Consider the following 44,305-nt stretch of genomic DNA (forward strand, 5'->3'; position numbering starts at 1 on the left):
GCCCAATTTGAAAAGATGCTGCTCGCCGTCGTCGTAGCTGTCGCTCAGCGCGGCGGTCACTTTTTCACGGTGGCCCTCGCTGCGGTTTGCCTGCACCAGACGCGAAGTCAGGTCGGTATACAGGCCGCTGTCCAGGAAGTTGGTCAGCGAGATATGCTGCGCGTGCGGCGCCTGGCGTATCGCGCGCTCGGTCAGATCGCGGTGGGTAATCACCAGATCCACATCGCCCGGCAGGTTGTTGATAGCGGTATTGGTCACGGAAATATTGCTCAGTCCGGCATCGTTAACCTTTTTACGCAGCACGCCTGCGCCCATGGCGCTGGAGCCCATACCGGCATCGCAGGCAACAATGATTTTACGCACGTGGCTCAGGTCGCCGTTCATGGCATCGGTGGCCGTGGCGGTGGACACGGTCTGGCCTTTGGACTGCGCCTTCATTTCAGTGACGCGACGCGCTGCCGCTTCAATATCATCCTCTTCCTTCACCTTGCTGGTTTTCAGCAGGATAGCGGAAACCACGAAAGAGACGGCAAAAGCCGCTACGATCGCAGCAATGTTCGCAAAGTACGCGCCTTTTGGCGTCATCGCCAGCACCGCCAGGATAGAACCCGGAGAGGCCGGAGAAACCAGGCCGCCGTTCAGCAGCGTCAGCGTAAAGACGCCGGTCATGCCGCCCAGGATTACGGCGATAATCAGGCGCGGGTTCATCAGCACATAAGGGAAGTAGATTTCGTGGATACCGCCCAGGAAGTGGATGATAGCCGCGCCGCCAGCGGACTGTTTAGCATTGCCGCGACCGAAGAACATATAGGCCATCAGCACGCCCATGCCGGGGCCTGGGTTAGCTTCAATCAGGAAGAAGATAGATTTGCCGGCTTCGCTGGCCTGCTGAATGCCCAGCGGCGAGAAGATGCCGTGGTTGATAGCATTGTTCAGGAACAGGATTTTCGCTGGTTCAACAAAGATGGAAGTCAGCGGCAGCAGGTTATTCTGCACCATCAGATTCACGCCAGCGGCGAGAATATGCGACAGGCCTTGCACCAGCGGGCCGATAGCCAGGAAGGCCAGGATCGCCAGCAGCATCCCGATAATACCGGCAGAGAAGTTGTTGACCAGCATCTCGAAGCCGCTTTTGATTTTGCCGTCAACGATGCGGTCGAACTTCTTGATCGCCCAGCCGCCCAGCGGCCCGGCAATCATGGAGCCGAGGAACATTGGCATATCCGCGCCGACGATCACGCCCATGGTGGTGATGGCACCTACTACGCCGCCGCGATCGCCGCCGACCAGGCGTCCGCCCGTGTAGCCAATCAGCAGCGGCAGCAGATAAGTGATCATTGGGCCAACCAGCTTGGCCATAGTTTCGTTTGGCAGCCAGCCGGTTGGAATAAACAGCGCCGTGATAATACCCCAGGCGATAAAGGCGCCGATGTTTGGCATTACCATATTGCTCAGAAAGCGACCAAAGTTCTGCACTTTAATCTTGATATCTGATGAGGACATACAAGCACACCCCTTATTGGTACGCGCCGACAAGAGAGCGCGCTGATTTTTGTTTAAAACGTTGCCCTGTGCAGGCGGACTCTAGCACGCGTCCGCAGCGCTGCGTAGCCACCGGGTAAAGTGTGATCTCTATCACCACATAGCGCGGTGAACAGGGGGTTTTTACGTGAAGCCGATCACATAAAGGACAAAAAACAGGCTGATGCTGTTTATTAAATGGGCTTGCCTGGGAGTGTTATGTGATTGATATCACACTTTGTTTTCGGGACTTTATGCCTGATACGTGATGTGGTTCACAATTTATTTACAGCGGCTGGGCAACCGCTAATATTGTCTGTGGCTGAGAAGGTTTGATGAGCCGAAATGGTCTGTGGCTGAGAAGGGCTGTTGAGCGGAAGAAGAGGCGGGCCGTTTAAAGCGAGCGGCCCGCAGCAAAATGTTACTGGCCCTGCAGCGCGATTTGCGCCTGACCAAGCGCATGCGCATTGGCAGAAATATTGCTCATCAGCGTGTTGTACTGGGTCGCCTGTTGCTGGGTCGGGAACTGTATGGTCTGACCGTTAAAGGTCATCTGCGAACCCTGCTGCTGCAGGAAATCGCCCGTCTGCACCGCGTCCTGGCTTAGCTTCTGTAATGCAGGCAGCAGCGGCAGCAGCGTATCGGCTGGCTGCGTGACGACCTTGTTATAAAGGTTGTCATACACCGTTTTCAGCTCCGCTGGCTGTTTCAGCCCGGCTTTGCTGCTGTCGGCCTGCGTTTTCGCCGTCTGGATCTGTTGTGCCAGCACCTCCAGCGAACCGCTGGCCTGACGCAGAGAATCGCGACGGGTCAGGTAGTCCTGCGGCGCACGGATAGCAGACAATTCATCCACTACCGGCTTCAGACCGTTATCCACCGCGCGGTTAACCTGCTGGGAGAAGCCATAAACAATAGCGTAGTCGCTGGCGTAATTACCGACACGCTGTTTCTGATCTTCACTAAGGGCGGGCAGATGTTCGCCGCTGCGCATCGCCGTATTTTGCAGAAAATCGATAAAGGCTTTGCGCTGATCCGCTTCTTTATCGCCACAACCCGTTAGCTGAAACACCAGCATCAGCGCCATAAAAGGCGCCAGCAGACGCGTCCAGCCGCGAATGGTTCCTGTCGTCATCGGAAGTAACTCCTGTAATAGAAATGCTACAAGCAAAAGGCGACCTGTGTCGCCTCTGAAGAATAGTTCAACTCGACTGACGAGGATACGGAAATCGGTTGCTTATACGTGAAGAAAATTTAATTTTCGGTTGGAAAGCACTCAGATTTCTGCCTGTGCGGTCGCTTTTCCACAGGTTGTGTAGCCTTGTCGCTTATGTCTTCTTACATGCGGGAAGGCCAGCCTGATTTTGCCTGACTTCATGAAGAGGACGGGCTGCCTTTTTCACAAATTTTGCGGGGTTCGCGCCAGCAATGTTGGGCCTGGATTACGGCATCCGAATAAATCCATAGCCTGTGTATCTCTCTTTTCTCTGCTCGAGCGGCCGGGCGTTTCTGGGCCCCGAAAAAATAATTCTGTGCCACATCCTGTATAGCCTTTCATATGCCAAATATAACGCTCCCAGGCAGCGTTATTCTTCCTATACCGGTTTGTTGATCTTTCCTGTAATCGCTAATTTGTAAACGGCATAGGCACAGAAATCCTACCTGCCAGCGGGAATAGACCCGTTTTATGCAGAAGCAAATTTTCAGCTTCTGGTTAAGCGCCGTAGCTTTGTGCCTGGCATTACCGCTGTGGTATACATTGCTGGCACTGATAACAAGGAATCGTTATGGATAACTATCTGGATAAGAATCGCTTTAAAAAAGTTTACCGCATACAGGCAATGGGTAAGGCGGATGCGCTCAAAGACATGGCCAGACAGGCTGGAATACGGCATATCAAAAGCCTGATATTACGCGAAAATTTTAATCGTGAAATGGGCAGTTTTATAGAAGAACAGCTGAAATCGATTAACAGAGCCAGTAGTGAACGAGAATGCAAGTTCTTCCTGGATAATCTACATCAGGAAAAAGCGTTTATTAGTGAACAGAGCCTTTCTCTTAATATTAAAAATGCCAGGGTTGTGGTGTCAGCAGAGCTGACCAATAGTCTCGGAACATGGGGGTATTTTATTAACGGTGTGGGTGTGATTATAGGGACCGGACAAATAGTGGCCGGAGCAGGTATAGTGGTGACTTCTATACTCACCGGTAATGTAATAGGTGTTATTGCAGGAGCAACTATAGTTTTGCATGGAGCAAATAATGTATACGAAAGTTTTCAAAATATAAAAATTAATCAGAATGATACACAAGGATTCTTGCGTAGTGGTTATGTGAAAACTGCCAAATTCCTCGGTTTCAGCGCGACTACAGGCCGTGCCACATATAGTGTGGCTGACATATCTCTTTCAGGATATGGTTTAGCAAGAATGATTCTTAAACCAGATTCCTGGCGACTTTACCGTTATCTGCCATCAGATTTTATCAGAAATGTAAAAGTTGTTGGAGCGCCTTCATTAGCTTTGGAGGCGCTGGGAGATAGCATTACTCTTAAAAGCATTTACGACCAACGCTAAGAATTATATTAACTTATAATAAATTATCTTGGCTCCCAATTTTACGGGGGCCATAAAATAAAAAACCACAAGGACAATAAAGTAAACAAAAAGGTAAGAGTAAAAGCTACCATTATCAGACCTGATAAACTCAACAACACCAATAGCTGTAATAATAAAGACCATGAGTAAGACAACTTTAAAAACTCTGAGCAGGCGCCTTAAGGTTTCATGTATTGTCCAGCCCTCACCTTCTGACATACGTTCAACGTAAATCCTTTCCTTTTCGCTAAGTTTGCTTAAATCCACATTATCCATCGCACCTTTCCTTTATTTGCAAATCCATTATGAGCAATTTTAACCCGAATCTATTATGCAATATAGTATTTTGTGGGTTGGAAAACCTTCGGGAGGCATATTATAGCCGCCCGAAAGATTTTAAGAGAAAAGCAGAATTATGAACGGGCCACTTTCTGAAAAGGTGATCTACATGGCCTTTGCTGTTTCGCATTTAGCTACCAGCTTTTCGAAAAAGGGCGGTCAGTTCCGGCACCAGGATGACTGGATCATTTCTGGCACTGATATAGCCCGCCGATCCGCCGCTTGCCCATCTGCCGGCCATGCCCGTTGCAGTACGGGCAATCCGAAACTGTGGCTGCTCAAAGGCGGAGCATAAGCCTCAAAATACCAGTGCCTGGCCGTCCTTGCGGCTTTCGGTGGCGGCTATCCAGAATCCCTGCGGATCGCGAACTATCGCCTGCGCGCCGCCGAAGCTGTAGGTCTGCAGCGGATCTTCCACCACGATGTGATGGCCCATCGCTCGTAAGGCGGCAATGACGTTGCGATCTAACGCCGGTTCGACAATCACTTCCCGGCCCGCCACCACGCGCCAGCGCGGCGCGTCAATGGCCGCCTGAGGATTCTGCTTATGCAGCATAATGCGCAGCGCCATTTGTAAATGCCCCTGCGCCTGCATCGGGCCGCCCATTACGCCAAACGACATCAGCGGCTGGCCGTCGCCGTCGAGCGCGAAGGCAGGGATGATGGTATGGAAAGCGCGCTTGCCGGCCGCCACCACGTTGGGATGCGTTTCCTCCAGCACAAAGCCTGCGCCGCGATTTTGCAGGCTGATGCCGGTATCGGGCACCACGACGCCAGAGCCGAAGCCCATATAATTTGACTGAATAAACGACACCATCATGCCGTTAGCATCGGCGGTAGAAAGGTAAACCGTTCCGCTCTGCTTCGGCGCGCCAAAAGTAAAATCGCCGGCCTGATGAGGATCGATCAGCGCGGCGCGTTCACGCAGATAGTCGTCGCTCAGCAGCAGTTCAGCAGGAAACTCCATGTGCTCTTCGTCGGCGATATAACGTTCCAGATCCACCAGCGCCAGCTTCATCGCTTCAATAGAGAGATGCAGCCACTGCGCCGAATCCGGCTCGTAACGCTCAATATCCCACTGTTCCAGAATGCCCAACGCCATCAGCGTGGCGATGCCCTGACCGTTCGGCGGCAGCTCCTGCACCGAACCGCCGGCAAAAGGGCGGGAAAGCATCGTCACCCAGTCGGCGCGGTGGTTGTGCAAATCTTCCAGCGTCAGCGCCGCGCCGTGCTCTTTGGCGAAAGCGGCGATTTTTTCTGCCAGCTCGCCGCGGTAGAAAGCTTCGCCGTTGGTGGCGGCGATTTTCTCCAGGGTTTCCGCCTGGCGAGGATTGCGGAACAGCTCGCCGACGCGCGGCGGACGGCCTTCGGGTGCAAAGCAGGCGCTAAAGCCTGGCTGATCGCGCAGCTTCTGGTAGCCGCGTTCCCACAGGTGCCCTATCAGCGGCGACACCGGAAAGCCGTTACGCGCATAGTCGATGGCCGGCTGGGCCAGCGTGGTTAACGGCAGCGTACCGAAACGCTCCGCCAGCTCAACCCAGGCGGACACCGCGCCCGGCACGGTTACCGAATCCCAGCCAATCTCCGGCATCGCCTGCAAATGGGCGAAGGTTTCGCGTGACCAGGCGGCGGGTGCGCGGCCTGAAGCATTCAGCGCATGAAGTTCGTTGCCGTCCCAGACGATAGCGAAGGCATCGCTGCCAATGCCGTTGCCGGTCGGCTCCACCACGGTCAGGGCGATAGCTGTCGCAATCGCCGCGTCCACCGCATTACCGCCCAGCTGGAGCATTTTGATCCCGGCCTGTGCCGCCAGCGGCTGCGAGGCGGCGACGGCGTTGCGGCCCATCATCGGCACGCGATAAGACGGATAGCCCACGTTAAAATCACTGATTCCACTCATAGCGGTTCCTTAAAGTTAATCGTTGCGCGGATCGAGCGCGTCGCGCAGCCCGTCGCCCAGCAGATTAAAGCCCTGCACAATCAAAAAAATGGCAAGGCCGGGAAAAATGGACATCCACGGTGCCTGTTCAAGAAAGCCTTTGGCGGTGTTGAGCATCGCGCCCCAGGAAGGATTGGGCGGCTGCTGGCCCAGGCCCAGAAACGACAGGCTCGCCTCGGTAATAATGGCGGAAGCGACGGCCAGCGTGGCCTGCACCAGGATCGGCGACAGCACGTTGGGCAGCACATAGCGCAGCACGATCCAGCGATCGGGCAGGCCGATAGCGCGCGCGCCGTCGATATACTCTTCGTTACGGATAGCAATCACCTGGCCACGCGTCAGGCGGGCGAAGATGGGCATGGCCGACAGGCCGATAGCGATCATCGCATTACCCAGGCTGGGGCCAAGAAAAGCGCCCAGCGCAATCGCCAGGATCAAAAAAGGACAGGCCAGTAGCGCTTCGATAAAGCGTGAAATCACGCCGTCCCACAGGCCCTGTCGGTAACCGGCAATCAGCCCCAGCGGGACGCCAATCAGAATGGCGATCGCCACGGAAATACAGCCTGCCAGCAGCGAAGTGCGCGCTCCCCAAATCATCCGCGACAGAATATCGCGCCCCAGTTCATCGGTGCCGAGCCAGTGCATAGCGGAAGGCGCTTTGCGCACGGCCAGGAAATCGGCTTTGATCGGATCGAAAGGGGCCAGCCAGGGCGCGAGAAGCGCCATCGCCACAAACAGCGCCACAATCACCGCGCCGATCATCGCGCTTTTATTGCCGAGAAATTTTTTCAGCACCCGATTAGTGGGCTTGCGCAGGGTCGCCGCGCCGCCAGCCGTCAGAACTTCACTCATGGTCAGCCTCGCATTTTCGGGTTAATCAGCACGTAAAGCACATCGGCCAGCAGGTTCAGCAGCAGAAAGCCGATAGCCACCACCAGCACCACGCCCTGCACCACGGCGTAATCGCGGTTAAACACCGCATCGACGATCATCTTGCCAAAGCCGGGCAGGGTAAAAACCTGTTCGGTCAGCACCGCGCCGCCCAGCAGTTCGCCAAACAATAGCGTTGTCAGCGTGATCACCGGCACTAGCGCGTTGCGGAAAGCGTGCTTCAGGATCACCTTTTTCGGCAGCAGCCCTTTGGCTCTGGCGGTGCGGATATAATCCGCCTTCAGCACGGCAATCATCGAGGCGCGCGTATGGCGCATCAGTGTCGCGGCCAGGCCCGTTCCCAGCACCAGCGCGGGCAGCAGCAGCGTTTTCACATTTTGCGACACGCTCTCGCTCAGGCTGACGTAGCCGGAAGCGGGCAGCCACTGAAGATGCACGGAAAAGAGCAGGATCAGCAGAATGCCCAGCCAGAAATGCGGCACGGAGATACCGGAAAGCGCCACGAAATTGGTGGCGTGATCGACCCAGCTGTTTTTCCGCACCGCCGCGACGATGCCCATGCTGATGCCAACCAGCAGCGCCACTAGCATCGCCAGCAGCGACAGTTCCAGCGTCACCGGCAGCTTGCTGCTAATCAGCGCGGTCACCGGTTCCTGAGTACGAATAGAAGTGCCGAGATCGCCCTTCAGCGCGTTGCCCAGCCAGTAAAAGTACTGCGAAGGCAGTGGATCGTTCAGGTGATAATGCTCTCTTAGCTGCGCAATTACCGCCGGGTCACGCTCTTCGCCCGCCATCGCGAGGATCGGATCGCCCGGCAGCAGCTTTTGCAGCGAGAAGACCATTATGCTCACCAGAAACAGCGTCGGGATCGCCAGCAGCACGCGTTTACAGATCAGTTCCAGCATGGTCGCTCCTGCGCCTTACGGCGTCATCGTTACGCCAGCCAGGCGCACCAGCCCGTCCGGCCAGGCCTTAAAGCCCTGGAGTTTTTTGGTCATGCCAAAAATACGCGGTTCAAAATAGAGGTAAGCGATCGGCATATCGCTTTGTAGCTGCTGCACCACCTTGTTATACAACGCCTGACGGGCGGCTATATCGTTGGTCTGGCGGGCTTCGGTCAGCCAGCTATCCACCTGTGGATTGCCGTAGCGGCCATCGTTCAGGGTGCCTTTGCTGTTGATAAACGCGAAGATGCTGCCGTCAGGATCGGGACGGCCTGACCAGCCGGAAAGGTTGAGCTGAAAGTCGCCGCGCTGCTGGCGATCCAGCAAGGTAGCAAACTCGCTCATTTGCAGGTTCACGTTAAAGCCCGCCTCGCTGACCATCGCCTGGATCACCTGGCCTACCTGCTGCGAGGTGGGATTGTTGGTGACCAGCAGCGTTACGTTGAGCGGCGTTTTCACGCCGGTGGCGGCAAGCAGCGCTTTGGCTTTTTCCACGTCGCGCGCGGGAACGGGCAGCTTAACGTGGTAAGGGCTGACGGGGGAGAAAGCCTGGTTGGCTGGCGTGTACTGGCCTTCAAACGCCACCTGATTCAGCGCGTCGCGATCGATAGCCAGCGAAAAAGCCTCACGCACGCGGGCATCTTTTGCAAACGGGCTGTCCGGCGCGGTTTTGCCGTTAGCGATATTAAACGTGATGCCCTGATAGCCCAGTCCGGTGACTTTGACCAGGCTCAGGCGGCTGTCGGCGGTAACGGTTTTGACATCGCTGGCGGCAATGCCTTCGGTCAGATCGAGATCGCCGGAACGCAGATTAGCCAGGCGCACCGAGGCATCGGGAATGGGCAAAAAAACCACCTTATCAAAATGATAGGCCGACTTATTCCAGTAGTGGTCAAAGCGTTTCAGGACGATGCGATCCTGCTGCACCCGGCTGGCAAACTGATAAGGGCCGGAACAGACCGGATGCATGGCAAAATCAGGCTTTACGGCGGCTTTCGGCGCCAGCATTGTGCCAGCGCGATCGGTCAGCTGGCTGAGCAGCGCCGCGTCGGCATTTTTCAGATGCAGAATAACCTGAGAAGGCGAAGCCACCTCCACCGACTCAACGGAAGAAAGCTCGCTTTTACGCAGCGAGCCGGGCAGCGTCATGGCACGATCGAGATTGAATTTTACCGCAGCAGCATCAAACTTTTCGCCGTCCTGAAAAGTCACGCCCTGGCGCAGGTTCATGGTTAACGTTTTGCCGTCCTCGCTCCATTTCCAGTCGGTCGCAAGGCCCGGTACCACCTGTAGCTTTTCATCAATATCCACCAGACGATCGCAGAGCGCGGCAAAGACAAAGCGGCCATAGTAGGTGCGGGCAAGGTGCGGGTCGAGCATATCCGGATCGGCGCCCAGGCCGATCCGCAGCGTGCTTTCCGCCTGCGCCGGTAAACTGCCCAGCAGCAGCAGGCCACTAAGGGCGGCGAGTGAAGTATGGCGTAGATTCATGGCGTTATCTCTCCCAAAGAGGTTAAAGCGCGGTGTTTTACCGCCCGATCGAATAGCGCGCGACGGCGCAGAAAAGCGTCTGAAGGCGGCGTAACGGTAATCACGCTGCGGTCACGATTGATCTCCTGCCAGCGGTGGCAGGCCACCTGGCGGCCACCGGCAATGACCTGCTGAATGGGTTCCAGCACGCGGCATTCGTCGCTGACGTAAGGGCAGCGCGTATGAAAACGACAGCCCTTTGGCGGCGCGGCGGGATTGGGCAAGTCGCCCTGCAAAACGGGAATTTGGCGAGCGGCACCCGGCTGCAATCGGGGAGCCGAAGCGATCAGCGCCTGGGTATAGGGATGCAGCGGCGCATCGAAAATTTCCTCTACCGTCGCCAGCTCTACAATCTGCCCCAGATACATCACCGCGACGCGATCGCTCATATGGCGGATCACGCCCAGACCGTGCGCCACCACGATCATGGTCAGGCCGAACTGCTGCTTCAGGCTTTCCAGCAGATTCACTACCTGCGCCTGTACCGACACGTCCAGCGCCGAAACCGGCTCATCGCCCAGCAGCAGCTTCGGGCCGGAAGCCAGCGCGCGGGCAATACCGATACGCTGGCGCTGGCCGCCGGAAAACTCATGCGGATAGCGCCGTGCCCAGACGGCGGGAAGGCCAACCGTTTGCAGCAGTTCGGCGACTTTTTCCTGCCGTTGGCTGCCAGATAGCGACTCGTGCAGCCATAAGGGTTCGCCGACGATATGCTCCACGGTCATGCGCGGGTTAAGCGAGGCGAAGGGATCCTGAAAAATAATCTGTAGTTCACGACGCAGCTGATTCAGACGTGTGCCGCTGGCTTTGGTGATCTCTTCGCCCTGATAAAAAACCTGCCCCTGAGAAGGGGCGAGCAGCCGCAGCAGCAGCCGACCCAGCGTCGATTTGCCACTGCCTGATTCCCCGACAATAGCCAGCGTTTCGCCCGGCATCACCTGCAACGAAATGCGATCGACAGCCGTGACGTGAGGGTTGCGCTTAAATAGCCGCGTCGGGCCAGGAAAGGTTTTTGTTAAATCGCTACATTCAAGGATGGGTAAGGTCATGCGCATTCTCCAGACGTCACGTGCTCTTCCAGCGGGGCGCGAAAACAGGCGACCTGATGGCGGACGCCGATAGCTTGCAGGGCGGGTTTATGCTGGTGGCAGCGTTTTTCGGCAAACGGACAGCGGGTGGCGAAGCGGCAGCCCTGGGGCATCTGTTCCGGCAGCGGCACGGCGCCAGGAATGGTGGCCAGCGTAGTGGTGCGGGTAGCGGCGCCGGGAATGGAACCCATCAGGCCAATCGTGTAGGGATGCTGCGGATCGCGGAAAATTTCCGCGACGTCGCCGGTTTCGACCACCTGTCCGGCATACATCACCGCCACGCGCTGCGCCACTTCGGCAACCACGCCCAGGTCATGCGTAATCATCAGCACCGCCGTGCCGGTTTCCTTCTGCAAGCTGTTAAGCAGCGCCAGGATCTGCGCCTGGATGGTAACGTCCAGCGCGGTGGTAGGCTCGTCGGCAATCAACAGCTTTGGCCGGTTGATGAGCGCCATCGCGATCATCACGCGCTGGCGCATCCCGCCGGAAAGCTGGTGTGGATAGGCTTTCAGCCGCATTTCCGCCGCCGGGATCTGCACCTTTTCTAATATTGCCAGCGCTACGGCCATCGCTTCACGGCGGTTTACCGCATGATGACGCATCACGGCTTCGCTCAGCTGATCGCCCAGCGTGAAAGCGGGATTGAGCGAGGTCATCGGCTCCTGAAAAATCATCGCCAGCTCGTTGCCGCGCAGATCGGCATAGTCGCGTGCGTTCAGGGTTTGTAGCGGCCGATTGAGAAAAGTGATTTCGCCCTGAACGATCTCCGCGCTGTCGGGCAGCAGGCCCATCAGCGCCAGCGAGGTGATGCTTTTACCGCAGCCGGATTCGCCGACCAGCGCCAGCGTTTCGCCAGCTTCGACCTGAAGCGAAATATCGTCCAGCACGCTGACGGGACTGCCTTTAAAACGAACGTTGAGCTGGCGCAGAGCCAGCACCGGCGTTGTGGCCTTCATGGCAGCTCCTCTTTATCACCGCTGAGCGCTTCGATGAGCGCCTGTTGCAGCGCCAGTAAATGTTCACGCATGGCCGCGGCGGCCTCCTGCGGCTGCCGCTCCGCGATATGTTGCACCAGCCGCTGGTGATGGTCGTCGTAGCTGTGCAGCCGATCCGTCGTTCGCGCCAGCACGCGCAGGTGCTGCCAGCCCGGATCCCGGCGAACCGCGTCGACCGCGTCGAACAACCCCAGCATCAGACGGTTGCCTGCAGCTTCGGCGATAGCCCGGTGAAACGCGCTGTCCCACAGTTCGTGCCGATCGCTGTCGTCCGGGGCGATGCTCTGCATCCTCTCCATCAGCCGCTGCATCAGCGCAACCTGCTCGCCGCTGGCCCGCAGGGCGGCCAGACGAGCCAGCCCCGGCTCCAGCTGAATACGGGCCTCCATCACTTCCAGCAGATTTGAGCGCTGCGGCAAATCGTGCAGCGCCAGCGGCTGAACCGGCGCGGCCGGGCCGACAAACGTGCCTTTACCCTGCTTGCGCCAGATGCGGCCTTCTTCTTCCAGCACGTCCAGCGCCCGGCGGATCTCACGACGGCCCACGCAAAACCGTTCGGCCAGCTCCCGTTCAGTAGGCAGCGGGTTAGCCGGTTGGGCTTCCTGCTGCTGGATCAGCTGGCGCAGCTTTTCCAGCGCGGAATGGGAACTGGTGGAATTTGTTGTATCAGTCATGATTGGTTCGCTTCTTCAGCCCCTGAAATAGTGCGACGGCAGCGGTAATCGAACGGCCAGCCACGGAGATAACAGAGGCAAAAAGCGAACCAATATTGAATTGGTACGGCAGAGCGGCGCGGTTATTTACGTAAGCGTTTGAATTTAAATATTATAAATTTTACTTGTTCAGCCGGGTGGGAAACGGCAGGCAGTAAGATGCCGCTTTTTGGTGCAGATGTGGGCAGACATAAAGCGCCACCGGCGTGCAGATTAATGGCGGGGCATAGCAAATTGACCAGATAGCTTTTTCCGTAGCGGTAAAGGAGAGGCGCCAAATAATCAATCTGCCGGATTGTTAGTAATGGCATTTTTAATAATTAATCGGCCAGATTGTTATTAACAGGATTTTTAGCGCCGCCGAATAATCCATCTGTCGGATTGTTATTAATAGAATTTTTAGCGGCGCGGAATACTCACTCTGCCAGATTGTGAATAATCAAACGCTTAACCGGGCCGAATGTGGCGCAGAAACGCTCTGTTCTACGCCAGCGGCAAAGAGCAAAACCGCCACGCTGACGGCTACGCTTAATCTGCCCTAATGCGCCGCTTTATTTTTTCTGTCAGCAGCAAAGTTATCCATGTGTTAGGAATTTTCTGATAACTACCGTTCTGCTTACTCTCTGTCCAGTTTCCTGTAATCGTTACCACCTCAGGCCCCGTATGGCGTAGCCTGAAGCCGTCTGTCGGGATGTAAAGATTTTTGGCGTTCAGGTTTAAAAAATAGTCAAAAATTTGAGCGCAAAAGTTTGAGTTTGCGCCCATACTAAAAATCCTGGCGTTAACCTGCGCTGTCTCAATGAGCTCCTCAGGCTGTTGTTCGCCAGCATTCGGGATCTGGGCCTCAGATCCTCCCTCTGGTTGTTCACATTCGTGATTTTTATGAGGAGTGCTCTATGGAAGTTAAAGACCCAATGGGTGAGTTGTTGTCCAGCCTTGAGCACATTGTGCTTACGCGTGAAGTTATCCAGGCCGCTCCCGCATTAAAGGGTGAAGTGTTAATGCCCGAACCAAAACGCATACGGGAAATTACCGGCATGGAAGTTGATGAGTTTGCCCTGGCAATGGGCGTTAGTGTTTCCTCGGTTAAGAGCTGGGAAGCGAAGCGCAGTAAACCTTCGCGCAGTGCTCAAAAATTAATGCTGTTGATCCAATCAAATCCTTGTCTCAGCCGTGAGCTGCTGGGATAGTAAAAAACGGTCTTTTGCTGTGCCAGTAATTGAAAAACCCGCCCGCTGGCGGGTTTTGTGTTTTAAGCGAGGCGTCCGGCGCTCATATTCTCATTTACAATTCCGGCTTGCCCCGGCCCGCGCATTTCTCTACTCTACGCGGCTTTGCCCAACAGGGGACAGCCACATGCAGGTTAAAGGCCTGGCAGCAAAATCTGCCACTACTTCTCTTGAACCATTCGAATTTCAGCGCCGCGAACTGCAAGCCGGCGATGTGCATATTGATATCCACTACTGCGGCGTTTGCCACTCCGATCTGCATATGGCGCGCAACGAATGGGGCGTCAGCACGTTTCCGCTGGTGCCCGGCCATGAAATTGTAGGCCGCGTGATTGCTACCGGCAGCGACGTTAGCGCCTTTAAAGCAGGCGACCTGGTCGGCGTCGGCGTGATGGTCGACTCCTGCGGCCACTGCTCGCAGTGCAGTCAGGGCGAAGAGCAGTATTGCGAAGAAGGTTTTACCGCGACCTATAACGGCGAAGAAAAAGTTATCGGCGGCAAAACCTTCGGCGGCTATTCCGACAGCATCGTCGTAGACAGCAAGTTCGTGGTTAACGTGCCGGAAAACCTGACGCTGAGCGCGGTCGCGCCGCTGCTGTGCGCGGGCGTAACCACCTGGTCGCCGCTTAAACACTGGAATATTCAGCCCGGCCAGCGCGTGGGCGTTATTGGCCTGGGCGGTTTAGGGCATATGGCCGTCAAGCTGGCCAGCGCGCTGGGCGCGGAAGTGGTGCTGTTTACCACTTCGCCGGCCAAAGGCGAAGATGCGCTGCGCCTGGGCGCCAGCAGCGTGGTGGTGTCTAAAGATGCAGAGCAGATGGCGGCGCAGGCCAACAGCCTCGACTTTATTCTGGACTGCGTGGCCGCGCCGCACGATCTCGATCCTTATCTCAACGCGCTGAAAACCAACGGTCATCTGGTGCTGGTCGGCATCCCGGATGCGCCGCACAAGTCGCCAAACGTGACGCCGGTCGTCTTTAAGCGTCTGAGCATTTCCGGCACCTCTATCGGCAGCATTGCGGAAACGCAGCAGATGCTGGATTTCTGCGGCGAGCACAACATTGTGTCAGACGTGGAAGTTATCCGGCTGGAAGATGTAGAAATGGCGTTTGAGCGGATGCTGAAAGGCGACGTGAAGTACCGCTTTGTGATTGATATGAAAGCGAAAGGCTAAAAAAAACCCGCCGTTATGGCGGGTTTGTTACCGTCAGCTTTAAACCCCTTCCCTCAGGTGGGAGGAGGATTTACTGCAGCAGAGAAATATCCGCAACTTCCAGGAACAGCTGGCGGAGTTTGGTCAGCAGGGTTAAACGGTTGATGCGCACTTCACGATCTTCCGCGTTCACCATGACTTTCTCAAAGAAGTTATCCACGGCGGCGCGCAGCTGCGCCAGCTCGATCAGCGCATCCTGATAGCGGCCTTCCGCGAAGTAAGGCGCCAGCTTGCTGCTTAAGGCAGACACGTAGGTCGCCAGCTGGATCTCTTCGTTCTCTTTCAGCAGCGAGGCCTGCACGCTGTCGTTCAGCGTTTCGCTGGATTTCGCCAGAATGTTGGAGACACGCTTGTTAGCCGCCGCCAGCGCAGCCGCCTCTTCCAGGGTGCGGAAGTGGGACACGGCTTTCATACGCGCGTTGAAATCCGCCGGACGAGTAGGGCGACGAGCCAGCACGGCCTGGATGGTGTCGATGCTGTGGCCTTCTTCCTGATACCAGGTGCGGAAGCGACCCAGCATAAAGTCGATCACGTCATCGACCACTTTCGCGTTGCTCAGCTTGCTGCCATACAGGCGCACCGCTTCTTCGGTCAGCGTTTGCAGATCCAGCGGCAGATTCTTCTCGACGATAATACGCAGCACGCCCAGCGCGGCACGACGCAGCGCGAACGGATCTTTATCGCCTTTTGGATGCTGGCCGATGCCGAAAATACCCGCCAGCGTGTCCATCTTGTCGGCAATCGCCAGCGCGCAGGCGACCGGGTTGGACGGCAGTTCATCACCGGCAAAGCGCGGCTGATACTGCTCGTTCAGCGCCACGGCAACGTCTTCCGCTTCGCCATCATGACGGGCGTAGTGCATGCCCATCACGCCCTGCGTGTCGGTGAACTCGAACACCATATTGGTCATCAGGTCGCATTTGGACAGCAGACCGGCGCGGGTCGCATGATTGACGTCAGCGCCAGTCTGTGCGGCAATCCAGCCAGCCAGCGCCTGAATGCGGTCGGTTTTATCGCGCAGCGTGCCCAGCTCTTTCTGGAACAGAACGGTTTCCAGACGCGGCAGATTGTCTTCCAGACGCTGTTTGCGATCGGTATTAAAGAAGAATTCCGCATCGGCCAGACGAGGACGCACCACTTTTTCATTACCGGCGATAATCTGCGACGGATCTTTCGACTCGATGTTGGTCACAAAGATAAAGTGCGGCAGCAGCTTGCCCGCATCGTCGTAAACCGGGAAATACTTCTGGTCGCCTTTCATGGTGTAAACCAGCGCTTCGGCCGGCACCGCGAGGAACTTCTCTTCGAATTTTGCCGTCAGCACTACCGGCCACTCTACCAGCGAGGCTACCTCTTCCAGCAGGCTGTCGCTCAGATCGGCATGGCCGCCAATCTCTTTCGCTGCGGCTTCGGCATCGGCTTTGATCTGCGCTTTACGCGCCTCGAAGTCGGCCTGCACCTTGCCGCGCTCCAGCAGGATCTGCGGGTATTGATCGGCATTATCGAGAGTGAATTCCGGCTCGCCCATAAAGCGGTGGCCGCGAATAGTGCGGGCGGAGTCGATACCCAGAATGGTGGCCGGAATGCTCTCTTCGCCCAGCAGCAGCGTCACGGTGTGTACCGGACGCACAAACTGCACGTCGGAATCGCCCCAGCGCATCAGTTTAGGAATAGGCAGCTTCGCCAGCGAGGTGGCAACCATCGCAGGCAGCAGCGACTGCGCGCTTTCGCCTTTCATATGGGCGCGATACAGCAGCCATTCGCCTTTGTCGGTGCTCAGACGCTCGGCCTGATCGACGGTGATACCGCAGCCGCGCGCCCAGCCTTCCGCCGCTTTGGTGGCGACGCCGTTGGCATCAAAAGCCGCGGCGATGGCCGGGCCGCGCTTTTCCACTTCGCGATCGGGCTGCGCAGCGCTTAAGTCTGCGACCTTCAGCGCCAGACGACGAGGCGCGGCATACCAGTTTACTTCGCCGTGCGTCAGGCCGGCGGCATCCAGTTCGGCGGTAAAATTCGCGGCAAAGGCTTCGGCAAGATTGCGCAGCGCCTTCGGTGGCAGCTCTTCGGTGCCGATCTCCACCAGAAATGTTTTTTCAGTCATGGCTGCCTCTTATTTTTTATTGCACATCGGGAAGCCCAGCGCCTCGCGAGACGCATAGTAAGCTTCAGCCACGGCTTTGGTCAGGGTGCGGATGCGCAGAATATAGCGCTGGCGCTCGGTCACGGAGATAGCTTTACGCGCGTCCAGCAGGTTAAAGGTATGACCTGCCTTCAGGATGCGTTCGTAGGCCGGCAGCGGCAGCGGTTTTTCCAGCTCCAGCAGGCTTTTTGCTTCTTTTTCGTACTGCTCGAAGCAGGTAAAGAGGAAGTCGACGTCGGCATACTCAAAGTTATAGGTAGACTGCTCCACCTCGTTCTGATGGAACACGTCGCCGTAGGTGGTTTTCCCCAGCGGGCCGTCGCTCCAGACCAGATCGTAAACGCTGTCCACGCCCTGGATATACATCGCCAGACGCTCCAGGCCATAGGTGATTTCGCCGGTCACCGGCTTGCACTCCAGGCCGCCGACCTGCTGGAAGTAGGTGAACTGCGTCACTTCCATGCCGTTCAGCCAGACTTCCCAGCCCAGGCCCCACGCGCCCAGCGTTGGGTTTTCCCAGTTATCTTCCACGAAGCGGATATCGTGGACAGTCGGATCCATACCCAGCTCTTTCAGCGAGCCGAGGTAGAGTTCCTGAATATTGTCCGGTGACGGCTTGATGATCACCTGGAACTGATAATAGTGCTGTAAGCGGTTCGGGTTTTCGCCGTAGCGGCCGTCGGTAGGACGGCGGGAAGGCTGCACGTAGGCCGCGGCAATCGGCTCCGGCCCCAGCGCGCGCAGACAGGTCATCGGGTGAGAGGTGCCCGCGCCGACTTCCATATCCAGCGGCTGCACGATGGTGCAGCCCTGGCGTGCCCAGTAATCCTGTAAGGTCAGGATCAGACCCTGAAATGTCTTGGTATCAAACTTTTGCATGTTGTTTTCGCACGCGAGACGGTTTTAAAAGTGGGCGTCAGTATACCCTTTGACCGTCGGTTAGTCAGCCCGATGTTGGCCGAAGAGGCGCGGATGCCGCCGCAAAGCCTCTTTGGCTGTTCTCTGTTCCGTCTGCGTGCCTGCCTGAAAACACTTATAGCGGGTAAGCAACTCGCTTACCCGACGGGAGTTTGACATCAATAGAAAGTTCTCCGCCCAGCGCGGCCACGTAGCGTTTAAGCGTGGACAGGCGCGGATCGTTATCTACACGCTCCATACGGGCGACGGCGGGTTGTTTAACGCCAAGCGTTGCGGCGAGTTCAGTTTGTGAAATTTGCAGCTCTTCACGCATCTGCGCCAGCGTGATTTCGCGCACCATTTCTTCGGCCCGCTCCTCGATTTTAGCGCGGCGTGCGGGGCTTACTTCGTTCATCAGTTCGTCTAACGTTGCCATTACCGGGCCTCCAGTTTCGCCAGATGAGCTTTGTACTCAGCCTCAGCGAGAGTGATATATTTTTTATAGAACCTACGGTCGCCTGTTTTGTCGCCAGCACAAAGGAAAATAGCCTGACGAACAGGATCAAAAGCAAATAACGCCCTTATCGGCCTGGCTTTGAATGACAGACGTAGCTCCTTCATATTCGGATAGATTGAGTCATTCAGGGTATCGACCAATGGCCGTCCAGTATGGGGGCCTTCTTTTCTCAACACGAGAAACGCCGCTAAGATTTCGTCCTGCAAATCTTCGGGTTGCGCAAAAAACCAGGCATCAAACCGTTTTGTTGTTATGATTTTCCACATGATCGTCCCTGATCTGTAATTATAACGTTTAAGTTATAATCAAATTTATAATGAATTCATTATAATTTCAAGAGAGGTAAAGGTTGCAGGACGACGGGCTGGTGTTAAAAAAGCTAACCAATTAAAAAAACATCATGGCGTGGAAAGATGCAGGCCTGCTCCTGTCTGATATTCCCCTGGCGCAGGTTGTTGAAAACTTGCCGCCTGGCTACCCTCTGATACGCATTGGTGCCAGCAGAGGAAAACATGAAGGACAAGATAGCCTGGATAGATAACCTGCGGGCGGTGGCCTGCCTGATGGTGATTATGATCCACACCACCACCTGGTACGTGACCAACGCGCCAAAAGTAGGCGAACATACGTGGGATCTCTCCAATCTGCTGAACTCCGCTTCCAGAGTCTGCGTGCCGCTCTTTTTTATGATTTCCGGCTTTCTGTTCTTTGGCGAGCGCAGCGCGCAGGGCCGTCATTTTCTGCGCATCGTGCTCTGCCTGGCGTTTTACAGCGCGGTGGCGCTGGCCTATATCACGTGGCTGACGCCTATCAGCCAGGGGATTTCCATCCGGCTGCTTTTGCAGAAGCCGGTGTTCTATCACCTGTGGTTTTTCTTCGCGATTATCGCTATCTACCTGCTTTCGCCCCTTATTCAGGTCAAAAACGTGCGGGCGGGCTATCTGGCGGCGGTGACGCTGGTGCTGGCGGTGCTGGCGAATCCCAACACGGTGGATCAGTCGGTCGGGCATTTTCACTGGCTGCCGCTTAATCTTTATATCAACGGCGACAGCTTCTACTACGTGCTCTACGCGCTGTTTGGCCGCGCTATCGGCACGATGAATACCGGCGGACGCGCCGTCAGCTGGCTGGCCGGCACGGTTTTTATCGCCTGCGTGGCGGTTATCGCGCTGGGCACTAAAAAGCAGATGGCGATTAACGGCGCCTTTGCCGATACCTGGTATCTCTACTGCGGCCCGGCGGTCTTTATCGCGGCGGTCAGCCTGCTGGTGCTGTTTAAAAACGTGCTGAACGCGCGAATTTTACCGATCTTAGGCGTTATTTCCCGTAATTCCCTACCAATTTATGGTTTCCACGCGCTGTTTATCCACTTTATGCGGACGCATCATCTTGATCATACCGATCGGCCGCTGCTGGATATCCCGCTGGTGTTTACGCTGACGCTGCTGGGCAGTTTGCTGCTGGCGCTGGCGCTGAGAAAACTGGATAAGCGGCATTTTGTCAGTTAAGGCTGACAGGTCACCGCCGTATCCGGGGTGCCGTAGCCCATCACTTCCAGCAGCTGTCGGGCGTGCTGTACCGCATCCTGACGGTGCGCAATGCCCATCTTCTGATAAAGATTGCGGATATGAGTTTTGATAGTCGTCGCCGCGACGTCCAGCTCTCCCGCGATCTGCTCGTTGCTGTAGCCCGAATAGATCAGCCCCAGCACCTGCCATTCCCGCTGGGTTAACGGGCTGGTGCGGATCAGCTCCGGCACCTGCGGATGGCTCAGCAGTTTACTGACAAAGCTTTCGTCAAAATGGGCAAACTTATGCCGATGGTGCTGATTAAGTTCACGCAGGATCTGCTGCGCCCTGCGTTGTTCCAGCTCCGGCAGCAGGTTCAGCTGCAGCAGCTGCCGGAGCTGCTGCGCCATCATTTCGCCTTCAATCACGAAATGGCTGATAAAACCGGTGCGGTTTGCCAGGCTCAGCGCTTCGATCAGCACGCGCTGCGCGTCGCTTTTCCTGCCCGTTCGCCAGTATAAGAGGTTGCTTAACAGTAGGTTACGGTTTAAATCGCTGGTGAGGCGCAGCTGGCGCGCGTTGCTGTTCAGCTCGTCCAGCACCACCTCCGCCTCGCTGAACTGCTCCAGCAGGATCTGTACGCGCGCAATCGAGCGCCACTGGCCCTGCTGAAAATGATTATCCGCGCCGCCCGGTTTACCGGCCTGCTGGAGCCAGCGCTGCGCGGCGGTTTTATTGCCGGTCAGCTGCCAGTAAATCACCCGGCTTTTATCGGTATTGGTCACCCAGTCGCTATGATACTGGCCGGTTTTGATCAGGTTCTCGCAGCGCTGCAAATAGTGCTGCGCGTTATCAAGCTGACCACGGGCCAGCGCGCATTTCGCCAGCATTGCCAGACACTGAAGCTGCTGCTGCGGCTGGAAATTGCTTAATACTTCCAGCCCCTGGCGAGCAGCCTGTTCGGCGTCGTCCAGCCTTGACCATGACCACAGCACCTGAGAGCGCAGGCGCAGCAGGAATTCGTGCATCGGCAGCTGTTCAAGGTGCTGTTCATGCACCAGCTCAAAGGCGCGATCCTGCATCTCGAAGGCGGCCTGTAAAAATCCCTGCGCAATTAAAATTTCACTTTGCTGGAGCAAGGCCCAAAGCGCGTAGTGGTACACCTGAAAGCGTCTGGCTATCTGTTCGGTCTGCTGCATCAGCGGCAGCGCGCGCGCCAGATCGCCTTTGCAGTGCTGGATTTCGCCGGTGACCGAGGTCGCCACTATGCGGCTGTAATAGCTGTTATGCGGCAAAAAGCGCAGCGCTTCCGTCGCCAGCCGGGCGGCTTCTTCCTCACGACCATCGTTGATCGCCACCTGAGCGCGCAGGGCGTTAAATTCAGCGGCAAGCTCCTGCGTCATGGAGATATTCCTGCGCTGCATCTCGCTTTCCGCGCGGGAAAGCAGCGCGTCGACTTCAACATAGCGGTGCTGGCTTTGGATCAGCCAGGCCTGGAGCAGCACCAGCTTAGGATTGACGATCAGCTGGTCATAGCGCAGGGCGTTCAGGCACTCTTCCAGCAGGGCCAGCTCGCTTTGGTTAAACAGCGCCCACGCGTGCTGTAGCAGGATATCGCGCAGCAGCCCGGTATCTTCCGCGCTCAGCGCGTGATGGATAGCTTCGGCCGGAAAACCCTGCGCCAGCCAGCCTTGTGCAGCGGCGCGATGGATTTCCGGCAGCTCTGCGGCCAGCTCCCACTGGCAGCGCTGCCGCAAAAAAGAGGCGAACAGCGGATGGAAGTTAAACCACTCGCCGGTGCCGTCCATGCGGTGAAGAAACAGACCCTGGCTTTCCAGATTTTCCAGCCGCTGCTGCCCGTTATCGCTGCCGGTCAGACGGACGATCAGCGCGTCGTTCATCGAGCGCAACAAAGAGCAGCGCAGCAGAAAATCGCGGGTGGGCGTATCGACCCGATCCAGCACTTCCTCGACCAGATATTGCGATAAATGGCTGGCGTTCAGGCCGGTCAGCTTGCGCGCGGAATGCTGGGTAGACTGTAAAGCCGGCGTAGAGGACTGGCTGGCCGACAGCGCAATCAGCTGTAGCGCCGTGGCCCAACCGGCAACGTTGTCGCAAAAGCGATTGCTGTCCGCCTGTTCAATGGGCTCTTTCAGGCGGCAGTCAAAAAACTGCTGGGTTTCGCTGTGGGTAAAGGCCAGTTCGGAGACGATAAGCTCCAGCAGCTGGCCGCGCACGCGTAAATTGGCGATGCCCAGCGGCGGCAAGGTGCGCGACAGGATCACCAGTGAGAAATTATCGGGCTGATGGCGCAGAAAAAAGCGCATCCCTTCATGAATATCCGCATTGGTAATCAGATGATAGTCATCGATTACCAGCATCACCGGCTGCTGCCAGTCGGCAAGCTCGACGAACAGCTGGGCGAACAGCGCGTTCAGGCTGGCGTACTGGTGCTTTTGACTTAAGGCTTCGCTCTTCACGCAGTGGCCGCCGGTGGCCTGCTGCACCGCCGCAATCAAATAACTGGCAAAACGTTCCGGCTTATTGTCGCTTTCATCCAGCGAATACCAGCCCAGCGCGTTTTTTCCTGCCGCCCAGTGCGCCATCAGCGTTGTTTTGCCGTAGCCGGCCGGGCTGGTAACCAGCGTCAGACGATAGTCCGGGACGACCGCCAGCCGGGCCAGTAAACGTTCGCGTACCACCGTATCTTGCAGCCGCATCGGGCGGCTCAGTTTTGAAGGGATAAGCATAATTTTGGATTCTTATAGGAAGCGTCAGCGGGGCGGCTAATTATTTCAAAGCCCGTAATTAATCATTTTTTCTAAAGTCCGCCTCCAATCCGTTGATTGCAAGCAGGATAAGCTTTTATGTTGCATTTAGTCGTACTTCGTCACATTTTTTTAATCACGCTTTTCGCTGTGCTATTCGCCTTAGTCGCGCCTTCCCCTACGCCCTGCTGCTCCTCCCTTTCTAATCGCCGTTGGGAGGATGATCCGCACGCTGCAAATCGGCAGCATGAGGGAAATTCAGGGATTATGAGGACAGGTCATGCAGGCAATATTCAGTAAAACCACGTTTATGGCGGCGCTGACGCGCCAGTGCGCGCCGTATCAGCCGCAGGCGATGACGCAGCACCAGTGGTGGCAGGCGGTCAGCGCCGCACTGGCCGAACAGCTGCTCGCCAGCCCGCCAACGCCGCCGTCAGGGCAGCAGCGGCACGTTAACTATATTTCGATGGAATTTTTGATCGGCCGCCTGACCGCCAATAATCTGATCAATCTTGGCTGGCTGGATGATGTCAGCGAAGTGCTGAAAAAACAGGGCGTTAACCTGACCGACGTGCTGGAGCAGGAAGTCGATCCGGCGCTGGGCAACGGCGGACTGGGGCGCCTGGCGGCCTGCTTTCTGGACTCGATGGCAACCGTGGGCCAGCCTGCGGTGGGTTATGGTCTTAATTATCAGTACGGGCTGTTTCGGCAGTCCTTTTACGACGGCGCACAGCAGGAAGCGCCGGACAGCTGGCATCGCGAAACCTACCCCTGGTTTCGGCGCAACGGCTCGCTTGCCGTGAGCGTCGGCTTCGGCGGCAAGCTCAGCAAAGACGCACAGGGCCGGGAGCAGTGGCAGCCCGCTTTTTCGTTGATGGGCGAGGCGAGCGATCTGCCGGTGGTCGGCTATCAAAACGGCATCACCCAGCCGCTGCGCCTGTGGCAGGCCGTCGCGATGCAGCCTTTCGATCTGGGCCTGTTTAACGACGGCAAATATCTGGAGGCGGAGCGGCAGGGCGTAGAGGCGGAAAAGCTGACGAAAGTCCTCTACCCGAACGATAATCACCAGGCGGGCAAGCGGCTGCGCCTGATGCAGCAATATTTTCAGTGCGCCTGTTCGGTAGCGGATATCCTGCGTCGTCATCACGCGGCGGGTCGAAAAATCGCAGATCTGCCGCAGTACGAGGTGATCCAGCTGAACGATACCCATCCGACCATCGCCATCCCGGAGCTGCTGCGCATTTTGCTGGATGAGCACCAGCTCGACTGGGATGCGGCCTGGTCCATCGTCAGCCGTACCTTTGCCTATACCAACCACACGCTGATGCCGGAAGCGCTGGAATGCTGGGATGAAAGGCTGGTGCGCAGCCTGCTGCCGCGTCATTTTTCGCTGATTAAGCAGATCAATGCGCGCTTTAAAGTGCTGGTGCAGCAGCGCTGGCCGGACGATGCCGACGTTTGGGAGCGGGTGGCTATCCACCATAACCGCCAGGTGCGGATGGCGAATCTTTGCGTGGTCAGCGGCTTTGCGGTCAACGGCGTCGCCGCGCTGCATTCCGAGCTGGTGGTCAAAGATCTGTTTCCGCATTATCACCAGCTGTGGCCGGAGAAATTTCATAACGTCACCAACGGCATCACGCCGCGTCGCTGGCTCAGGCAGTGTAATCCTGCGCTCTCCGCGCTGATCGACAGCAAGCTGAACGCCGAATGGGTGACGGATCTGGATGCGTTAAAAGGGCTGGAGGCTTTTGCCGACGACCAAAACTTCCACCAGCGCTATCGGCAAATCAAGCAGGAAAACAAACACAGGCTGGCGGCCTGGGTGCAGCATACGATGGGGATTACGCTCAACCCGGCGGCGATCTTCGATGTGCAGATCAAGCGCCTGCACGAGTACAAGCGCCAGCACCTGAATTTGCTGCATATCCTCTCGCTTTACCGCCAGCTGCGTGATAATCCGCAGCTGGACATGGTGCCGCGCGTGTTCCTGTTCGGTGCCAAGGCCGCGCCGGGCTACTATCTGGCCAAAAATATTATCTACGCCATCAACAAGGTAGCGGAAAAAATCAACAACGATCCGCTGGTCGGCGATCGCCTGAAAGTCGTGTTTATTCCTGACTATAAAGTGTCGGTGGCGGAGCTGATGATCCCGGCGGCCGATGTGTCAGAGCAAATCTCCACCGCCGGCAAAGAGGCCTCCGGCACCGGCAATATGAAGCTGGCGCTGAACGGCGCTATCACCGTCGGCACGCTTGATGGTGCCAATGTGGAAATTGCTGAACAGGTCGGCAGCGAGCATATCTTTATTTTCGGTCATACCGTCGATGAGGTAAAAGCGCTGCTGCGCAAAGGCTATAACCCGCTGAGCGTGCGTAAAAAGGATAAGCATCTTAATAAGCTGCTGACCGAACTGGAAAACGGCTTCTTCAGCGACGGTGACAAAGAGGCGTTCAGGCCAATGCTGGATAGCCTGCTTGCAGGCGGCGATCCTTATTTAGTGCTGGCGGATTTCGCGGAATACTGCGCCGCACAGCGGCAGGTTGAAGCGCTGTACCGCGATACGCAGCAGTGGACGCGCAGCACCATCCTGAACACCGCCAGAGTCGGCATGTTCAGTTCGGATCGCGCCATCCGTGACTATCAGCAGCGCATTTGGCAGGCGAAACGCTAAGGAGCGCAGATGGAAAAGAAGATGCTGGAGCAGGCGGCGACGGAGGCGGGTATCGCTTCCGGTTTTATTAACGCCCACGGGAAAACCCAGACCATCTCGGCAGCAACCCGGCGCGAGCTGCTGCAGGCGATGGGCTGGCGCGCGGGACGGCAGCTGCCGCTAAGACCGGTGCCAACGGTAAAGGTTTTTACCAGCGGCGAACGCTTTGCGCTTTCCGTAGAGGGCGAAGGCGAATACCACTGGCACTTTTGCCCGGAAGAGGGCGCGAGCCTGACGGGCAGAGTCCACGGCAGCATGACGCTAGCCCTGCCGGAAAACCTTGCCACGGGCTATCACCTGCTGACGCTGAGCCGTCCCGGCCAGCGCTGGGAATGCCGGATCATCGTGGCGCCCAGGCGCTGCCACGAGCCGGAGGCGCTGCTGGCCGGTAAAAAGCTGTGGGGCGCCTGCGTGCAGCTTTACACCTTGCGTTCTGAGCGCAACTGGGGCATCGGCGATTTTGGCGATCTGACCGTAATGATCGACAACATTGCTGCGCGGGGCGGCGCCTTTGTGGGTCTGAACCCTATCCACGCGCTTTTTCCCGGCAACCCGGAAGCGGCCAGCCCTTACAGCCCTTCGTCCCGCCGCTGGCTGAACGTTATCTATATCGACGTCAGCGCGGTGGCTGACTTTCGCCTGAGCGAAGCCGCACAGCGCTGGTGGCATTCTGCGGCTACGCAGCAGGCGTTACAGGCGGCGCGGGCTGCGGAGTGGGTGGATTACGCGCAGGTTATGGCGCTGAAGCTGGCGGGACTGCGGCTGGCCTGGCAGCATTTTCTCGGCCGTGACCCGCAGGAAGCTGAACGGCAGGCCTTTACCCGCTTTACCGAACAGGGCGGAGAAAGCCTCTGGTTTCAGGCCGCCTTTGATGCGTTATATCAACACTTTCAGGCGGAAAGCGGCGAGGCGCGGGGCTGGGATCGCTGGCCGGAAGCGTACCGCAACGCGCGGGGGCCAGAGGTCAGAGCCTTTTGCCAACAGCATGCGCAGGAGGTGGCGTTTTACCTCTGGCTGCAATGGCTGGCCGAAACGCAGCTGGCGCAGTGCTATCAAACCAGCCGGAAAATGCCGACGGGGTTATATCGCGATCTGGCAGTCGGCGTGGTGGCCGACGGCGCGGAAACCTGGAGCGATGGCGATCTCTACTGCCTGAAGGCTTCCGTAGGCGCGCCGCCGGATATTCTGGGGCCAAAAGGACAGAACTGGGATTTACGACCGATGGATCCCCGCACGATGATCGACCGTGCCTACCAGCCTTTTATCGACCTGCTGCGATCGAACATGATCCACTGCGGCGCTTTGCGGATCGATCATGTCATGGCGCTGCTGCGCCTGTGGTGGATCCCGGCAGGCGAAACGGCGGATAAAGGCGCCTATGTCCACTATCCGGTTGACGATTTGCTGGCGGTGCTGGCGCTGGAAAGCCAGCGGCATCGCTGCATGGTGATCGGCGAGGATTTGGGAACGGTGCCGGTAGAAATCGTCACTAAGCTGCGGGAAAGAGGCGTTTATTCCTACAAGGTGCTGTGGTTTGAGCGGGATGCGCAGAACGGCTTTCGCGCGCCGCAGTCCTGGCCGCTCCAGGCGATGGCTACCCTGACGACGCACGATTTACCGACGCTGCGCGGCTACTGGCAAAGCGACGATCTGACGCTGGGCGAAAAGCTGGGCCTCTACCCGGATAAAATGGTGCTACAGGGGCTTTGTGCCGATCGGCAAAGGGCGCGCCAGAGCCTGCTCGCCAGCCTGGAGCATTATGGCTGTCTTCCGCAGGGAAGCGTCAGCGCGGGCGCCACGCTGACGCCTGCCATCCGCCGGGGCCTGCAACGCTATGTGGCCGACAGCGCCAGCGCGCTGCTGGGTCTGCAGCCGGAAGACTGGCTGGATATGGCGACGCCGGTCAATATTCCCGGCACCAGCAGCGAATATCCCAACTGGCGGCGCAAGCTCAGCCATACGCTGGAGGCGATGTTTGCCGACCCGGAGGTGAATGCGTTAATCAGGGATGTCGATCGGCGGCGGCGTAAGGTGTCGGTGGATTAAAAAAGCGGCCTGAGGGCCGCTTTGCCGTGTCATCATGGCCGCAGAAACTGTTTTACTGTCGGATTTATTCATTAAAAGCTTCAAACGGTAATTTAAACCGCGCCGCCAGACGCGCCTTGTGCTTATCGGTGAGCGCGCGCTCACCGCGCAGAATACGACTCACGTAAGAGCGTTGGCCGATTTCTTCCACAAAGGAGGATTGCGTCAGCTTGTGCTGATCCATCAACACCCGCAGTAAGGCAACGCCGCGAGGCAGCCTTGTAATGCGTGCATTGAACTCAGCGAATTCAGGCGCGTTATCTTCATAGCGGGCGACTTTATCAGCCAGCATATCCACTAATGGGCTATCAGGATCGTGTTCGATAAGATACTCCACCAGTTCAAGCGCCTGCTCGTAATCTTTTTTGCTGGTGCTGCCGCCTAAAAAAGGGACAATTTTAACCAGGTCATTGGTTGCCTGAATGGCTTCGGTAATCATTCTTTACTCTCCCGATACTTCTTAACCAGCTTGTCGTAGTCAGCATGGGTAACGATATGCTTGATAAAAATCTTGCCCCGCTCAAAGTCTGCAAAAAACAGCATCCTCAGGTTATTGCCGCCGACATCAATCACCCACCATTTGTTCCTGTATTTCATTCGGTCGAGGCTGGGAAACTGTGCCTTTAACGCATCCGGATTGGCAAAAACACCGCTTTTTAAAACCAGCCAGGTCGCATCCAATGCGGCTGCATCGTTTGGGAATTTTTCTGCCGCTTCCCTGAACGGCTCCCTTGAAATAACGTGCATGCTTCCCTCAGCCACGTTCCAACGTGGAAACATGATAGCGCAACCTTGTGATGTTTCCAACATGGAAACATCACAAGGTTGTGGTGGATAAAGCAGGTCCTTACACAACGGCAGAAGGCGCAGCGGTAATAAACATCGGCAAAAATGAGGAAAGGTATATTGAGCAATAACGGTACAGGTACCGCTATTTTCAGTGCTAATCCTGTAGCAGCGTGCAATAACGCATAACTTCCGGGCAGCCTGGCGCTACCCGGAACTGCCTTATCCTTTCACCCCGCCAGCGGTCAGGCCGCCCACCAGCCAGCGCTGAGCAATCAGGAACACGGCGGTGATAGGGATAGCGGAAAGAATGGCCGCCGCCGCAAAATCGCCCCACAGATAGTTTTGCGGGTTCAGATATTGCTGCATTCCCACCGCCAGCGTATAGCTGTTGACGTCACGCAGCAGCAGGGAAGCCACCGGCACCTCGGTAATAGCGGCAATAAACGACAGGATAAACACCACCGCCAGGATCGGCACCGAAAGCGGCAGCAGCACCAGCCGGAACGCCTGCCACGGCGTGGCGCCATCCAGCGCCGCCGCCTCTTCCAGAGAGTTATCGATAGACTCGAAATAGCCTTTGATCGTCCAGACATGCAGCGCGATGCCGCCCATATAGGCGAAGATCACCCCGCCGTGCGTATTCAGCCCCAGAAAAGGAATATAGAGGCCCAGACGATCGAACAGGGCGTAGAGCGCCACCAGCGACAGCACGGCCGGAAACATCTGGAAAATCAGCATCCCTTTCAGCAGCGGGCTTTTGCCGCGAAACTTCATGCGGGCAAAGGCGTAGGCGCAGGTTGTGGAGAGCGCCACGATGCCGACGGCGGTAATCAGGGCGATTTTCACAGAGTTCCACAGCCACAGCATCACCGGAAACGGCGGCGGCGTCACCGTGCCGTTCTCGTTGGTGACCGCTATCCCCAGCGCCAGCTTCCAGTGGTCCCACGAAATGGTGTCGGGGATCAGGCTGCCGGTCGCAAAATTGCCGGGCCGCAGCGAAATGGCGAACACCATCAGCAGCGGGAACAGGATCAGGGCGATAAAGCCCAGCAGGAAAAGGTGCGTCGCCAGCAGCCTGAGGCGCTGCGACTTCGGTTTTACCATCGCCATAATGCTTCCTTAATCAAATTTCATGCGGGAGGCTTTCAGGTTGATCACCGCCAGCACGCCCACCAGCAGGAAAATCAGCGTGGCGATAGCGGCGGCCAGGCCAAAATCCTGTCCGCCGCCGCCCTCAAAGGCGATACGCCAGGTGTAGCTGACCAGCAAATCGGTGTGCCCGGCCGGCGTGGTGGTGCCAATCCGGTCGGGGCCGCCGTTGGTCAGCAGCTGAACCAGCACAAAGTTATTAAAATTAAAGGCAAAGCTGGCGATCATCAGTGGCGTCAGCGGCTTGATCAGCAGGGGCAGCGTAATCAGGAAAAAGTTCTGGATCGGCGAAGCGCCATCCATTGCCGAGGCCTCGTAAAGATCGTCAGGAATGGCTTTCAGCAGCCCCATGCACAAAATCATCATATAGGGATAGCCGAGCCAGGTATTAACGATAATCAGCATGGTTTTGGCGGTCAGGGGATCGCTGAACCACGCGGGCTTGATGCCGAACAGATTGCCCAGCAGCAGGTTGATTTCGCCAAAGCTTTGATTGAATAACCCTTTGAAAATCAAAATAGAAATAAAAGCGGGTACCGCGTAAGGCAGGATCAGCAGCATGCGATAAACCGCCTTGCCTTTCAGCTGATCCCACTGCACCACGCACGCCAGCACCATGCCGACCGCCGTGGTCAGCAGCACCGTCAGCAGCGAGAACAGCACCGTCCAGAGAAAGATCGACAGAAAGGGCTTCTGGATACCGGCATCCTGAAACACGCGCAGGAAGTTTTTCCAGCCGATGCCGACGGTAAAGCCCGGACTGAGGACGTCCGCATCCGCCGACTGGTAAAAGCCCGTGCTCATATCAGGAGAGTAAACTTTCCCGTTCTGGATATTGGTCAGCTGTTTGCCGTCCTCTCCCAGCTGATAAAGCGGCCGGGTGCCGGAAAACTGCCGTAGCGAACTCATCCGCAGCAGCGTGCCGTCGGGCAGTCTGGCGGCCAGCTGGCCCAGCGCCTGACGATTTTGCGTAATGACCCGCAGCCCGGCTTTGTTGCCGGTCGGTGCGGCCTGCGGGGTCATCGTCAGCGTTTGCGGCGCGGAAGGCGTAAAGGCAAAGGGCGCAGAGACCAGCACGTCGCTGTTATCGGGCGAGGTCAGCGTCAGCCGCCATTTGTCGTCCACCGGCCAGAGAGCGAAATCCCAGGCTTTATCGGCGCGGAACTGCTGTTGCAGCAGCACGCCCTGCGCGCGCTCAAAGGTAAGCTGATGCAGGCTGCTGTAGTTGGTAAAAGCGATGGTAATGGTGCATGCCAGCGGGAACAGCACGAACAGCGCCATTCCGGCCAGGCCGGGATAAATATAACGCCAGCTGTAAGCGCGGCGGTTGCCGTAGATAAACAGCCCCAGGCCGGAAAGCACCAGCGTCAGCATGGCAAAAAGGTATTCTCCCCGTGCGTACATCAGCACGATCAAATAGCCTGCCAGCAGGGCAAAGAAGATAAGGGTAAACCAGCCGGGCACGCGGCTTAGCGGCGATCTTCTGTCAGAGCGGCGAATGTGAGCCAGAGACATGGAGCTATCCTTTTCGACGCGGGGCCGCCAGCGGCCGCCCCTTGTTCAGCAGTGGCTATCGGGTGATGCGGGTTTCAACGTCTTTCAGCGCCTGCGGCACGGTCTGACGGCCGTTGACGGCGTTAATAATCGCGCTGCGTTCGGCGTACCAGAAGCCGCTCATTTGCGGGATGTTCGGCATGATTTCGCCGTTTTTCGCGTTAGCCATGGTGGCGGCGATACGCGGATCCTGCTCCAGCTTCGCCTGGTAGGATTTCAGCGCGACGGCGCCCAGCGGCTTATCTTTGTTGACCATCGCCAGGCCGTCATCGGTGATCAGGTAGTTTTCCAGAAACTCTTTCGCCAGCTCTTTGTTCGGGCTGGCGGCGTTGATGCCGGCGGTCAGCACGCCGACAAACGGTCGGGAAGGCTTGCCGTGGAAGGTCGGTAGCGGGGCGACGCCGTAGTTGATTTTGCTTTTATCCAGGTTGGCCCAGGCCCAGGGGCCGTCGATGGTCAGCGCCGTCTGGCCCTTGTTAAAGGCCGCTTCGGCAATCGAATAGTCGGTATCCGGGCTGATATGCTTGTTTTTGACTAAATCGACGATGAACTGCAGGCCGGCCTGCGAGCCGGTATTGTTCACGCCGGTGTTTTTGATGTCGTATTTGCCGTCGACATATTTATAGGCGTAGCCGCCGTCGGCCGCGATAACCGGCCAGGTGAAATAGGGTTCCTGAAGGTTCCACATAATGGCGCTTTTGCCTTTGGCGCGCAGGGTCTTATCCAGCGCCGGGATCTCTTCCCAGGTTTTGGGCGCTTCCTTCACCAAATCTTTGTTATAAATCAGCGATAGCGACTCTACCGCGATAGGGTAGCCGATCTGCTTGCCGTTAAAGGTCACGGCATCCCAGGTAAACGGAAACAGCTTATCCTTAAAAGCCTGGTCCGGGCTGACTTCCGCCACCAGACCGGACTGCGCGTAGCCGCCGAAACGGTCGTGCGCCCAAAAAATAATGTCGGGGCCGTCGCCCGTCGCGGCCACCTGCGGATACTTCTCTTCCAGCTTGTCAGGATGCTCAACCGTCACCTTGATGCCCGTATCCTGTTCAAACTTTTTCCCCACTTCCGCCAGGCCGTTGTAGCCCTTGTCGCCGTTGATCCAGATCACCAGCTTTCCCTCTTCGATTTTGGCGAAGGCGGCGGAAGAGAGCGCCAGCGTAGCCAGCGCTGACAGGGCGGCGGTGTGCTTAACAATGTTCTTGATACTGAGCATGATCGAGTCCTTATAGCGGTAAGCCCCAGGTTTCTTCACGTTGCAGACAGCGAAGAGCGTACCGGTCAGTGTGCAATCAAGCGGTAGCGGCTTCATCCTCCCCCGCTCTACGCCCCCACCGCCCAAACTGTGACTCCGCCTGCACGGCTGTCGTTAATGAGGCCTTATGCCGCCCATCAGAGGTTGTTTTTTGCAATGCAGATCACGTATTTCCCCTTTCGCCACCGGCGCTGAGCGTGGGTCTTCGCTTTTTATCCTCCTGGCCTCTCCGCCAGCAAAAACCGCGCGACGGCTGATTACTCCTGGCAGGCGGCGCGTCATGCTGCGGCGTAATCGGTTTACTGACGGATGAAGAGGAAGAGAGGATGGCGAACGTTTCCCTTAGCGGCGTATATAAAGTCTTTGGCGAAACCGCAATTTCCAGCGATATCAATCTGGAGATTGAACAGGGCGAGTTTGTGGTGTTCGTCGGGCCATCCGGCTGCGGGAAATCGACTCTGCTGCGCATGATTGCCGGGCTGGAGGAAATTACGTCCGGCGAGCTAAAAATCGGCGGGAAGCGGATGAACGAGGTGCCGCCCGCCGAGCGCGGCATCGGCATGGTGTTTCAGTCCTACGCCCTCTATCCGCATCTGACGGTGGCCGAAAATATGTCGTTTGGCCTGAAGCTGGCACGAACGAAAAAAGAGGAAACCGAGCGGCGGGTTAATCAGGTGTCGGAAATCCTCCAGCTCGCGCCGTTGCTGGATCGTCGTCCCAAAGCGCTCTCCGGCGGGCAGCGGCAGCGCGTCGCGATTGGCCGCACGCTGGTGGCGGAACCCACGGTGTTCCTGCTGGATGAACCGCTTTCCAATCTGGACGCCGCGCTGCGCGTGCAGATGCGCATTGAAATCTCCCGCCTGCACAAGCGGCTGAAGCGCACGATGATTTACGTCACTCACGATCAGGTTGAAGCGATGACGCTGGCCGACAAAATCGTGGTGCTGAACGCCGGACGCATTGTGCAGGTCGGCCGTCCGCTGGCGCTCTATCACTATCCCGCCAACCGTTTCGTCGCCGGTTTTATCGGCTCGCCCAGGATGAACTTTCTGCCGGTGAAAATCCTTGCCGCCGAGCCGGAACGCGTGCAGGTCGAACTGCCCAACGGGCAGGCGGTCTGGCTGGAAGTCGAAGGCAACGGCGTCGTGCCGGGCAGCAACCTGTCGCTTGGCATCCGGCCCGAGCATCTTCTGCCGGGTGAGAACGCAGAGGTAAAGCTCACGGGCGAAGTGCAGGTCGTCGAGCAGCTGGGCAATGAAACGCAGATCCATATTCAGATCCCGGCCATCCGTCAGAACCTGGTCTCCCGCCAGAATGACGTAGTGCTGGTAGAAGAAGGTACCACTTTCGCCATTGGTTTGCCGCCGCACCGCTGTCATCTGTTCCGTGAAGACGGGACGGCCTGCCGTCGGTTACATCCCGAGCCTGGCGTTTAAGCAACAGTCCCCTACAGGAGAAGATGATGATAACAATACGTAATTCCTCTCTGGCGCTGGCCGTGGCCGGCGCGCTTTCCACCCAGGCGATGGCGGTAGATTTTACCGGCTATGCCCGTTCCGGCATTGGCTGGTCCGGCAGCGGCGGCGAGCAGCAGTGTTTTAAGGCCACCGGCGCGGAAAGCAAATATCGCCTCGGCAACGAATGCGAAACTTATGCGGAGCTGAAACTGGGTCAGGAAGTGTGGAAAGAAGGGGATAAAAGTTTCTATTTTGATACTAACGTCGCCTATTCCGTATCGCAGCAGAACGACTGGGAATCGACCGATCCGGCCTTCCGCGAAGCCAACGTTAAGGGCAAAAACCTGATTGAATGGCTGCCTGGCGCCACGATGTGGGCCGGTAAGCGCTTCTACCAGCGCCACGACGTGCATATGATCGACTTCTACTACTGGGATATCTCCGGGCCGGGTGCCGGTCTGGAAGATATCGACGTCGGCTTCGGCAAGCTCTCTTTTGCCGCCACGCGCAACACCGAAAGCGGCGGCTCCTTTGGCTATATCGCCGATCAACGCGACGAGCTGCCTACCTCGAATGACGTCTTCGACGTGCGCCTGGCCGGGCTGCAAACCAACCCCGGCGGCGTGTTAGAGCTGGGCGTGGATTACGGCCGCGCCAACGCGCGCGACGGCTATTCGCTGGCCGATGACGCCACCAAAGACGGCTGGCTGCTGACAGCGGAACATACGCAGAGCATCTATAACGGCTACAACAAGCTGGTGCTGCAATACGCCGCCGACGCCATGACGGCGGAAAGTACCGGCACGGCTAACGGCCATTCGACCGGCGCCGCCATCAACAATAACGGCAGCATGGTGCGCGTACTCGACCACGGCGCGCTGGATTTCAACGACAAATGGGGTCTGATGTACGTAGCGATGTATCAGGATACCGATCGCGATAACAATAACGGCACGACCTGGTATACCGTGGGCGTGCGGCCAATGTATAAATGGACGCCGATCATGAGCACGCTGCTGGAAGCGGGCTATGACAACGTGAAATCCCAGCGTACCGGCGACCGCAACGGCCAGTACAAAGTAACGCTGGCGCAGCAGTGGCAGGCTGGCGACAGCATCTGGTCACGTCCGGCCATCCGCGTCTTTGCCACCTACGCCAACTGGGATGAAAAATGGGGCTACGACACCGACAGCGGCGTCGATAACGGCCTGGCGATGAACGACACCACCGCGCGCACCTTCAGCCGTGGCAACGACGACGAAGTGACTTTCGGTGCGCAGATGGAAGTCTGGTGGTAATGCAAACAAGGAAACTCTGATGAAAAAGACGCTGCTCTCTCTTTGTCTGTCGCTCAGCCTGATCGCTGGCGCGCAGGCGGCTCAGCAGGATGCCTCCGCCGCCCCGAAAATTTCTGCCCAAACCTTGCGTAGCCTCGCCTGGACGCCGCTGGTGCCGCCCGTCACGCAGGATGTGACGCTCGGCAGCACCGCAACGAAGATTAATCAGGGCGAAATTCAGGGCGCCGCTGCGGCCTTCTCACTGCCTGCCGATCGCGGCTCGCTGGAGATCGTTTTGACCAGCCTGGTGACGGGCAAAACGGTATATGCGCCAAACGTGCTGGTGCTTGACGAACAGATGCGGCCAGCAGCGTTTTATCCTGCCAGCTATTTTCCTTATCAAAAGCCGGGCCTGGTCTCCAGCGACAGGCTGGAGGGCACGCTGAAGCTGACCCCGGCGCTGGGCCAGAAGCAGATTTACCTGCTGGTTTACACCACGCAACAAAACCTTCAGTCGACCACGCAAATGGTCAATCCTGCCAAAGCCTATGCGGCGGGCGTGGGCAATGCGGTGCCGGATATCCCCGATCCCATCGCCACGCACACGCCAACGGGCAAGATCAGCCTGAAGGTCACCGCCGAGCAGAAAGCCGGTAACGTTATGATCGGCCAGCTGTTCCCATCTTCCGAGCCTGCGCCTGCCGCGCCGGCGGTTATCGGTCATTCTGCACGGGCGGAGCCTGCTCCGGCAGCGAAACCGGCGGAACCGATGCTGGCCGAGTCGGATCGCTACTTTAACGAGGCGATTAAAAAGGCCGTGAAGGCCGGAGACGTGGATAAAGCGTTGAAACTGTTGAACGAGGCCGAACGGCTGGGTTCCACAACGGCCCGCCAGACCTTTATCGACAGCGTAAAGCATTAAAAACAGCGCGTCGGCACAGGATTATCGCCGACGCTCTTTTTTATTCCTGCCAGCGCTGAAGCGCCCGCCTGAGCTGCCGTGAAGAAGAAAATCCTGCCGCCAGCGCCGCTTTTTCCGTGCCTTCGCCCTGCTGTAATCGCTGTCGGGCCAGCGCCAGCCTCAGCTGTTCATGATAATCCCGTACGCTAATCCCCAAATGCTGCCTGAACAGGCGCGTCAGATGACGAGCGCTGACGTGCACGCGCCCGGCGATCTCCTCCAGCGACCAGTCCCGCTCCGGCCGGGCAATCAGCAAATCCTGCGTACGATGAATGGCCGGATTGAGATGGTTGCGATAGCGCAGCCAGGGTGAAAGCTGCGGATCGTCACCCGAACGGCGGAACCAAATCACCATTTCCCGCGCCACCGCCAGCGCCGTCTGCGGGCCGCACAGGCGATGGATAAGATGCAGCGCCAGATCGATACCTGCGGTGATGCCTGCGCTGGTGCAAATGCCGCGATCTTCCACAAAAATGCGGTTTTCTTTGATGATAGCGGTAGGTTCAGCGCTTTTCAGCCGATGGATGACTTCGTGATGGGTCGTGCAATGTATGCCGCGCAACAGGCCGCTGCGCGCCGCCAGAATGGCGCCGGAACAGATACAAACCAGCGTAATTTGCCTGGCATAAATGGCTGGTTGCAGGCGCATCAGCCAGTGCTGCGCGGCAATAGCCTGCGGCGTATCGAAAGCGACGCTGGAATCCGCCACGCCCGGCACCACCAGTAGGCTGCCGTCAGGCAGGTTTTCCGGCAGCGGTGCCAGCTGGCCTATGGTCATGCCGGTCGAGGTCGGCACGCTCTCCTGCGGGCCGATATAGCGCAGGCTAAAGGCATCGCCGGCCAGCTGCAGCGTCTCCGCCGGGCCGGTGATATCCAGCGTCATCACGCCGGGCAGCGTTAAAAACCAGACCGGGACCGCCATACTTTTTCTCCAGTGCAGCTGACGCGTTACGCCAGCGCCAGCAAACATTCTTCCACGGTAGCGACAGCGGCAAAACGGTTGATCAGCACGCTTTCGGTGCGGTGCCGCAGATCCGCGATGCTGAGCGTAATGCCCTGATGCGTAATCGGGAAAGTCAGGGTCGCCTCGGTAACGAAGGTAACTTTATAGCCCAAATCGGATGCGACGCGGGCAGTGGTTTCGCAGCACTGCTCGGTACGCAGGCCGCTGATAATTAAATGTTTAACCTGATGTTGACGCAGCCAGTCTGCCAGCCCGGAATCGGTCAGCGCGTTATGCACTGTTTTCTGCACGGTAGCGACGGCGTGATGCTGCAAAAAAGGCAGGCGCTTCACCAGGCCGGACGCCAGCGAAAACGGGCCGTCCGCCTCGACGTGGAACACATCCACCACCGGGATTTCCCTGGCCTGGCAGCCGGCAATCAGCTCGCTGAGCTTTTGCTCAAAAGCGGGCGTTTCTGACGTTTCGCGGTAGCCACGATGATAGAAAGATTCCTGCGCGTCAATCACTAACAGTACGGTAGCGGTCATTTTGGGACTCCGTTGAGTAGGGCTGAGACGTCAATAATGACGAGGAATGACGCCGCGCAGAAGACCATAAACGGACAGGATCGCGTGTGGGAAGGACAACAGTATGTCGGCTCAACGCAAAACGAAAAAAGTTTGCCTGAGACTGCCTCCTGCCAGCGCAACATGATGATAAAAAGACTTGTTAACAGGTCTTGAGCCGCTCTACAATAAGACTGCTTAACAGGTCTTTCAGGAAGGTAATATGGCTAGCATTATTCTCAGTGATACAAGCGCAAGCGTCAGCGAACTGAAAAAGAACCCTATGGCTACGGTAGAAGCCGGTGCCGGCCTTCCGGTAGCCATTCTTAACCGTAATCAGCCGGCGTTCTATTGTATTCCGGCGCAGCTTTACGAACAGATGCTTGAAATTATTGACGATCGGGAACTGGCCGCCCTGGTTAAGGCAAGGGAAAGCCAACCTTTACTCGATCTGGATTTGGACTGACCGCCATGAGCTATACGGTAAAAATCAGGGAAGAGGCGCTGAAGGAATGGAATGGGCTGGACAGCAGCGTGCGTGAGCAATTTAAAAACAAGCTCAAAAAGCTGCGCGAAAACCCACACATACCTTCAGCAAAATTATCCGGAATGCCAGACTGCTATAAAATTAAACTCAGGGCCTCCGGTTTTCGCCTTGTTTACCAGGTGCTGGATAATGTACTCATTATTGCCGTGGTAGCAGTAGGTAAACGAGAACGCAGCCAGGCCTATAAACTGGCGAGCGAAAGATTGCGTTAATCAACGGAGAATGGCTTAGCCTGCTCCTTAACGGCGGGAAGCCCGCAGGGCAGGAAAATCGCCGAAAAGAAAAGGCTTACGGTGTCCCGCAAGCCTTGACCGTTAGCGCCCGACGCGCGCCTGTAGCGCAGCCGGATAACGTTCGCCGACGATTTTTATCGTCTCCAGCGCCTGATTGATTTTATGCAGATCGCTTTGATCGAGCTGGATCGCGACCGAGGCCAGGTTTTCCTCCAGACGATGTAGCTTAGTGGTGCCGGGAATCGGTGCTATCCACGGTTTTTGCGCCAGGAGCCAGGCCAGAGCAATTTGCGCGGAAGTGGCATTTTTCTCTGCGGCCAGCTGCGCCAGTAAAGTAACCAGCTTTTCATTGGCTTCCAGCGCCTCGGCGGCAAAACGCGGCACCTTGCTGCGGAAGTCATCTTCGCCGAAAGCGGTGCCCGCTTTGATCGCGCCCGTAAGGAACCCCTTGCCTAACGGGCTGAAGGGCACAAAGCCGATGCCCAGCTCTTCCAGCACCGGTAGAATTTCCTGCTCCGGCTCGCGCCACCACATCGAATATTCACTTTGCAACGCGGCTACCGGCTGGATCGCGTGTGCACGACGAACGGTTTTTGCGCCCGCTTCAGACAGGCCAAAGTGTTTTACTTTGCCTTCGGCAATCAGATCCTTCACCGTTCCCGCCACATCTTCAATCGGCACCTCAGGATCGACGCGGTGCTGATAAAGCAGATCGATCACGTCGGTTTTCAGGCGGCGCAGCGATCCTTCAACTGCCTCGCGAATATGCTCCGGGCGGCTGTTTAAGATCTGCTGCTTATTGTCTTCACCAAAGGTAAAACCGAACTTAGTGGCAATGACCACGCGATCGCGGAAAGGCTTCAGCGCTTCTCCCACCACTTCTTCATTTAAATAAGGCCCGTAGACTTCGGCCGTATCAAAAAAAGTCACGCCGCGCTCGACGGCGGCGCGGATTAATTCCACGGCCTGTTTCGTCCCGGTTGCCGGGCCATAACCGAAGCTTAACCCCATACAGCCCAGTCCCAGCGCCGACACTTCCAGCCCGGATTGACCAAGAATACGTTTTTGCATTGTTGAACCCCTTGCGATTGAACAGAGAGCCTGATTAGCGAACGGCATCAGACGTCGAGTTTGCGTTTAGTGAGCCACTCCACCATGGCCGGATCGCGATGCGAGAAGAAGGCGCTGGTGGCCGTATCCAGCGCGGCGATTTGCATCATTTCCGCGTCGGTCAGCGTAAAGTCGAGAATATTGATGTTTTCTGCCATCCGTTCTTTACGGACGGATTTCGCCAGCGACACGATGCAGCTCTTCCATCGCGCGCCACGCGCCGTGTACGTCGCCATAGGGCTGGTGGATCAGGTAGAGATCGACATAGTCCAGCTGTAGGCGGTTCAGCGAGCGCTCGAACTGCGCTTTTGCCCCCTCGTAGCTGGCGTCCTGTAACCATAATTTAGTGGTGATAAACAGCTCGTCGCGCGCAATGCCGCTCTGCTTCAGCGCGTTACCGACCTGGGTTTCATTCTGATAAGACGCGGTGGTGTCTATTAAGCGGTAGCCGGTTGCCAGAGCATCGATAACCGCGCGTTCGCATTCTGCCGCATCCGTCATCTGAAAAACGCCAAAGCCCAGCAGGGGCATGGCAATTCCGTTGTTTAGCGTGACTGTTTGCATGACGTTGCCTTTTGTTTACGAGTCCAAAAAGCATACGGCAGAAAGATTTATTCGATTAGAGGGGATAATGCGCAAGAGCTTATTAGCCATGCTCATAACTGAAGCCAGCGGCGGCAGGCTTGTAGCGAGTGCTGACCTATCCTGTCGGCAGCTGACCGGCTAATTCCCCGGCCGCGTGGTCAGCGCTATCATCGCGCTGGCGACCGTAAAGAGCGCGATAATCCAGGCCATGGTCCAGGGCGTGCCGTCACTGAACCCTGCCAGCAACAGGGAAGAGACGATGCCGCTGCCGTACTGTAGCGAACCAACCAATGCCGAGGCGGAACCGGCCATATGCGGCACGCTATCCAGCGCGGCGGCCGTCGACGTGGCGGCGACAATGCCGTTCATGGCGAAAAAAATAAAAATCGGCAGCGCAATCAGTACGGCACCGCCGATAGCCAGTTTTGCAGCCAGCGCCAGCACCAGGGTGGCGACGGCCGCAACGACCACGGCGAATTTCAGCAGGGTTTCAAGCGGATAGCGATGCACCAGGCGCCGGTTAACCAGGCTGACGCTCATCACGCCAACAATATTCAGCGCAAACAGCCAGCCGTAATACTGCGGGTCGATGCCGAAATAAGTAATGTAGACAAAAGGCGAGCCGGTAATAAACGCGTAGGCGGCCACGTAATAGAAGGTTACGCAGAGCGTATAGCGCATAAACTGGCTGTTTTTCAGCAGCAGAGCATAGTTATGAAAGGCGCTGGTTAAAGACGCCCTGACGCGTTTCTCTGCGGGCAGCGTTTCCGGCAGCCAGGCTAACAGTATCAGCATTAGCACGCCAATCACGGCCAGCAGCCAGAAAATAGCATGCCAGGAGGCGACCTTAATCATTTGTCCGCCCAGCAGCGGGCCGATAATCGGCGCAATCGCCATAATAACCATCAGCGTAGAGAGCATCTGTGCTGCGCGGGTACGGCTGTACAGATCGCGGATCATCGCGCGCGCCAGCATCGGGCCGGTACAGGCACCCAAAGCCTGAAATACGCGCCAGAAAACAATCTGCGTCAGGGTCGTGGAAAGCGCGCAGCCCGCCGAGCCGATAATAAACAGCGCCATGCCGATAAACAGCGGTAGCCGACGGCCAAAATGGTCGCTCAACGGCCCCCAAATCAGCTGGGCCAGGCAAAAGCCAATCAAAAAACCGGTAATGGTTAATTCCACATTGCCCTGTAATTCTTTTGCCATTATGGGCATGGCGGGCAGATAGATATCGGTGGATAACGAGGTAAAGGCCATTAATGCGCTAAGAATAGCGACAAAAAGAAAGCCGGAGGTTTTGCGAGTCGCCATCAGCGCGCCAGCCTGAGAAGGAGTCATAAATGATTATCTGAAGGAAAGGTCTTCCTATCTTACTGAAATAACCGCGACTGATAATGGCTTATCGAAAAACGACAATATGAGCGGTGCTCATTAATGTTTATCTGCTAAGAAACAAAGCGCTACCGGTTTGTCTGATAAAGGAGGAGAAAGCCGCCATGAGAGCCGCATATCCAGGCCGGCAGATTGACGGAAGTCCTGACCGATTACGCCACCGTCACTAAACCCGTATCCATTCTGTACCCCGATCGGCGTTACCTTTCACCTAAAGTCCGGGTATTTATAGACTGGTTCGCCGAAGTCTTTGCAAAGCAATACCCGCTTTAAAACGAATATAAAGTATTAATAATAAATAAGATTTTAAATGGGTGTAGGGGGAGGGAACCTGTCATACCGGTTCCGCGCCCGACACACTGGCTGGACAACAGGCTGACGCCCGGACAATCGTGACGGTCAGCAAGATTTTACAGCAGTATTCATCCTCCTTATTGTTGTTTATTGACCTACAGACAGCAAAATCTTTACGCACCAGGATAAACCCAATTTTATATTTAACCCTTTGATTTAATTTATATAAAAATAACTCAGGTTCGTTCCTGATTGTTTTTATCAGAATTAAATTCTGAATTTGTCAGGAAGTTAAAATAATCCGTTAAGTAAAAAACGGCGTCACGACAGGGAGAATTCTGGGATGTTGTTATACAGATGTTATTATTAACGGCTTGTGAACAAACTGATTAGGCTTTTATGCTGCTTTTATTTTATTGTATAGATGTATCTGTTTATCTTTATCATTCTTAACAAAGCGCTTAAATTATTAATTTAAACATGTAATATTAATGCAATAAGATTTCCGTAAGCGTCTTATATCGGAGGCACCGTTGGGGAAAATTATTGCAGGCTACTACATTGGACAATACGTCCAGTTTGATCTGAGCCATCGTAGAATTTCCAATTTCGATAAGAGAAACCACAGCGCTATCAAAGAATATCGGCTGCGGGAGACCATGCTGCGTCTGCTTCTTTTCCTGTTACAGAACGCCAACGACAATGCCGTACTGTTCAAAGATATTCTCTATCACGTTTGGGATCGTCATGGACTGCAATCTTCCAATCAACGGCTGTGGCAGGTGATGCAGCTGTTGCAGTTACGTCTGCTTTCGCTGCATGTACCTCATGATTTTATTACCTTTTGCCAGATGACGGGCGGTAAAGGCGTTTACCTTAAAGGCGATATGATCAGGCCGTATTATTTCCAGAAAAAAACAAGCGCAGCCGACGCTGTTTAATGCACGGTCGTGATAATAAAAAATGATTAAATACGGCAGAATATTATTGATTCTGACTTAATTTTTTTAAGATTACTTTTGACGCTTATCTTTTTAATAAAAAGACGCCTGTCCCTGAACAGGCCGTAATGATTTGTTTTTTCCAACCGGGGTAGTGATTTTCGGAAAGCTATTCATATATTTTAAATATATTATCGGTGAAAAAATGAACCTACAATTAATCATCAAAGATGTCAGCGGTAAAGTCATTGCCAGACACAACTTAATTCCACAACAGCCTCTTTCTCTGACGCCGCCTGCAAACGCCTCTACTTTTGAAGTGCACAGTAATGATGGCAACCTTCCCGCGCAAATTAAAGCCACCAAAAGCAATAGCGGTCTTAAGCTGACATGGGCAGACGAAGCCACCGGCGAAAATTATGAGGTATTGCTGGATAATTACGCGCCGGACGTGCCGCCAGCCGTGACCGCCTCCGATCCGGACGGCGTCGTGTATGCCTTTGACTATGACCCGGCTTCTGCCGTGTATGAGCTCACCGATACTTCCGCTGAACTTCTGACCGTGGGGGACAATAGCGTCATGCTGGCTGCGGGAGGGGGGATTGGTGCAGCTGCGCTGCTGATCGGCATCGGCGTCTCGAATCATTCCAGCGGCGGCGGCTCTTCATCCGACGATGATGCCGCGTCCACGGTCAGCCCATCCATCGTTTTAACCGACGCCAGCGGCAATATCCTCAACAGCGGCGATACCATCAGCGACAGCACGCTTACGTTAAGCGGAGAAGGCATGGCGCCGGGATCCACCGTCGTGATCAGCGATGGAGGAGCCGTCATTGGCGAAACCACCGTGGATGAAAACGGGCGCTGGAGCTTTACGCCGAATGAGGCGCTGGCGGATGGCGGTCACACTATCGTTGTGGATGGCACAGATATAAACGGCAACGGCGTCAGCGACAGCGTGGACGTAGTGGTGGACGCTCAGAGCAATACCGAAACCGAAAACGGTGGTGAAGATGGCTTAATCGATCCGGAAAATATCCTGGACGAGGATATCCCCGCGCCTGAAGGCATAGTGCCTGTCGTAGTGATTGCTGATGACAGCGGCAACATTATCAACAGCGGCGAGGCGACCCGCGACAGCACGCCGATGTTCAGCGGCAGCAATTATCAGCCGGGCGGCACGGTGACGATCGCTAACGGTGATGCGCTGCTGGGCGAAACGGTAGTCGAGGCAAACGGCAGCTGGACGTTTACGCCGGAAGCATTACCGGAAGGTGCCCACACTATCACGGTTATTGGCCCCGATATAAACGGCGTCAGCAGTAGCAACAGTGTTGATTTGGTGATTGATGTCACTGCGCCGGAAGGGGTGGATACTGCCGGCGTAGTGATTACGGATGAAGCGGGCAACGCCATCGATCCGGGCAGCGCGTCCTCTGATCCTACGCCGACCTTCAGCGGCGACGGCGCGGAGCCGGGTGCGACCGTGGTGGTCAGCGACGGCGACGAGGTCATTGGCGAAACGGTTGTGGAGGAAGACGGCAGCTGGTCGTTCACGCCGGACGAGCCGCTGGCGGAGGGCGACCACGATATCTCCTTCGAAATAATCGACGAGGCGGGCAACGGCAGCG

Annotated in this window: 39 protein-coding genes and 2 pseudogenes (1 of these 41 running past the window's edge); 15 read left to right on the forward strand and 26 right to left on the reverse strand. The window is 56.6% G+C overall.

The features are described from left to right. Window positions 1-1,503, reverse strand: the 5' portion of a protein-coding gene (locus AB3U87_RS12905; RefSeq protein ID WP_369895348.1) for a PTS mannitol transporter subunit IICBA. Its footprint begins 429 nt before the window's first position; 1,503 of the gene's 1,932 nt are visible here — the first part of the coding sequence; the start codon lies at window positions 1,501-1,503; its stop codon lies beyond the left edge, outside the window. A gap of 439 nt (window positions 1,504-1,942) precedes the next feature. Further along, entirely contained in the window at window positions 1,943-2,653 is a 711-nt protein-coding gene (locus tag AB3U87_RS12910; protein ID WP_394149287.1) for a DUF3053 domain-containing protein, read from the reverse strand. Between the two features lie 652 nt (window positions 2,654-3,305). Here AB3U87_RS12910 and AB3U87_RS12915 point away from each other — a divergent pair. Continuing rightward, window positions 3,306-4,094: a DUF4225 domain-containing protein gene (locus AB3U87_RS12915; RefSeq protein WP_394149289.1), complete on the forward strand. Its 789-nt coding sequence runs from the start codon at window positions 3,306-3,308 to the stop codon at window positions 4,092-4,094. A 3-nt stretch (window positions 4,095-4,097) separates the two neighbouring features. Here AB3U87_RS12915 and AB3U87_RS12920 read toward each other — a convergent pair whose 3' ends face one another. Next, a complete protein-coding gene (locus tag AB3U87_RS12920) occupies window positions 4,098-4,391 on the reverse strand; it encodes a hypothetical protein (RefSeq protein WP_253456654.1) in 294 nt (97 codons plus the stop codon). A 139-nt stretch (window positions 4,392-4,530) separates the two neighbouring features. On the opposite strand from AB3U87_RS12920, the gene AB3U87_RS12925 reads away from it, so the two are divergent. Beyond that, the gene (locus AB3U87_RS12925; protein ID WP_394149291.1) at window positions 4,531-4,749 is read left to right on the forward strand and encodes a hypothetical protein; all 219 of its coding nucleotides are present in this window, start codon (window positions 4,531-4,533) and stop codon (window positions 4,747-4,749) included. Window positions 4,750-4,752: 3 nt separating this feature from the next. Here AB3U87_RS12925 and AB3U87_RS12930 read toward each other — a convergent pair whose 3' ends face one another. From AB3U87_RS12930 to AB3U87_RS12965, 8 genes are all read right to left on the reverse strand, one after another. Next, window positions 4,753-6,354, reverse strand: coding sequence for a gamma-glutamyltransferase family protein (locus AB3U87_RS12930; protein WP_253456651.1), 1,602 nt, complete (start codon window positions 6,352-6,354; stop codon window positions 4,753-4,755). 15 nt (window positions 6,355-6,369) lie between these two features. Next, complete coding sequence (locus tag AB3U87_RS12935) at window positions 6,370-7,245, reverse strand: ABC transporter permease (protein WP_370734869.1); 876 nt, start codon at window positions 7,243-7,245, stop codon at window positions 6,370-6,372. Between the two features lie 2 nt (window positions 7,246-7,247). Beyond that, complete coding sequence (locus AB3U87_RS12940) at window positions 7,248-8,189, reverse strand: ABC transporter permease (RefSeq protein ID WP_301730585.1); 942 nt, start codon at window positions 8,187-8,189, stop codon at window positions 7,248-7,250. Window positions 8,190-8,204: 15 nt separating this feature from the next. Then, complete coding sequence (locus AB3U87_RS12945) at window positions 8,205-9,719, reverse strand: ABC transporter substrate-binding protein (protein ID WP_394149294.1); 1,515 nt, start codon at window positions 9,717-9,719, stop codon at window positions 8,205-8,207. Further along, window positions 9,716-10,807, reverse strand: coding sequence for an ABC transporter ATP-binding protein (locus tag AB3U87_RS12950; RefSeq protein WP_394149296.1), 1,092 nt, complete (start codon window positions 10,805-10,807; stop codon window positions 9,716-9,718). The genes AB3U87_RS12945 and AB3U87_RS12950 overlap by 4 nt, the downstream gene beginning before the upstream one ends. Next, complete coding sequence (locus AB3U87_RS12955; protein WP_253456636.1) at window positions 10,804-11,802, reverse strand: ABC transporter ATP-binding protein; 999 nt, start codon at window positions 11,800-11,802, stop codon at window positions 10,804-10,806. Before AB3U87_RS12955 ends, AB3U87_RS12950 begins: the two co-directional genes overlap by 4 nt. After that, a complete protein-coding gene (locus AB3U87_RS12960) occupies window positions 11,799-12,515 on the reverse strand; it encodes a FadR/GntR family transcriptional regulator (RefSeq protein ID WP_253456634.1) in 717 nt (238 codons plus the stop codon). The genes AB3U87_RS12955 and AB3U87_RS12960 overlap by 4 nt, the downstream gene beginning before the upstream one ends. Before the next feature lie 567 nt (window positions 12,516-13,082). Further along, window positions 13,083-13,319, reverse strand: a complete 237-nt coding sequence (locus AB3U87_RS12965) for a hypothetical protein (protein ID WP_301251539.1) — start codon at window positions 13,317-13,319, stop codon at window positions 13,083-13,085. A 131-nt stretch (window positions 13,320-13,450) separates the two neighbouring features. Between AB3U87_RS12965 and AB3U87_RS12970 the strand changes: the two genes are divergently transcribed. Together AB3U87_RS12970 and AB3U87_RS12975 are read left to right on the forward strand one after the other, a co-directional pair. Beyond that, complete coding sequence (locus AB3U87_RS12970; protein WP_125289253.1) at window positions 13,451-13,744, forward strand: HTH-type transcriptional regulator; 294 nt, start codon at window positions 13,451-13,453, stop codon at window positions 13,742-13,744. 166 nt (window positions 13,745-13,910) lie between these two features. Next, window positions 13,911-14,957: an NAD(P)-dependent alcohol dehydrogenase gene (locus AB3U87_RS12975; protein WP_394149299.1), complete on the forward strand. Its 1,047-nt coding sequence runs from the start codon at window positions 13,911-13,913 to the stop codon at window positions 14,955-14,957. Between the two features lie 70 nt (window positions 14,958-15,027). Here the strand turns inward: AB3U87_RS12975 and glyS are convergent, their stop codons facing one another. The 4 genes from glyS to AB3U87_RS12995 form a co-directional block, all read right to left on the reverse strand. Continuing rightward, on the reverse strand, window positions 15,028-17,097 hold the full coding sequence (gene glyS, locus AB3U87_RS12980; RefSeq protein ID WP_253456621.1) for a glycine--tRNA ligase subunit beta: 2,070 nt from the start codon (window positions 17,095-17,097) through the stop codon (window positions 15,028-15,030). A 9-nt stretch (window positions 17,098-17,106) separates the two neighbouring features. After that, complete coding sequence (gene glyQ, locus AB3U87_RS12985; protein ID WP_253456618.1) at window positions 17,107-18,015, reverse strand: glycine--tRNA ligase subunit alpha; 909 nt, start codon at window positions 18,013-18,015, stop codon at window positions 17,107-17,109. A gap of 154 nt (window positions 18,016-18,169) precedes the next feature. Continuing rightward, on the reverse strand, window positions 18,170-18,469 hold the full coding sequence (locus tag AB3U87_RS12990) for a helix-turn-helix domain-containing protein (protein ID WP_253456616.1): 300 nt from the start codon (window positions 18,467-18,469) through the stop codon (window positions 18,170-18,172). Further along, on the reverse strand, window positions 18,469-18,816 hold the full coding sequence (locus AB3U87_RS12995; protein WP_253456614.1) for a type II toxin-antitoxin system RelE/ParE family toxin: 348 nt from the start codon (window positions 18,814-18,816) through the stop codon (window positions 18,469-18,471). The genes AB3U87_RS12990 and AB3U87_RS12995 overlap by 1 nt, the downstream gene beginning before the upstream one ends. A gap of 246 nt (window positions 18,817-19,062) precedes the next feature. On the opposite strand from AB3U87_RS12995, the gene AB3U87_RS13000 reads away from it, so the two are divergent. Then, window positions 19,063-20,058, forward strand: coding sequence for an acyltransferase (locus AB3U87_RS13000; RefSeq protein ID WP_253456612.1), 996 nt, complete (start codon window positions 19,063-19,065; stop codon window positions 20,056-20,058). Here the strand turns inward: AB3U87_RS13000 and malT are convergent. Next, window positions 20,055-22,808 (reverse strand): HTH-type transcriptional regulator MalT, encoded by a 2,754-nt coding sequence (gene malT / locus AB3U87_RS13005; protein ID WP_253456610.1) that lies wholly within the window; start codon window positions 22,806-22,808, stop codon window positions 20,055-20,057. The two genes, AB3U87_RS13000 and malT, sit on opposite strands and share 4 nt — an antisense overlap. A 298-nt stretch (window positions 22,809-23,106) precedes the next feature. On the opposite strand from malT, the gene malP reads away from it, so the two are divergent. Then, a complete protein-coding gene (malP, locus tag AB3U87_RS13010; RefSeq protein WP_301251534.1) occupies window positions 23,107-25,497 on the forward strand; it encodes a maltodextrin phosphorylase in 2,391 nt (796 codons plus the stop codon). 9 nt (window positions 25,498-25,506) lie between these two features. Further along, a complete protein-coding gene (gene malQ / locus AB3U87_RS13015; RefSeq protein ID WP_301251533.1) occupies window positions 25,507-27,582 on the forward strand; it encodes a 4-alpha-glucanotransferase in 2,076 nt (691 codons plus the stop codon). Window positions 27,583-27,646: 64 nt separating this feature from the next. Here malQ and AB3U87_RS13020 read toward each other — a convergent pair whose 3' ends face one another. The 5 genes from AB3U87_RS13020 to malE all read right to left on the reverse strand — a co-directional run bounded on the left by AB3U87_RS13020 (window position 27,647) and on the right by malE (window position 32,326). Beyond that, complete coding sequence (locus tag AB3U87_RS13020; RefSeq protein WP_394149304.1) at window positions 27,647-28,060, reverse strand: helix-turn-helix domain-containing protein; 414 nt, start codon at window positions 28,058-28,060, stop codon at window positions 27,647-27,649. Next, window positions 28,057-28,368: a type II toxin-antitoxin system HigB family toxin gene (locus tag AB3U87_RS13025; RefSeq protein ID WP_301251611.1), complete on the reverse strand. Its 312-nt coding sequence runs from the start codon at window positions 28,366-28,368 to the stop codon at window positions 28,057-28,059. The genes AB3U87_RS13020 and AB3U87_RS13025 overlap by 4 nt, the downstream gene beginning before the upstream one ends. 261 nt (window positions 28,369-28,629) lie before the next feature. Continuing rightward, on the reverse strand, window positions 28,630-29,520 hold the full coding sequence (gene malG, locus AB3U87_RS13030; RefSeq protein ID WP_253456600.1) for a maltose ABC transporter permease MalG: 891 nt from the start codon (window positions 29,518-29,520) through the stop codon (window positions 28,630-28,632). A 9-nt stretch (window positions 29,521-29,529) separates the two neighbouring features. After that, window positions 29,530-31,074: a maltose ABC transporter permease MalF gene (gene malF, locus AB3U87_RS13035; RefSeq protein ID WP_394149306.1), complete on the reverse strand. Its 1,545-nt coding sequence runs from the start codon at window positions 31,072-31,074 to the stop codon at window positions 29,530-29,532. 55 nt (window positions 31,075-31,129) lie between these two features. Next, the gene (malE, locus tag AB3U87_RS13040; protein ID WP_253456596.1) at window positions 31,130-32,326 is read right to left on the reverse strand and encodes a maltose/maltodextrin ABC transporter substrate-binding protein MalE; all 1,197 of its coding nucleotides are present in this window, start codon (window positions 32,324-32,326) and stop codon (window positions 31,130-31,132) included. A gap of 365 nt (window positions 32,327-32,691) precedes the next feature. Between malE and malK the strand changes: the two genes are divergently transcribed. From malK to malM, 3 genes are read left to right on the forward strand one after another with little or no spacing between them, the layout of a single operon-like run. Continuing rightward, the gene (malK, locus tag AB3U87_RS13045) at window positions 32,692-33,801 is read left to right on the forward strand and encodes a maltose/maltodextrin ABC transporter ATP-binding protein MalK (protein WP_253456594.1); all 1,110 of its coding nucleotides are present in this window, start codon (window positions 32,692-32,694) and stop codon (window positions 33,799-33,801) included. A gap of 23 nt (window positions 33,802-33,824) precedes the next feature. Beyond that, the gene (locus AB3U87_RS13050; RefSeq protein WP_199746425.1) at window positions 33,825-35,120 is read left to right on the forward strand and encodes a maltoporin; all 1,296 of its coding nucleotides are present in this window, start codon (window positions 33,825-33,827) and stop codon (window positions 35,118-35,120) included. Window positions 35,121-35,139: 19 nt separating this feature from the next. Next, on the forward strand, window positions 35,140-36,021 hold the full coding sequence (gene malM, locus AB3U87_RS13055; RefSeq protein WP_253456592.1) for a maltose operon protein MalM: 882 nt from the start codon (window positions 35,140-35,142) through the stop codon (window positions 36,019-36,021). 40 nt (window positions 36,022-36,061) lie between these two features. Here malM and AB3U87_RS13060 read toward each other — a convergent pair whose 3' ends face one another. Both AB3U87_RS13060 and AB3U87_RS13065 read right to left on the reverse strand, forming a co-directional pair. After that, the gene (locus AB3U87_RS13060) at window positions 36,062-36,982 is read right to left on the reverse strand and encodes a GlxA family transcriptional regulator (protein ID WP_301251531.1); all 921 of its coding nucleotides are present in this window, start codon (window positions 36,980-36,982) and stop codon (window positions 36,062-36,064) included. Between the two features lie 26 nt (window positions 36,983-37,008). Further along, window positions 37,009-37,551, reverse strand: a complete 543-nt coding sequence (locus AB3U87_RS13065) for an isochorismatase family protein (protein ID WP_253456588.1) — start codon at window positions 37,549-37,551, stop codon at window positions 37,009-37,011. Between the two features lie 241 nt (window positions 37,552-37,792). Here AB3U87_RS13065 and AB3U87_RS13070 point away from each other — a divergent pair, with 241 nt between their 5' ends. Both AB3U87_RS13070 and AB3U87_RS13075 read left to right on the forward strand, forming a co-directional pair. Further along, window positions 37,793-38,035 carry a type II toxin-antitoxin system Phd/YefM family antitoxin gene (locus tag AB3U87_RS13070; RefSeq protein ID WP_253456587.1) on the forward strand — a complete coding sequence of 81 codons (243 nt, stop codon included), beginning with the start codon at window positions 37,793-37,795 and terminating at the stop codon, window positions 38,033-38,035. 5 nt (window positions 38,036-38,040) lie between these two features. Beyond that, window positions 38,041-38,328, forward strand: a complete 288-nt coding sequence (locus tag AB3U87_RS13075) for a type II toxin-antitoxin system RelE family toxin (protein ID WP_253456585.1) — start codon at window positions 38,041-38,043, stop codon at window positions 38,326-38,328. Window positions 38,329-38,430: 102 nt separating this feature from the next. Here AB3U87_RS13075 and AB3U87_RS13080 read toward each other — a convergent pair whose 3' ends face one another. The 3 genes and pseudogenes from AB3U87_RS13080 to AB3U87_RS13090 all read right to left on the reverse strand — a co-directional run bounded on the left by AB3U87_RS13080 (window position 38,431) and on the right by AB3U87_RS13090 (window position 41,385). Next, the gene (locus tag AB3U87_RS13080) at window positions 38,431-39,420 is read right to left on the reverse strand and encodes an aldo/keto reductase (protein ID WP_253456583.1); all 990 of its coding nucleotides are present in this window, start codon (window positions 39,418-39,420) and stop codon (window positions 38,431-38,433) included. 47 nt (window positions 39,421-39,467) lie between these two features. Continuing rightward, window positions 39,468-40,023, reverse strand: a pseudogene (locus AB3U87_RS13085) (aldo/keto reductase). Between the two features lie 159 nt (window positions 40,024-40,182). Further along, on the reverse strand, window positions 40,183-41,385 hold the full coding sequence (locus AB3U87_RS13090; RefSeq protein WP_301730593.1) for a multidrug effflux MFS transporter: 1,203 nt from the start codon (window positions 41,383-41,385) through the stop codon (window positions 40,183-40,185). A 165-nt stretch (window positions 41,386-41,550) separates the two neighbouring features. On the opposite strand from AB3U87_RS13090, the pseudogene AB3U87_RS13095 reads away from it, so the two are divergent. The 3 genes and pseudogenes from AB3U87_RS13095 to AB3U87_RS13105 all read left to right on the forward strand — a co-directional run. After that, window positions 41,551-41,712 (forward strand): annotated as a pseudogene (locus AB3U87_RS13095) (LysR family transcriptional regulator); the annotation flags it as partial. A 680-nt stretch (window positions 41,713-42,392) separates the two neighbouring features. Continuing rightward, window positions 42,393-42,674 carry a hypothetical protein gene (locus AB3U87_RS13100; RefSeq protein ID WP_301251524.1) on the forward strand — a complete coding sequence of 94 codons (282 nt, stop codon included), beginning with the start codon at window positions 42,393-42,395 and terminating at the stop codon, window positions 42,672-42,674. A 205-nt stretch (window positions 42,675-42,879) separates the two neighbouring features. Then, a partial coding sequence (locus AB3U87_RS13105) for an Ig-like domain-containing protein (protein ID WP_394149312.1) occupies window positions 42,880-44,305 on the forward strand: 1,426 nt, incomplete at its 3' end.

The organism is Erwinia plantamica (assembly GCF_043420595.1).
In the GTDB taxonomy this organism is placed as follows: Bacteria; Pseudomonadota; Gammaproteobacteria; order Enterobacterales; family Enterobacteriaceae; genus Erwinia; species Erwinia aeris.

Coding starts and splice junctions, on each gene's coding strand:
- AB3U87_RS12910 (WP_394149287.1), bottom strand. CDS start 2,653: ATGACGACAGGAACCATTCGCGGCTGGACGCGTCTGCTGGCGCCTTTT.
- AB3U87_RS12915 (WP_394149289.1), top strand. CDS start 3,306: ATGGATAACTATCTGGATAAGAATCGCTTTAAAAAAGTTTACCGCATA.
- AB3U87_RS12920 (WP_253456654.1), bottom strand. CDS start 4,391: ATGGATAATGTGGATTTAAGCAAACTTAGCGAAAAGGAAAGGATTTAC.
- AB3U87_RS12925 (WP_394149291.1), top strand. CDS start 4,531: ATGAACGGGCCACTTTCTGAAAAGGTGATCTACATGGCCTTTGCTGTT.
- AB3U87_RS12930 (WP_253456651.1), bottom strand. CDS start 6,354: ATGAGTGGAATCAGTGATTTTAACGTGGGCTATCCGTCTTATCGCGTG.
- AB3U87_RS12935 (WP_370734869.1), bottom strand. CDS start 7,245: ATGAGTGAAGTTCTGACGGCTGGCGGCGCGGCGACCCTGCGCAAGCCC.
- AB3U87_RS12940 (WP_301730585.1), bottom strand. CDS start 8,189: ATGCTGGAACTGATCTGTAAACGCGTGCTGCTGGCGATCCCGACGCTG.
- AB3U87_RS12945 (WP_394149294.1), bottom strand. CDS start 9,719: ATGAATCTACGCCATACTTCACTCGCCGCCCTTAGTGGCCTGCTGCTG.
- AB3U87_RS12950 (WP_394149296.1), bottom strand. CDS start 10,807: ATGACCTTACCCATCCTTGAATGTAGCGATTTAACAAAAACCTTTCCT.
- AB3U87_RS12955 (WP_253456636.1), bottom strand. CDS start 11,802: ATGAAGGCCACAACGCCGGTGCTGGCTCTGCGCCAGCTCAACGTTCGT.
- AB3U87_RS12960 (WP_253456634.1), bottom strand. CDS start 12,515: ATGACTGATACAACAAATTCCACCAGTTCCCATTCCGCGCTGGAAAAG.
- AB3U87_RS12965 (WP_301251539.1), bottom strand. CDS start 13,319: ATGGGCGCAAACTCAAACTTTTGCGCTCAAATTTTTGACTATTTTTTA.
- AB3U87_RS12970 (WP_125289253.1), top strand. CDS start 13,451: ATGGAAGTTAAAGACCCAATGGGTGAGTTGTTGTCCAGCCTTGAGCAC.
- AB3U87_RS12975 (WP_394149299.1), top strand. CDS start 13,911: ATGCAGGTTAAAGGCCTGGCAGCAAAATCTGCCACTACTTCTCTTGAA.
- glyS (WP_253456621.1), bottom strand. CDS start 17,097: ATGACTGAAAAAACATTTCTGGTGGAGATCGGCACCGAAGAGCTGCCA.
- glyQ (WP_253456618.1), bottom strand. CDS start 18,015: ATGCAAAAGTTTGATACCAAGACATTTCAGGGTCTGATCCTGACCTTA.
- AB3U87_RS12990 (WP_253456616.1), bottom strand. CDS start 18,469: ATGGCAACGTTAGACGAACTGATGAACGAAGTAAGCCCCGCACGCCGC.
- AB3U87_RS12995 (WP_253456614.1), bottom strand. CDS start 18,816: ATGTGGAAAATCATAACAACAAAACGGTTTGATGCCTGGTTTTTTGCG.
- AB3U87_RS13000 (WP_253456612.1), top strand. CDS start 19,063: ATGAAGGACAAGATAGCCTGGATAGATAACCTGCGGGCGGTGGCCTGC.
- malT (WP_253456610.1), bottom strand. CDS start 22,808: ATGCTTATCCCTTCAAAACTGAGCCGCCCGATGCGGCTGCAAGATACG.
- malP (WP_301251534.1), top strand. CDS start 23,107: ATGCAGGCAATATTCAGTAAAACCACGTTTATGGCGGCGCTGACGCGC.
- malQ (WP_301251533.1), top strand. CDS start 25,507: ATGGAAAAGAAGATGCTGGAGCAGGCGGCGACGGAGGCGGGTATCGCT.
- AB3U87_RS13020 (WP_394149304.1), bottom strand. CDS start 28,060: ATGATTACCGAAGCCATTCAGGCAACCAATGACCTGGTTAAAATTGTC.
- AB3U87_RS13025 (WP_301251611.1), bottom strand. CDS start 28,368: ATGCACGTTATTTCAAGGGAGCCGTTCAGGGAAGCGGCAGAAAAATTC.
- malG (WP_253456600.1), bottom strand. CDS start 29,520: ATGGCGATGGTAAAACCGAAGTCGCAGCGCCTCAGGCTGCTGGCGACG.
- malF (WP_394149306.1), bottom strand. CDS start 31,074: ATGTCTCTGGCTCACATTCGCCGCTCTGACAGAAGATCGCCGCTAAGC.
- malE (WP_253456596.1), bottom strand. CDS start 32,326: ATGCTCAGTATCAAGAACATTGTTAAGCACACCGCCGCCCTGTCAGCG.
- malK (WP_253456594.1), top strand. CDS start 32,692: ATGGCGAACGTTTCCCTTAGCGGCGTATATAAAGTCTTTGGCGAAACC.
- AB3U87_RS13050 (WP_199746425.1), top strand. CDS start 33,825: ATGATGATAACAATACGTAATTCCTCTCTGGCGCTGGCCGTGGCCGGC.
- malM (WP_253456592.1), top strand. CDS start 35,140: ATGAAAAAGACGCTGCTCTCTCTTTGTCTGTCGCTCAGCCTGATCGCT.
- AB3U87_RS13060 (WP_301251531.1), bottom strand. CDS start 36,982: ATGGCGGTCCCGGTCTGGTTTTTAACGCTGCCCGGCGTGATGACGCTG.
- AB3U87_RS13065 (WP_253456588.1), bottom strand. CDS start 37,551: ATGACCGCTACCGTACTGTTAGTGATTGACGCGCAGGAATCTTTCTAT.
- AB3U87_RS13070 (WP_253456587.1), top strand. CDS start 37,793: ATGGCTAGCATTATTCTCAGTGATACAAGCGCAAGCGTCAGCGAACTG.
- AB3U87_RS13075 (WP_253456585.1), top strand. CDS start 38,041: ATGAGCTATACGGTAAAAATCAGGGAAGAGGCGCTGAAGGAATGGAAT.
- AB3U87_RS13080 (WP_253456583.1), bottom strand. CDS start 39,420: ATGCAAAAACGTATTCTTGGTCAATCCGGGCTGGAAGTGTCGGCGCTG.
- AB3U87_RS13090 (WP_301730593.1), bottom strand. CDS start 41,385: ATGACTCCTTCTCAGGCTGGCGCGCTGATGGCGACTCGCAAAACCTCC.
- AB3U87_RS13100 (WP_301251524.1), top strand. CDS start 42,393: ATGCTGCGTCTGCTTCTTTTCCTGTTACAGAACGCCAACGACAATGCC.